The organism is Halanaerobium saccharolyticum (genome assembly GCF_004362045.1).
GTDB classification, from domain to species: Bacteria; Bacillota; Halanaerobiia; order Halanaerobiales; family Halanaerobiaceae; genus Halanaerobium; species Halanaerobium saccharolyticum_C.
In genome coordinates this window covers 1-57,671 of sequence record NZ_SNWX01000016.1, presented here as the reverse complement: position 1 = coordinate 57,671, position 57,671 = coordinate 1, and the positions used below count along the sequence as shown (strand labels likewise).

Genomic DNA, 57,671 nt, shown 5'->3' with positions numbered 1-57,671 from the left:
TAGGCTTTAAAAAATATATTATTGAGCCACGTGATTATCCGATTTATTCATTTATCAATCTTGGCTCAACCGGTCTGATAAAATCAAATCAAATAAGTGAGCTAAATAGTTTGAATATGATTGACCTTGATAATTTATATCAGAGAATTGAGGAGAATAGAGATTATATAAAAGGAATTAAGTTAAGAGCAAGTGGAGTCATTCTGCAGGGAATGAATTCAGATATTGTTAAACTGGCAAAGGAGGCTGCTAGAGAAGTATCACTTCCTTTAATGGTTCATGTAGGAGAACCTCTGCCATTATTAGAAGATATTTTGCCTTATTTAGATCCAGGAGATATTGTGACACATGTTTATCACGGTAAGCGCTGGGGAATATACCGCAAGGGAGAATTTTTAAATGAATATAAAGTAGCGATTGAAAAAGGTATAAAGTTTGATGTGGGACATGGAGTAGCAAGTTTTAATTATGATGTTGCCAGAAAGGCTTTTGCCGCTGAATATTTTCCGGATACTATCAGCACTGATCTCCATACTGAGAATATTGATGGTCCTGTCTGGGATTTAAGTTTAACCATGTCTAAATTAAAAGAACTGGGAATGGAGCTGGAACAGGTTATAGAGGCTGTAACAGTTAATGCTGCTGATATTTTAGGAGTAGAAACTTATCAAAATGAATTTTTTGATAAAAAGGCTCGATTTACAGTTTTTAGAGAAGAAGAATGTGAAGTTGAAGTTTTTGATTCAAATAACAACAGTTTATGTCTTCATAATTACTTGAGACCATTAAAAACAATAATTGGTTCAAAAGTTATTGAGGCAGATACTAGATTTGAAATTTAAAAATTTTTAATAGTAATTAGTTTTAATGAATATGATTATATTTTTAATGGTATCAAGATATTCTGTATAAAGCAGGCTACTCTAACAAATCACAATTAACTTACTAATTGAGAGAGCAGCCACTTCATAAAAAAGTTAGCGATTATTTTTATTCAAAATCCAGCACCATACTCTTAACCTTTACACCTTCCACTGACTTTAATTCTGCCTCTAAGGCCTCAACTTCAGTATTTTCTGCTGTTAAATCAAAGATGATCATTCCTTCATCAGCACAGGTACTGCTTTCGTGCATTCCAAGACGGGTTTTAATTAGACAGCCGTGTTCGGTCAATATTTCCTGAACCCTTGGAGCAGCATCAGTTCTTTTGTCAATTAAAATTGCCATGATCATAGAATGTTCCATTATATCACCCCCTATTTAAATTATGTTTATATTTTATTATTTATCTATTAAATTTTATTTTCCTTTAAAATCGACTCAAAAATTAATTAATCGGCTGTATATTTTCAGAATATTAAAAGGATTATTTCAATTAGTATAGAATTATATTAATAACTAGATTAAAAACAATAATTTTCATTTATCAAAAAATTTTGTCAGTGGGGAGGGGATAATTTGAAAAGAATAATTGCTGTTAATTCAAATACTTATCACGATTTTTCTCTTGCAGAAGCAATTAAAGGAATTAAAGCAGCGGGCTTTAATTATATCGAACTTACTGCTACTAAAGGCTGGACAGAACATGTTTTTCCGACGATGTCTTTAAATGAGTTATATGAGATTGAAGATCGGCTGATAGAGGCAGAGCTAATTCCAATTTCTTTAAGCGGCCACACCAACCTGATGGATAATGATCGCCTGGATGATTTTATTGCCAATATTCGGCTGGCCCATTTTTTTGGCTGTAAATATATAATCTCTTCAATTGGAGAAGCTCACCTGGAAGATAAGGCAGAAGCTTCAGATCAGAAGGTTGCAGCAAATATTAAAAATTTAATTCCATATCTGGAAGATTATAATCTTATTTTAGGACTTGAAAACCACGGTAAACACGGAACAGGTAAGCGGCTAATAGAGATTGTTGATCTGATTGATTCTGAACGGGTTGTAATAAATTATGATACGGCAAATGCTATTTTTTATGGAGGAAAGGATCTTGATCTGGCAGCTGACCTGAAAACTGCTGTTGAAAAGGTTGGACATCTTCATCTCAAAGATAAAGCTGGAGCTCAGACTGAATGGAACTTTCCCGCTTTAGGGAAGGGGAATATAAATTTTAAACCACTTTTTGAGATTTTAGAAAAAAATGATAATAATTCACCCTTCAGTATTGAAATTGAGTTTGAAGAAGAGGGACCTTCAGATTTAGAAGAGGTTAATCAGGCAGTAAAGGATTCTTATGATTTTCTGAAAGAGGCAGGTTTTAAAATTTGATTTTTAAGCAGTTTAAATTTAAACAAACGGTCTCTTTGACAATATTATTTGGCTGAAAAAAATTAGTTAAGGGGGGAGCAGATGCAAAAAATTGCGATTGTCGGTGTAGGGGGGATGGGAACAGTACATTTTAATAACTATGCTCAGATTGAAAAGGCAGAAGTCAGAGCAGTTGTCGGACCTTCGGAAGCTGATCGAGAAAAAGCAGCAAAATGGGGAGTTGAAATTTATCCTGATATCAAAGAACTGCTGACTGCTGAAGAAATCGATATAGTCGATATCTGTACTCCAAGCTATCTTCATCTTGAACATGCACTTACAGCTTTGAGTGCAGGCAAAAATGTGATTATTGAGAAACCAATTGCCCTGCACAGAGAAGATGCAGAAAGGATTTTTGCTCTGGCTTCAGAAAATGAGGCTCTGGTTTTTGTGGGTCAGGTGCTGCATTTTACTAAAGAAGTAGAAATTTTAAAAGAAGCTGTAAAAAGCGGTAAATACGGTCGGGTTTTAGATGCCTATTTTACCAGGCTGACTGCAGCTCCTGACTGGTCAGCAGGTGGCTGGCTCTTTGATAAGGAAAAAAGCGGACTGCTACCTTTTGACTTACACATTCATGACCTTGATTTAATTGTCAGCCTTTTTGGCAGTCCTGAAAGCTTCAGCTTTACTGCAGCTGGAAGAAAAGAAAGTCCATTTAAAGAACATTACCGCTTCAGCTATAATTATAAAGATTTTAAAGTGGGGGCAGAGGCGGCCTGGTATCATGCCGGCTATCCTTTTACTGCCCGCTGGCGGGTCTATTTTGAGGAGGGACTTTTAGTTAATGAAGATCAGCTTATTTTTTATCCACCAGAGGGAGAAGCATTAAAATTTGAGACAGAGGCTGAGCCAAAGATTGAAACAGGAATTAACCTGCCGCCAACTGCAATGTTTTATAATGAGCTTTCTCATTTTATTGACTGTGCAGAAAAAGGAATTGCTTCAGATAAAATCACAAAAGAACAGCTGATTAATACAGTTGATATTTTAGAAGAAATAGCTGGTTTAGAAGGGGATGATGTCTAAGAATTAAGGTCTCAGTCCTATGGTATTAGGTAGTCTTGACTTCAACTTTGCTGAGTAATTTGCAGATCATAGTCAACTAAAATTAAGGAGGAAATGATTTATGAAAAAATCTTTAGTGTTTTTAGTTATGCTTTCCCTGCTGTTAACTCTTGTCTTTGCTGGTGGAGTAAGTGCTCAAGATAAGCACAAGATTGGTATTTTAGCTCCTGCAGTTACTCACGGCTGGGTTGCTGCTGTTGCCTATCATGCTGAAGCTCGCTGTGAAGAATTATCTGATAAGATTGAATATCGAATTCAGACCAGCAGTAATGCTTCCGAAATGACTTCACAGCTTGATGATTTGAAAACCTGGGGAGCAGAAGCTGTAGTTGCTTTCCCTCAGTGGACAGGTATGGAAGTTCCAATTAGAATGGCTATTCAGGATGGTATAGAAGTAGTTAATTTTGATATTGAAATTAATGTTGATGGTGTTTATCGAGTAGCTGGTGACAATTATGATATGGGAGTTGAGGGAGCTCACTATATTGCAGATAAAATTGGTAAAGAAGGAACAGTTGTTATCCTTGAAGTACCGACAGCTGGCTCAGTTTCTGAACTTCGCAAAGCAGGATTTCTAGATACTTTAGAAGAAATTGGTGCTGACTATGAGCTGCACACCTATGCAACTCAGTTTACCAGAGCAGCAGGTTTAAGTGATATGTCAGATATTTTAATCAGACATGATCATATTGATGCGGTATATTCTATGGATGATGAAACCTCAATCGGAGTTGTCAAGGCAATCGAAGAAGCCGGTCGGGAAGATATTAAAGTTGTAACTGGTGGTGGAGGTATGCAGGAATATTTTGAGATGATGCCTAAATATGAAGATATCTGGCTGCAGTCTGCCCTATATTCTCCCGCAATGGTTAAAGATGCAGTTGATGTAGCAGTTAAATTATTAGAGGGAGAAAAAGTACCAAAAGAAACCATTATTCCTACAACTATTGTTGACCGCACAAATTACAAACAATTTTTAGATCCTGATTCTCCATATTAAAATTGAAGCAATTAAATATTCCAAGTAGTCAGAGGTTATGGTTTCCATGACCTCTGATTTGAATTGATGGGGTGTGATTTGATGAAAATAGAAATGAAAAATATCTATAAAAGCTTTGGGGCAACTGAAGCTGTAAAAGATGTATCTTTTTCAGTTGCAGGTGGAGAAGTCTGTGCCCTAATCGGTGAAAATGGTGCCGGAAAATCTACTTTAATGAACATTCTGGGGGGAGTGCTGCCGGCTGATAAGGGGAAAATACTAGTTGACGGCCAGCAGGTTGACTTTAACAGGCCGGCTGATTCTTTGAGTGCAGGAATTGCCTTTATTCACCAGGAATTAAATCTGATCAATGACCTTCCTATTTATGAAAATATGTTTCTCGGAAGAGAGTTGAAGAAAAAGGGAGGAATTCTAGATTTAGAAAAGATGGTTGAAAAAACTCAGAATGTTTTTGATGCAATGGAGATTAAGCTAGACCCAAAGACCATGGTTAGAGATCTTGATACCTCATATAAGCAGATTGTTGAGATTTCTCGGGCAATTATGATGGATGCTTCGATTATTATTATGGATGAGCCGACATCCTCACTAACCGATCAGGAAATTGAGCGGGTTTTCGAAATGATGGGAACCTTAAAAAGGCAGAATGTGGGTATTGTTTTTATCTCTCATAAATTAAATGAAGTAATCGAATTCTGTGACCGCTATTCAGTACTTAGAAACGGAGAACTGGTGGCTGAAGGTCTGGTTAAAGATGTTGATGTTGACCAGCTGGCAAAATCAATGGTCGGACATGAACTGAGAACAATATCTCTGCAGATAAAAAAAGAAAAGGGTGCAGAAGTACTGCGGGTGGAAGATTTAAGCTATAATAATGATTTTAAAAACATTTCTTTTTCTGTGCATAAGGGAGAGATTCTTGGAGTTACCGGACTTCTAGGAGACGGCAGACGAGAACTTTTCCAGGCTATATTCGGCAGTGGTCAGATTGAGTCCGGCAGCTTATATTTAAATAATCAAAAGGTTCAGATTAAAAATACTGCAGATGCTCTGCAAAGGGGAATTGGTTATCTGCCTCGAAACCGTAAAGAAAATGGAATTATTAAGGATTTGAATGTTTTTGAAAATGCTTCAATTGTAACCTGGCCTCTATTTGATCATCTGGGAGTTATTGATCAGGAAAAACAGGAGCGAAAATTTGAAGAGCAGGTGAAAAAGCTTAGAATAAAGATGAGAAAAAGAAGTGATCCGATCAACAGCCTCTCTGGTGGGAACCAGCAAAAAATTGTGCTGGCCAAATGGTTGAGTGCAAATCCTGAGATATTTATTCTCGATAATCCCACACAGGGTGTTGATGTTGGAGCAAAAGAAGATATTTATGATATTATTTTGGAGCTGGCTGAAGAGGATATAGCAGTCGTGATTTTATCAAGTGAGGCAAAAGAAATTGTGAGAATTTGTGACCGAGCTCTTGTAATGTATCACGGGGTAATCCAGGGTGAGGTAAAAGATAAAACAATGAATGAACATGAAATTATGCGGCTGGCGACTGGTGCCGGGATGAATTCAGTGCAGGAGGGGGCATAAGATGCAGAAGGATAAAAGTCAAAATACAGAACAGGGTTTTCTACAGTGGTTTTTAAAAAAATGGTCAACTGAACCAATTTTCAGTACCGGGATTGCCTTAATAGTGATGATTGTATTACAGACCTGGAGTCTTGGTTTTGATTATGATTCTTTTGGCAGCTGGTTTTTCACCTGGACTAATAACTGGGTAAATATTCTGCGGAATAATGCAGGGGTTGGTTTAATTGCACTGGGAATGTCCTTTGTAATTATGTCAGCAGGGATTGATCTTTCTGTTGGTTCAACTATGGTTGCCGTTGGAGCAGCTTTAATGATGCTGATTGACAGAGGACCTAATGGTATTTTAATCAATTTAGGAATTGAAGGCATCCCAGCAATTTTGATAGCGATATTACTCTCACTGGTTTTTGGTTATTTTCTCGGAAACTTAAATGGAATATTAATTACCAGAGGTGGAATACCTCCCTTTGTGGTTACTCTGGCAACAATGAAGCTCTACCGCAGTGTGACTCAGCATTTTATGCAGGGCTATAATCCAAGGGTTCCTCTGGAATTTTTACCGATTTCAAATTTTCAAATTGGAAGTTATAGAGTAATGCCTATTATATACTGGCTTTTGATTGCAGCTGGACTCTACTTTATTTCTAAAAGGACTACTTTTGGCCGTCAGATTATTGCGGTTGGCTCAAATGAGCGCTCAGCCAATTTATCAGGAGTTAATGTTAAAAAAGTTAAGCGCCGGGTTTATGCGATTACAGGTCTCTTAGTTTCCTTTGCAGCCATTATCCAGGTTTCTCGAATTGGATCTATGGACTATGCAAATGCCGGCAGTGGTTATGAGATGGAAGCAATTGCGGCTGCAGTTGTTGGTGGAACCAGTATGAGCGGTGGTCGAGGGACTGTATTGGGAACAATTTTGGGTGTATTAATTATTGCAGTAATGAATAATCTGCTCAATTTGCTGGGAGTTCCTCCATTCTTAAGAGAAGCTTTTAAAGGTTTAATTTTAATTGGAGCAGTACTAATGCAGAAAAAGCAGAAAACAGTTTAAATAATTAAAAATTTGAGGAGTGATTTGATGGCTAAATTAAAAGCAGGAATTATCGGCACCGGTTTTGTTGGTGAGGCCCATGTTGAAGCTTTAAGACGGCTCGGTAATGTTGAGGTCAGAGCTGTTGTAGCCAGCAGCCTCGAATCTTCAAAAAAGGCTGCAGAGAAATTAGGAGTTCCCAACTATTATGCTGATTATCAGCAGATGCTGGCAGAAGAAGATTTAGATGTAGTCCACAACTGCACTCCAAATAATCTTCACTTCCCTATTAATAAAGCCTTTATGGAGGCCGGAGTCCATGTTTTTTCCGAAAAACCGCTGGTGATGAATTCTAAAGAGGGCAGAGAGCTTTTGGAAATTCTGGAAGCTGAAGATATTTATGCAGGAGTAAATTATAATTACCGCCACTATCCACTTGTTAAAGAGATGCAGCAGAAAGTGCGGGAGGAAGCCGGCAAACTTTTTCATGTTCGGGGTTATTACCTTCAGGACTGGATGCTTTTTGATACTGATTACAGCTGGAGGGTTGATCCTGAAAAAGGAGGAAAATCAAGAGTTGTGGCTGATATCGGCTCTCATTTCTGTGACCTGCTGCAGTATCTTACCGGCAGGAAAATCACAAGGTTAATTGCCAATACAAAAATTGTTCACCCGGAGCGGAAAAAGCCGCTTTCGAAAATCAAGAGTTTTGCCCAGACTGATCAGGAAGCAGAATACGAAGAATATCAGGTAGAGACTGAAGATTATGCTTCTATACTGTTTGAGCTGGAAGATGGTACAGCCGGTAATTTTACTGTTTCCCAGGTCGATGCCGGCCACAAAAATGATTTATTTATTGAAATCAGCGGCAGCAAAAAAAGCTTAAGCTGGTCACAAGAGCATGCCAACCAGTTATTTATCGGTTATCGTGATCAGGCCAATCAGAATTTAGTTCGCGATCCAGCTCTTTTAAAAGGAAAAGCGGCAGAGCGCTGCTATTACCCGGGCGGCCATATTGAAGGCTGGTCAGAGGGATTAAAAAATTCAATTAAAGATTTTTATGACTGCATTTTAGAAAAAGGAAATCCAGCTGATTATGATTTTGCCACTTTTGCTGATGGGCAGCAGGAAGTTAAGATTACAGAAGCTATTTTAAAAAGCAGTAGGGAAGAAAAATGGGTTGAAATTGAATAACTGTTGAAGTCTAAATTCATATTGAAATATTTGTGTTCCGCAAAAATTTATTGCAAAAACTATAAAATTCAAGGAGTGTGGACTATGGGCCGAAAAGTGACTTTGTTTACCGGACAGTGGGCAGATATGGAGTTTGAAAAATTAGCCCAGACAGTAAGTGAGATCGGTTATGATGGACTGGAAATTGCCTGCTGGGGAGATCATTTAGATGTGCAGAAGGCAGCAGAAGACAGCTCTTATGTAGAAAAAAAGCTGGAAATACTTGATAAATATAATCTTGGGGTCTGGGCTGTCGGCAATCATCTTGCCGGGCAGTGTGTTGGAGCCCGCTATGATCCCCGCCTGGATAATTTTGCTCCCGAAAAATATGCGGGAAAACCTGAGGAAATTAGAAAATGGGCTGTAGAAGAGATGAAGATGACAGCAGTAGCTGCCAGGAATCTGGGAGTGGATACAGTTACCGGTTTTACCGGCTCTCCAATCTGGAAGTTCTTTTATTCCTTCCCCCAGACAACTGAGGAGATGATCGAAGCAGGTTTTGATCAGATAGTTGAACTCTGGAATCCAATTCTCGATGTTTTTAAAGAAAACGGGATCAAATTTGCGCTGGAAGTCCACCCAACCGAAATAGCCTTTGATTATTATACAACCTTAAAACTTTTGGATAAATTTGGCTGGCGCTCTGAATTTGGGATTAACTTTGACCCCAGCCACTTAATCTGGCAGGGGCTGACTCCACATCTCTTTCTGCGCGACTTCAGCGAAAGAATTTATCATGTGCACATGAAGGATGCAGCTGTAAGCTTAAACGGCAGAGAAGGAATTTTGGGTTCTCATCTTCCCTTCGGTGACCGCCACCGGGGCTGGGACTTCCGCTCTCTCGGACATGGAGATATTGATTTTGATGAAATTATAAGGGAATTAAATCAGATGAATTATACCGGCCCACTTTCTGTAGAATGGGAAGACAGCGGTATGGACCGGATTTATGGTGCTAAAGAAGCCTTGAGTTTTGTCCGAGATATAGATTTTAAGCCTTCAGATCTAGCTTTTGATGATTCGATGGAAAAATAGAAGTTTTTAAATCCCTTCTGTTAAATTCAGGAGGGATTTATTTTTAATATTTTTGGTACCAGGTACAAAACGATTGTTTTGTACCTGGTTAAAGTAAAATATTTCACAAATAGAAGAATTAAATAAGATTCATATTATTTTTAGCCTGTTTCCTATTTTAGGAGCAGGTTATTTTTTGATATTAGTGATTATCATGCATAATAATGCTAATTAGCACTTAATTCACAAAATATATTCACATATGTGTATAAATATATCTGAAAATTTCTTGACAAAGCCCATAATTTAGTATTATAATTTAAATACAGTAAAGAAATACACAAAAATATTATCACATATGTTAAAAATATGAACAGAGGTGATTAAAATCGACAGAGAAAGAATGAGAAAATTAAAGAAAGTAGCACATTTATACTATGAAAAGAACATGAATCAAAAAGAAATCGCTAATATAGTTGAGGTTTCCCGCTCTCAAATCTCACGAATGTTAACCGAGGCAAAAAATGAAGGTATAGTTAAGATTACAATTTTGGATACAGTGGATTCCTGTGAACATTTGGAGGAATCTTTAAAAAAATATTTTGGTTTAAAAGATGCAATTGTTGTTCCAACTACCAGTTACATTCCAGATATGATTAGACAGGTTGTCGGTCAGGCAGCAGCAAATTATCTAAACAGTATTATTAAAAGTAATCAAAATATTGGTGTATCCTGGGGAATTTCAGTATATGAGATGATTAAATCAATGAAATCATTAAACTTAGCCGAAACAACAGGAATAGAAGTTGTTCAGTTAATAGGTGGACTTGGTCAGACTTCTACAACTTTGCAATCATTTAGTCTGGTAAATCAACTTTCCAATATTTTAGAAGGACAATCACATTTAATGCATGCACCTGGATTTGTAAGCAATTCAACTTTAGTAGATAATTTAAAAAAAGATAAAGAAATTGGTGGAATATTAGAAAGAGCTAAAAATGTTGATATTGCTTTAATGGGACTTGATGCTTTGTGGAAACATAGATCTTTAGTTCAGGTAGATAATTTGACAGAAGAGGATTTAGATTTGCTTGATAAAAATGGTGCAGTAGGTCAGAGTTGTTTTAGATTTTACGATATAAATGGAGATGTTTGCAGTCAGTCAATTGATGATAGAGTTTTAAGTATCTCATTGAATGATCTTAAAAATATAGAAACAGTAATTGGAGTTGCAACCTCATTAGATACTACAGAAGCTATTTTAGGAGGGTTGAGAAATGGATTTCTTGACGTATTAGTCAGTGATGAAAAAACAGTTGAAGAAATTATTTTTCAACAGGAAGATTTTTTAGAGCAAAATAACTAATTAAAGGAGTAATCTAAATGATCTTTTATAATAAAAAAAATAAATATTTAACTATATTTTTATTTTTGCTCCCCAGTGTACTGGGGCTGATTATTTTCGGAATTTTGCCAATGTTGGGATCTTTAACTCTTAGTTTTTCTGAATGGGATATTATAAGTGGCCCACCAAAACTTATAGGATTAGATAACTTTATAAATATTTTAAAAGGAAACGAGTTCTGGCGAGTTTTAAATAATATATTGTATTACATTATTCTCTATATTCCATTGATTTTAATTTCATCACTTTCTCTAGCTCTTTTATTAAATAATAAATTTAAGGGTATAAAAATTTATAGAACTTTATATTATATTCCAGTAATTACTTCCTGGGTAGCTGGTTCATTAATCTGGAAAATTGTTTTAAATCCTCAATTCGGAGTTTTAAATAATCTTCTTAATTTTATTGGTTTACAGGGGCCTGGCTGGCTTTATGATCAGAGCTGGGCTATGCCGGGGATAGTGCTTGCTAGTATCTGGAAAGATGTTGGTTTTTTTGGTCTAATTTTATTTTCAGGTTTAAGAGGGATTTCACCAACTTATTATGAAGCGGCAGAAATCGATGGAGCTAATAGCTGGCAGAGATTTAAAAGTATAACACTGCCCTTAATATCTCCCACCTTATTATTCGTAATTATAATTTCTTTAATTAATTCTTTTCAACTTTTTCCACAGGTTATGATTATGACTCAGGGAGGTCCAAATGGTGCAACTCAAGTAATGGTGGAAAGAATTTATAAATATGCTTTTCAGTATTATAAAATGGGATATGCTTCAGCTTTTTCCTGGTTATTATTTATTATAGTTTTTGTTGTGACACTCTTACAGATGAAATTGCAGAAAAGGTGGGTTCATTATGAATCATAGTAAACTGAAAAGAGGGATAATTTTTTATAGTTTAGCAACTCTTATAGCAATATTTATGCTTTTACCTTTTTTCTGGATGATCAGTACCTCCCTAAAAAATAGTGGAGCAGTAATGACAATTCCAATCAAGTGGATACCTGAAAATCCAAGTTTAGATGCTTATATAAGAGTTTTCAATATTTTCCCTTTTGCTAGAGCTATCTTTAATAGTGTTTTTGTGGCAGTTGTAACGACCTTGATTACAGTCTTATCAGCAGCAATGGCAGCATATATTTTTGCGAAATTTGAATTTAAGGGTCGTGAAATTTTATTTTCACTTTATCTTGCAACTTTAATGATTCCAAAACAGGTAACCATGATCCCTAATTTTTTGATAATTAGAGAATTTGGATTGTTAAATACATTTACAGGTTTAATGCTTCCGTCCTTATTTAATGCTTTTGCTACATTTATGCTGCGGCAGAACATTAAAACTGTTCCTAATTCTTATATTGAAGCAGCAATTATGGAAGGTTCGTCACAATTTAAAATTTTTAAAGACATAGTTTTACCACTTGTAAAACCAACTCTGGCTACCTTAACAGTAATTACATTTATGGAAGCCTGGAACAGATATCTCTGGCCCTTAATAGTGCTTACAGATAGAAGTAAAATGACGCTTCCTGTTGGTTTAAGCTTATTAAATGGTCAGTATGGAGAACAGTATAATTTATTAATGGCTGGAAGTTTAATTTCAATTATTCCGATGTTGCTGGTTTATATTTTTGCGCAGAAATATTTTGAAAAAGGTTTAAGTGTTGGAGGAATTAAAGGCTAAAGAAATAACTGGAGGTGGAAAAGTAAACTTTTCAGATTTAGTTAAATATTTTAATGATAGTGGCTTAAAAATAATGGATTAATAGGGAGGAAAAAGAATGTTTAAAAGAGTATCTATATTATTAATGGTGAGTATTTTTATAGCTTTACTAGGCTTTAATTCAGGTGTTCTGGCTCAGGAAACTGTGGAAGTAGATTTTATGACTTTTTCTGGTAGCGGTGCAAATTTAGAATACTTAAATCAGATGAAAGATGAATTTGAAAAAGAAAATCCAGATATTGAAATTAATATCATCACAGTTGGATATGAGGACTACTTTGTTAATTTACAGACCAAAATCGCTGGTGGGCTGGCTCCCGATGTTTATGAATTAAATTATGAAAATTTTGTTACCTATGCCAAGAAAAATGTATTAAAAGAATTAGATGATACAATTTCTGCAGCTGAATTTGATGAATCTCAATTAAATGAAAAGGCTTTAAATGCTTTTCAGATAAATGATAATCAGTACGGCTTACCCTTTAGTTTTTCAAATGTAGTTCTGTTTTATAATGAAGAATTATTTGATCAGGCTGGAATTGATTATCCCAGTAGAGACTGGAAATGGGAGGATTCTTTAGCAGCAGCTAAACAAATTAGAAACCTAGGGAGCAATATATTTGGAATTTATCAACCAGTAACTTTTTGGGAATTTTACAAAATGGTTGAACAAAATGGTGGCACAATAATTGATAATGAGAAAAATAAATTTGTTATTAATTCACCGCAAAATATTGAGACTCTAGAATATATGGTAGATAGAGTTCAAGATAGTAATGTAATGCCTACAGAAGCACAACTGTCTGGTATGCAGGACTGGGATCTATTTAAATCTGGACGAGTAGGCATGATTGTAACTGGTATCTGGGCTTTTCCTGACTTTACAGAAAATATTGATTTTGAATGGAATATAGAAGTAGAACCAGGTAACACTCAAAAAGCAACTCACTTTTTTGCTAATGGTTTAGTTATGAATCAAAAAACTGACAAAGTTGATGAAGCCTTTAAGTGGATGAGCTTCTTATCAGCAAGTAAAGAGGCAGCTCAAATTAGAGTTGAAAATAATTGGGAACTTCCTGCTATTACAGATCAGGATATTTTAAAAGAATATATAGAGAAAACACCTCCTGAAAATAGACAAGCAGTATTTGAATCACTTAATTATCTGGTAACTCCTCCGGTTATTGAACAATTTGCTGAGATGGCAGATATAATTAATCAGCAGATTCAGGCAGCAAGAGATGGCTTAAAAACCCCTACAGAAGCTTTAAATAAAGCTCAAGAGCAATTAGAATCAACTATAGAAATTAATTAATAACTAATTTAATAAGTTAATAAGCATAAGAGGTAGTATATCAACAATCTTAATAACTGTTAAAGTTTATATATACTACCTCTTAATAATTTTATAAATTTAGGAGAGATTAACTATGAAAGAATATAATATTAAACATATACCCGAAGGTTTTAATGATCCATATAGGAGTTTTGATTTTGAAAGAATACCTAGAAAGCCTATTAAAGATGATTTTGTAATTGTAAAAGCAGTTATTGAACCAAATAATATACCTGAAAAAGATGTTTTTTTGAATTGGAAATTGAATGGAAAAGAACAGAAAAGCATAAATTCTGAGATCGTAATTGATCATGTGAATGAAAAAAAATATTACAAGTTTGAATTAGGAAGATTTTCTGCTGAAGATAAAATTGAATATAATATTAGTATTAATAATAAACATGTTAATATTAACTCTGATAAATTTGAGTTTATTACTGGAAAAAATTATAAAGTAGATACTATTAAAAAAGTTAATTATAATAAAGAAAATAATTTTTTAGAAGTTGTTTTCTCAGAGATATTAAATATAAACCCCAGAATTTATTTTTATTTTGATAAGGGCAATTTACGCAGTTCTTTTTCTTTAGAGAAAATAAACATTAAAGGAGAAGAAAGATGTGAATTTAATAAAACTAATGATAAATACTCATTAAAAGATAATAGGACTGGAATTATAGTTCAAATTACTAAAGAAGCTTTCAAGATAATTATTAAGAAAAAGAAAGAAGTGTTATTAGAATCAGAGAACGAAATTTTAGCTCCTTTTGAATTAGTTGATTATTTTAATGGTAAGTTTGAGCTAAAAATTAATTTTAAAAATAATGCAGAAGATTTCTTTGGTTTTGGAGAAAGATATAACTGTTTAAATCAAAAAGAATTAGCACCAGATATTTGTGTTTATAACGAATATTTGTATCAGGAAGATAAAACTTATATACCAGTGCCATTTTTCTTTACTTTAAGTGGTTTTGGATTAAATATTAATACTCCAAATTACATTAAATTTTCCTTAAATCAAGGTAATAAAATCTTAAAAATCAAGACCCAGCTGAATAGTAATAGCACGAATCTAGACTTTGACTTATTTACCGGAAATCCTAAATCAATTTTAAAGAAATATCTACAAAAAGTAGGTGGGGCAAAATTGCCGCCTAAATGGGTTTTTGGACCCTGGATGTCAGGTAATAGCTGGAGTAGTCAGGATATCATTACCAAACAGATGGAATTAATGAATAAATTTGAAATTCCTGCAACTGTTATTGTAGCTGAAGCCTGGAGTGATGAATCAACTTTCTATATCTTTAATGAGGCTGAATATAATTTAAAAGATGGAAAAGAAAGTTTTGATTATGATGATTTTGATTTTAGTAAAGAAGGAAAATGGCCTGATCCGAAAGCTATGGTAGAAAATATTCATCAGAATAACTTAAAATTTATTTTATGGCAGATTCCGATTATCAGAAAACCAGAAAATAATAATCAGCAGCACCTAAATGATGAAAAATTTGTGATAGAGAATAATTACTGTGTTTTAAATGAAGATGGGAGTCCTTATAGAATACTTGATGGCTGGTTTAAAGGTAGTCTGCTTTTAGACTTTAATAATCCTAAGGCAGTAAAATGGTGGTTTGAAAAAAGAAATTATTTAATTGATGATCTTGATGTAGATGGTTTTAAAACAGATGGAGGAGAATTTGTTTTTGATGAAAATATAAAATTTGCTGATGGTAAAACTGGTATGGAAATGAGAAATGAATATCCAATTAGCTATATTAAAGCCTATAATGATTTTATAGGAGATGAGAGAATCACCTTTAGTCGAGCGGGTTTTAGTGGTGCTCAAAAATATCCTATTTACTGGGGTGGAGATCAGATCTCAGATTTTGAGACATTAAAAAATATGATTGTTGCCGGGCTATCAATGAATATCTCTGGTAACCCTTTTTGGGGCTGGGATATTGGCGGTTTTTCTGGCGAAATTCCAACAGCAGAATTATTTATCCGCTCAACTCAAATGGCGGTTTTTTGTCCGGTAATGCAGTTTCACTCTGAAAATTATCTTGAAACAGATAACTGGGACCGCAGCCCCTGGAATATTGCGGAAAGAACAGAGAGTGAAGAAGTTTTAAATATTTATAGAGATTATGCAAATTTGAGAATGAATTTAATACCATATATTTACCAGGAAGCAGATAAGGCAGCGAAAAATTATGAGCCAATGATGAGACCTCTTGTCTATGATTATCCTGAAGATAATTATGTAAAAAATATTGAAGATCAGTACTTATTTGGCAGACAATTGTTAATTGCTCCGATAGTAGAAAAAGATTCTCGTCAGAGAGATATATATTTACCAGCAGGTGAGTGGATTGATTTCTGGAACGGAAGAGAATATCAGGGTAATCAGTTAATTAAGCATTTAGCAAATTTAGAGAAAATACCTGTTTTTATAAAGAATAATTCTGTTATTCCACTTAATCTGAATCATGATTTTGAGATTGGTAATTTTATAGGTAATGATTTAGATGAATATGAGAGACTTACTTTCTGGGTCAATGGAAATATAGAAGAATACACATTTGAAGATGATTTAAATAATCAGATTATATTAACTCAATCCGGTAATAAAATAAAGGCGAATTTTAAAGGAGATTTAAAAGAAATATATATAATAGCTAAAGAAGATAGATTTGACAACACTTTAATTTCTAAAACGAAAAATAATAGTGATTTCTTTGTCTATAAAATAACTAATGAGTGATTTAAATGGAATTAAAAAATTATCATAAATTCACAAAAAAATTGTGTCAGAACCTGAAACCTGAGAATGATATTATAGCACTTTTGGCACTTGGTTCTATGGCTGAGAAAGATCATGATCCAGATCTCTGGTCTGATCATGATTTTTCTATAATTGTAAAAAAGGGCAGTCAAGAGAAGTATATAAATAATCTTTTCTGGATTCCAGATAATGAAGAAGTTCTTTTTACCTATAAAGAGTCGGCCAACAGCAGAAAAATAATTTTTGAAAATATGCACTTAATTGAATATGCTGTCTTTGAATTAGAAAATTTAAAAAATCTTAAAATCAATAGTTATAGACTTTTAATTGATAAATTTGAGATTACAGATTATATAGAAAAAATAAGAAATGATACTTCTGAATCTTCTAATTTATTGGAAGATAATAAGGTTTTGATGGGTAATTTGTTGACAAATATTTTTATTGGGATTGGAAGATATAAAAGAGGCGAAAAGATTAGTGCGCATTATTTTATTAAAGAAAAAGCATTAAGGCAATTATTATTGTTAATAGAAAAGAATATTGAAAGTTCTGAGTTAAATAATTTAGATAACCTTGACCCATTTAGAAGATTTGAATATAATTATCCTGAATTGACTTTAGAGATTAATCAAATCATTGCAGCTGAACTGTTTTCAGCAGCTGAAAAAATATTAGGCTTTTTAAATGATTATCTAAGCAAAATAATTAATTCTTCTCAAAGAAATACAATTGATTTGTTATCTGATTATATTAAAAGTGATATTAGGAGTGATAAATTTGGCAGCTAAATTAAAAGACTATCAAGTTGAAAATAATCAAATTAAATTAGTTTATGAATCTCAGATTTATTTTATTAAAATAATTGAAGCAGGAGTTATTCAACTTTTTGAAGCAGATTACAAAGATTATAATTCTTTTGCGGTTGAGGATAATAATTTTAATTCTGCGGAGCTTGACTTTGAAGTTGAGAATAAAAAAGGTAAATTGATAATAACTACAGCAGAACTAATTATTGAAATAAAAAATGATTTCAAAGTGGATTTTTATGATTTAGATCATAATCCGATTTCTAAAGATTATTCCAAGAAAAGAGATCCCTTTATCAGAAGAAAAAGTAGTAATATTGCAGAAGAAGAGGGACATAAATTGCAGGAAGAATTAAAGAATCAGCCTGTTGAAGTATTAAAAGAAATAACTGCTGAAGAAAAATTTTATGGTTTAGGAGATAGAACCGGTCATTTAAATAAAAAAGGCTACAGTTATCAGCTCTGGAACACTGATGACCCTTCACCCCATGTAGAGAGTTTTGAAGTTTTGTATAAGTCAATCCCCTTTATACTGGGATTGAAAGGTGATTATGCTTATGGTTTGTTTTTTGATAATACTTTTAGATCCTATTTTGATTTTGGCAAAGAGAATGACGACTATTTTTATTATGCTGCTGAAGGCGGCAGTTTGAATTATTATTTCATTAACGGTCCTTCAGCTAAAAAAGTAATAGATTCCTATACTAAATTAACAGGGAAAACTCCCCTGCCACAAAAATGGACTCTGGGGAATCAGCAGAGCCGCTGGAGTTATCACAGTCGTGAGCGAGTTGAGGAGATTGCTGATAACTTTAGAAAAAAAGATATTCCCTGTGATGTAATTTATTTAGATATTGATTATATGGATGATTATAAGGTTTTTACCTGGGATGATAATAAGTTTAAAAATATGAAGGAAATGATTGAAAATCTCCACCAAAAGGGTTTTAAAGTTGTTACAATTATTGATCCCGGTGTCAAAAAAGAAAAAGGATATCAGGTTTATGATCAGTGTCTTGAAAATGGATTTTATTTAACCGATCAGGATGGAATTCCCTATGTTAATGAAGTCTGGCCCGGAGAATGTATTTTCCCTGATTTTATTAATTCAGACTGCAGAGCGTGGTGGGGTAATAATCATCAAAAATTATTGGAAATTGGAATAGATGGTATCTGGAATGATATGAATGAACCTGCCAGTTTTAATGGACCTTTACCTGAAGATGTGCGCTTTGATAATGATGGTCAGAAAATGGAGCATAAAGAAGCACACAATATTTATGGACATTTAATGTCGAAATCCACCTATGAAGGTATAAATAAAGTAAGTAATAAACGTCCTTTTGTAATTACCCGTGCCTCTTATGCTGGAACTCAAAAATATTCTACCTTCTGGACGGGAGATAATCATAGCCTTTGGCAGCATTTGCGGATGGCACTTCCGATGCTGATGAATATGGGGCTTAGTGGACTTAGCTTTTCTGGAACTGATATAGGAGGTTTTGGTTCTGATGCTACTGCAGAATTATTAACACGCTGGTATCAGGCAAGTATTTTTACACCTCTATTTCGCAATCACAGCAGTATAGGCAGTAGAGATCAGGAACCCTGGGCTTTTAAGCAAGAGGTTGAAGAAATTTCAAAAAAATATATAAAATTAAGATATAAATTTATTCCTTATCTCTATGATTTACTCTGGCAGGGAAAAAAAACTGGACTGCCTGTTATGAGGCCGCTCTTTTTACATAATCAGAGTGACAGCAACACCTATAATTTAAATGATCAGTTCCTTGCCGGAGAAAATATATTGATGGCTCCAGTAGTACAGCAGGGCCAGAAGTATAGAAAAGTGTATTTACCAGACGGAAAATGGCTAGACTACTGGACGGGAGAAGAACATCAGGGTAATAATTATATTTTAAAAGAAAGCCCTTTAGATACTCTGCCGATGTATATTAAAAAAGGCAGCATTATTCCAAATTATGAGGTCCAAAATTATATTGGCGAAAAGAAAATGGATGAGCTCAAACTTAAAATTTATCCTGGTGAGGGTGATTACCTCCATTATCAGGATGATGGTCAAAGCTTTGCTTATAGAGAGGGTGAATTTAATTTATATAAATTTATTCAGGAGGAAAATGATCAGAGCTATGAAGTGACTTTGGATCTCAAAAAACAGCGATATGATGAACTTTACAGTAGTTTTAAAATTGAATTTTTTAATACAAAAATAGATGAAGTAAGAGTTGATACTCAAAAAATTGATTTTGAAAAAGGATCTCAAAGCATACTTTTTAATATTGATGGTGACTTTAGCAAAGTTGAATTGATTAAAGCTTAAATTATAAAAACAGGATCAAATTTTTGCTATAGATAGTTTTTATGTATAGAGTAAAATAATATTTTAATTGGGTGTCCGTCTTTAAGGCGGGCATTTTTGTTTTATAAAAAAATCTAGTTAGAGGATTTTTCTTTTTAAAACAAGGGAAATTCCATATTTTGTAGAAAAATATAATTAATACGAAGCTAAAATTATTAGAGTAGAGGAGGTTCTAAATTGAGTCAAAATTATTATAGAAAGAAAATAGATGAGATAGTTAAAGAGTTTGATACAGATCCTGAGCAGGGTCTCAGCCAGGAGGCTGTAGAAAAAAAGCGAGAAAAGTACGGAGAAAATAAGCTGCGGGAATCTAAGGGAGTTTCATTCTGGAAAATCCTCTTAAATCAGCTTAAAGATCTGATAATTATCATCCTTATTATAGCTGGTGCACTGGCCTTTTTAATTGGTGATAGTCTGGAAGGATTTGCAATTTTAGCAGTTATAGTTTTTAATACAATTATAGGTTTTGTGACTGAATATCAGGCTCAGAAAGCTGTTTCTTCTTTAAAAAATGTACTTAGCAAAAAAGCGATAGTTCTTCGTTCTGGCAGAAAAAAGGAAATTGAAGCTCAAAAGCTGGTGCCGGGAGATATCTTTTTTATCAAAGAAGGAGATCAGATACCGGCTGATTCCCGACTGATTGAAGCTCAAAATCTGACAGTTAACGAGGCTTCTTTAACCGGAGAGTCTGAGAGTGTGAGTAAAGATGCTGAAGCCCAATTTGAAGAAGAAAAAACTCTGGCTGACAGAAACAATATGGTTTACATGGGAACAACAGCCGCTCGCGGTAAAGGGAAAGCAATTGTTACAGCTACTGCCGAGGATACCGAAATTGGGAAAATCGGAGCCATGTTGGATGAAACCAAAGAAGGAAAAACCCCACTGGAGAAGAGGCTTGATAAACTCGGTAAATCTCTGGTTGTAATTACGCTGGTGGTAATAGCAATTTTGACTGTGCTTGGGATAATTATGGGTCGTCCCGTTTATGAAACAGTAAAAACTGGGATTGCCCTTGCCATTGCAGCGGTACCGGAAGGGCTGCCAATTATTGCTACAATCACCCTTGCAATTGGAATGAAAAAGATGGTTGAGCATAATGCTCTGGTTAGAGAGCTCCTGGCAGTTGAAACTCTGGGCTCAGTAACAACCATCTGTACAGATAAAACTGGAACAATTACTGAAAATCAGATGACTCTGAGCAAAATGTTTTTAAATGATCAGGAAATAGAAATTAGCGGTACCGGCTACAAACCGGAGGGTGAGTTTTCTGCAGCTGGCAGCAAAATAGATTTAAGTCAGGCAAATGATCTGAAGCTGGCGCTAAAAGCTGCGATGCTCTGTACTTCAGCTGAATTAACTAAAGAAGATGGACAGTATAAGGTGCTGGGAGAAGCAACTGAGGGAGCTCTTTTAACAGCCGGCAGAAAGGCTGGCTTTTCCAAAGAGAGTTTAAAAGAGGAAGGCTATCAGCAGCTTGCCGGAATTCCTTTCAGCTCTGATAATATGTATATGGCTGTTTCTTATGCTACACCTGAGCAGGAAAAACAACTTTATTTAAAGGGTTCACCTGATGTTGTACTGGAGATGTGTGATTCGATTTTAATTGATGGAGAAATAAAAGAATTAAGTGAAGATGAAAAAGATAAAATTCGAAAGGCAAATAAAAAGCTGGGTGAAGAAGGTTTAAGAATTCTGGGAGTCGCTTTTAATGCGGGAGAAAACCTGAATTCTGAAGAAGCGCTTAAGGATAATATTGAAGAAGGTTTAACTTTCCTGGCCCTGACAGCAATCATTGATCCACCACGTCAGTCGGTTAAAAAAGCAATAGAAGATACCAAAAAAGCAGGAATTACAATTAAGATGCTTACCGGTGACCAGACTGATACAGCGGCAGCTATTGCCGGCAAGGTCGGTATTGCAGGCAGTGACAATGTTATCAGCGGTCAGCAGATTTCGGCAGCTTCTGATTCTGAAGTAAAAGATCTCATAAAAAATAATTCAGTTTTCTCTCGAGTTACACCGGCAAATAAACTGCAGATTATAGATGTCTTAAATGAGGATCAGGAAATCACAGCAATGACAGGTGATGGAGTTAATGATGCACCTGCACTCAAAAAGGCAGATATCGGTGTTTCAATGGGGGAAAGAGGAACTCAGGTTGCCCGGGAAGCATCAGATATGGTGCTGCTTGATGATGATTTTGCTACAATAGTAACCGCTGTTCGAGAAGGTAGGGTTATTTTTGATAATATTCAAAAGTTCATTTATTATCTTTTCTCAAATAATCTGAGCAAAATAATCTATATTTTTATTGGAATCATTTTCAATCTGCCGCTGCCCTTAATTGCAATGCAGATCTTATGGATTAATGTTGTGATTGATGTTTTCCCGGCCTTGTCACTGGCCTGGGAGGTTGAAGAAGATAATATAATGGAAAAAGAAGCAAAAACAGAAAGAAATATTATGGATAAGGACTTTAAAAAGAAAGTCGCTCTGCACAGTCTGATTCTGGCTGCTGGACCAATGATCTTATATGTCTGGGCCTTAAACAGCGGCTATAGTCTGGAACTGAGCCGGACTCTAAGTTTTTCTGTGCTGGCTTTTATTCAGCTTTTCCATGTCTTTAATGCCCGCCGCAAGTCAGGACTGGCCTTTGATAGGACTGTCTTAAAAAATAAATATCTCTGGCTTGCTGTAGGAATCGGCTTTATCTTTCAGCTGGCAGCAATTTATCTACCTGCACTACAGGGAATCTTATCTACTGTGCCAATTGCAGCTTCACTCTGGCTGCCTGGAGTGGTAGCAGTAATTATCCCGATGGCGATTATTCAGTTCTTAAACTGGAAGAGTTCAAATTAAACTCTTTGTGTATTGATTCACTTGCACCTGGTACCCGAAATGGTTTTCGGTACCAGGTATTAATTTATTATATTAATCGCCTATTTACGATTAACGATAACTATGCTATAATGAAAATTAGGAGGGATTAACTATGCAGAATAAAGAAGCAAAGATAAAGGATAATGTTAGGAAAAATTATAGTAAAGTAGTGGAAGAAGATAACAGTGGTGGCTGCTGCAGCTCATCCTGCTGTGGAAGTTCAGAAAAGGAAGAAGATAAAGCAAAAAAGCTTGCTGAAAAAATGGATTACAACAAAGAAGAATTGGATTCAGCTTTTGCAGAATCAAATTATGGACTCGGCTGTGGTAATCCGGGAGCAATTGCAAATTTAAAAAAAGGGGAGACTGTTCTTGATTTAGGCTCTGGTGCCGGTTTTGATGTCTTTTTGGCAGCCAGAAAGGTTGGTAAAGAGGGCAGAGTTATTGGCATTGATATGACCGAGGCAATGATCAATAAGGCAAGAAATAATGCTCAAAAAAATAATGTGGAAAATGTAGAATTTATCTTAGGAGAAATTGAAGATCTTCCTTTAGCTGATAACAGTGTTGATGTAATAATTTCAAATTGTGTTATCAATTTGTCACCAAATAAAGCTAAAGTATTTGCTGAAGCAAAAAGAGTACTCAAAAATGGAGGCAGACTTGCAATTTCTGATATCTTAAAAGCAGAAGAATTCCCAGAAGAGCTTAAGGCCAATCTTGATAATTACAGCAGCTGTGTAACCGGCAGTATTGCCAGAGAAAAATTAATATCAATTTTAGAGGAACTGGAATTTAAAAATATTGAGGTGGAAAGAAAAAGCCACAGTGATCAGATAGTAGAAGACTGGATTTCGGGAGTCGATATTAATAATTATATTTATTCTGCCTACATTAGAGCTGAAAAATAGTTCAAGTAAATCTAAATTGTATTTTAGTAATTAAAGCTATTTTGCCTGATATTCTTTATAAAACTTTGATTTTAATGTACAACTAAAAACTGCAATCTTAGAAGCTAGAGGTGAACATGATGAAAGAAGAACTCAAGCAGAAAGAGACTAAAAATGAAAATTATGATGAGTTAGCTGAGCTGGCCAGAGGTTTAAGCCATCCGCACCGGCTCAGAATAATTAAAATTCTGGCTGAGCTGCCTTCGGAAAACCAGTGTATGGTCAGCAGTATAGTTGATCAGCTGCCGATTGCTCAGTCTACTGTCTCTCAGCATCTTAAAATATTAAAAGATACTGGCTGGATAGAAGGAAGAATTGATGGCCCGCGTGTCTGTTACTGTATTAATGAAGAAATATTTTCGAAATATATTGTTCAGCTTGATCGTCTGTTTAAAACACTGTAATCTTAATTTGAAGATTACATTTTAATAGAATGAAAATCTAATTAATAGAATGAAAATCTAAATAGCTAAAGGGTGAAATTATGAGTGGAAACAAGAGATCTAATATCAAAAAGGGTCTAAAGGTTAAAGTGGTTCAGAAAAAGGATCAGCGCAGTGGGAATTTGACAGAAGGTGTGGTTAAGAGGATTTTAACAAATTCTGCAGCTCATCCTCACGGGATTAAGGTAATGCTCGAAAATGGGAAAGTTGGCAGAGTCAAAGAAATAATTGAATAATATGAGTAAAAACCACCCATGTCTCTGAGATATGGGTAGTTTTTTTATGTTGAGTGTTAATTGAAATTTAAGAATTTAAATTATAATATAATTTTGAATAATATAAAAATAATTTTGCAATTTAAGTATTTTTTTTAATATAATGAATGTAAAGATAATTTAATAATTTAAATTATAATTTTAAATCTCTCAGAATAATTCTATTAAATTGGAGGGGAAATGAAAATGAGTAAAGAAAAAGGTAAAAAAAGACTAATTGGCTCAATACCCAAAATTGGTATCAGACCAACAATTGATGGTAGAGAAAGAGGGGTTAGAGAATCTTTAGAAGCCCAGACTATGGGCTTAGCTGAAAGTGTGGCTGAACTTTTAGAGAAAAATTTACGACATCCCAATGGTTTACCAGTAGAATGTGTAATAGCTGACAGCACTATTGGTGGAGTGGCAGAAGCAGCAAAAGCTGAAGAGAAGTTTCAGCGGGAAGGTGTAGGTGTCTCCTTAACTGTAACTCCTTCCTGGTGTTATGGAACTGAAACTATTGACCAAAATCCTTTGCGGCCAAAAGCAATCTGGGGTTTTAATGGTTCAGAAAGACCGGGAGCAGTTTACCTGGCTGCAGCTGCAGCAGGACACAACCAGAAAGGACTTCCTGTTTTTAAAATTTATGGAGAAAATGTACAGGATGCAGGAACTGAAAGTATACCGGAGGATGTAAAAGAAAAAATACTCAAGTTTGCTAAAGCTGGTCTGGCAGCAGCAACAATGAGAGGTAAATCCTATCTATCAATGGGCGGAGTTTCCATGGGAATAGCAGGTTCAATTGTAGACGAAGAAGTTTTTCAGGATTACTTAGGCATGAGAAACGAATATATAGACATGAGTGAGTTTACCCGTCGAATAGAAGAAGAAATTTATGATCAGGAAGAATTCGAAAAAGCATTAGCCTGGGTTAAAGAAAATTGTATTGAAGGTCAGGATAATAATCCAGAAGCAGAACAGTTCAGCCGTGAAGAGAAAGATGAGCAGTGGGAATTCGTTGTTAAAATGACTATTATAGCAAGAGATTTGATGGTTGGTAATCCTAAACTTAAAGAGATGGGTTATGGAGAAGAAGCAAATGGTCATAATGCAATAGCAGCCGGTTTCCAGGGGCAGAGGCAGTGGACAGATCATTTCCCCAATGGAGATTTTATGGAAGCAATCCTAAATTCATCTTTTGACTGGAATGGGATTAGAGAAGCCTATATGATGGCCACAGAAAATGACAGTTTAAATGCGGTCCCCATGCTCTTTAACCATCTCTTAACAAACAGAGCCCAGATCTTTTCTGATGTAAGAACCTTCTGGAGTCCAGAAGCAGTTGAGAGAGTAACTGGTAAAAAACTAACAGGCAGAGCTGAGAATGGAATAATTCACTTAATTAACTCAGGCTCTACAACTCTTGATGGCACTGGCAAGATGAAGGATGAAGCTGGTAATTCAGTTATGAAGGAATTCTGGAATATCAGTGAAGAAGAGGTAGATGCCTGCCTTAAAGCAACAGAATGGCGGCCTGCAAATTTAGGCTACTTTAGAGGTGGAGGCTTTTCCTCGCAGTTTTTATCAGAAGGTGGAATGCCGGTCACAATGGCCAGAATGAACATAGTAAAAGGCCTGGGACCTGTATTACAGATAGCAGAAGGATATACAGTAGACATAGAACCAGAAATCCATGAAGTCCTAAATCAGAGAACAGATCCTACCTGGCCCACAACCTGGTTTGTGCCAGAGCTGACAGGAGAAGGAGCTTTTAAAGATGTCTATTCAGTCATGAACAACTGGGGCTCAAATCATGGAGCAATTAGTTTTGGCCACATAGGTGATCAGTTAATTATTTTAGCTTCAATGCTCAGAATACCGGTCAACATGCACAATGTTGAAGAAGAAAGGATATTCAGGCCGGATGCCTGGAACCTATTTGGCACTAAAGATTTAGAAAGCGCGGACTACAGGGCCTGTAAAAATTTTGGGCCATTATATAGCTAAAAATATTTTAACAATGAGATTCTTCCTGACTTTTGAAGGTTAAACTGGCGGTTTCGAGGAATCTCATTAATTTACTAAATTTTTAAAATTAAGGGGGAGTTAATTATTAAAAAATTACAATTAGCGATTGATTTATTTGATTTAAAATCCAGTCTGAAACTGCTAAAAAAAGTAGCTGATTATTTTGAGATTATAGAACTTGGAACACCGTTAATTATTTCTGAAGGACTTTCTATAATTCCCGTTATTAAAGAACTTTATCCAGAAAAAATAGTTTTTGCTGATCTAAAAGTAATGGATGGTGGTGGAATAATACCCGACCTGGCTTTTCAAAAGGGAGCTGATATGGTGTCTGTACTGGCAGCTGCAAATAACAGTACCATTAAAGCTTCAATTAAAAGTGCAGCAGAATTTAAAAAGGAGATTTTAATTGATATGTGTTCGGTCAGCAAGATAAAAAAAAGAGCTGAAGAGATTGATCGCTTTTCTCCTGCCTATATTAGTGTTCACCGGGCAGCTGACATGAAAATGGAGGAAATAGATCCGCTTAAAAACATTAAATTTCTTAAAAATATTAAGGCAAAAAAAGCAGTTGCTGGAGGAATTAACTTAAATAATTTTGAAAAAGCCTGTAAAAGTAGTGCAGATATTATAATAGTGGGTGGGGCAGTCTATAAAAACGAAAAACCAGAATATGTAGCAGAAAAAATGAGAAAAATAATTGATAACTATTGAGAGTGGGGTATCAAAATGGATATTGTAGAAAATAGTTTAAAAACCCTGGAAGATTTAAAAAGGATAATTTCTAGAATTGAAATTTCAGAACTTGATTTATTAAAAAAAGAAATTTTTTCAGCAGAAAGATTATTTTTTACAGGAAGAGGACGTTCGCTTTTAATTATGAAGTCTATTGCAATGAGGTTTATGCAGTTTGGTTTTGAAGTTTATCTAGTTGGTGAAACTAATACCCCTGCTTTTAGAAAAGGAGATTTATTATTAGCAGCCAGTGCTTCTGGGGAAACAGAGGGTACTCTTCTCAATGTTAGAAAGGCTAAAAATAAAAAAGGTAGAGTTGCAGCGTTTACAGGAGCAAAAAAATCAACTCTGGCAGAATTAGCAGATGTGATAGTTCAAATTCCTGCAGAAAATTTTGAGAAAGAAAATAAAAATGGAGGTACTCTTCCCGGTGGAAGTTATTTTGAAACAGGACTTTTGGTTTTAGGTGATAATTTGATTATTAATTTAGCAGCGGGAAAAAACATTGAAACAGCAAGGCTTTTCGAACTTCATGCAAATTTGGAATAAAATAATATTTTACAGATTCAGCTGGCACCTATTTATGATTTAAAATTCTGAATAATAAAAAGATTTGACAAAATAATTAGTTAATTGTATAATTAAGCATAGAAAAATTATATAATATTATTCAAAGAAGAGGGTAATTGTGTCAGAAATAACAATAAATGATATAGCGAAAGAAGCAGGTGTGGGTAAGTCGACAGTATCTAGAGTAATTAATGGTTCTGGTTATGTAAGTTCTGAAACTAGAAAAAAAATTGAAAAGGTCATGGAGGAAAACAATTATTTTCCTTCAGCTGTTGCTCGATCTCTTTCAAAGCAAGAAAGTGATACTATTGGACTTATAATACCAGAAGCAAATAACCCATTTTTTGGGGAGATATTAAGTGGAGTAAGTCAGAGTATAGATGAAAATGACCTAACATTAATTTTGTGTAATACAGCAAACGAGATTGAAAAGGATTTTAGATCTCTGCAGGTTATGTTAAGGCAGCGATCTAAGGGATTGATTTTTACTCCTGCAGGAAATTATAATAAAAAACAGTTTAAAAAGCTGAATAATTTAATTGAAAAAATTAACTGTCCAATTGTGCTTTTAGATCGTTCTATTGAAGGTTTTACTACTGATGGAGTTTATTCTGATAATTTTACCAGTTCTTATCTGGCAACAGAAGCTTTAATTAAAGCAGGGCACAGTAGGATTGGAATTATCCAGGGAGATCTCAGTCTTTCAATTGGACGTGAGCGTCTTGCAGGATATAAAAAAGCATTAGAAGCTTATGGACTGGAGATAAATGATCATTACATTGTTCCAGGTAATTTTGATGCTGATACTACTTACAATCTGATGATAGATTTATTAAATTCTGAAGCAGAACTGCCGACAGCTTTTTTTATCAGTAATAATTTAAGCTGTATTGGATTTTTAAGGGCTGTTTTTGAAAAAAACTTAAAAATTCCAGAGGACATTGCTTTTGTTGTTTTTGATAAAGTAGCCGGGCAGGAATTATTTAATATGAAATATAGTTATGTAGAGAGAGATGTTCGTAAAATGGGGAAAAAGGCTATGGAATTATTATTAAAAAGATTTGAGCATCCTGATAAGCCTTATGAGAAAGTTATTATAGATTCTAAGTTAAAATTGCTCGGATCAGAATTATATATATAATTTTGATTAAATAATATCTTTATTTAAATTTTATGGGACCGGTTCCACATATTATCAGTTAGTGAAGATCTTACAATTATTAAATAGTAATAATATGACTCGATCTACTTTTTGCATTTGATGTGGAACCGATCCCATAAATTGATTGTTAAATCTGTAGGGCTCTAATAATAGCCTGGTATTAATAAGACTTATGTTGAAGCAAAAGCATAAGAGATTTAAAAGTTAAAAACAAAAGGAGGTGATCTGGAGTACTCAGGCTGTATTCAGATATCCAGATTAAAAGCAGTTCCTTCAAATTATTTTGAGAAAAATAGTGTGAATAATGTTAATCATCAGACAAAAATTGGGTTGATCTTTAATTACATTTTTGCACTACTTTTTAAAATATTTGTTTAGCCGAAAGGGGGTTAAATCTAAAAAACCAAAAGAATATTGTTGGTTATTGAAGTCAGAATTTTTTCAAAACAAATAAGGGGGTAGTTTTCAAATGATTAAAAATTCAAAATTACTAACTATTTTAGCACTGGTTATGGTCTTTGCTTTTGTTTTTACCGCAGGTTCTTTTGCTCAGGAATATAATATTGCTGTTATAATTAAAGCTACTGATTCAGGTTTCTGGCAGGATGTATTAACTGGTGCCAGAACAGCAGACGAGAAGTTAGATAATGTAACTATTACCACTCATGGTCCTACTTCTGAATCACAAATTGCTGAACAGGTAGCTATTTTAGAAAATGTTATAACCAGACAGCCAGATGCGATTGTAATGGCTTCTACCAGTTCAGATGCTAGTGTTCCTGCTCTGGAAAGAGCTTATGATCAGGGAATTAAAATTATTACAATTGACAATAAAGTAAACACTGATAAGATTCATTCTCACTTAGCAACTGATAATATAGCTGGAGGTAAATTGGCAGCAGAGACATTTGTAGAAATGGCCAAGCAGCATGGTAAATCAGTAGATTCCGGTAAGGTTGGTTTAATAAGTGCTATGGCCGGGGTTCAGGTGCTTGCTGATCGTGATCAAGGATTTATCCAGGGTTTAAATGAATATGCACCTGGCTTAGAAATTCTAGAAACCAGATATGTTGACAATAGAATCCCGGAAGCTTTAAGTACTGCGGAAGATATTCTGACAAGTCATCCAGAAGAATTAGTAGGATTTTTTGCTGATAATAATCACACTGGTGCTGGTGTTGCTAGAGCAATTGCGGAAAGAGATATTGCAGATGAAATGCCTGTAGTAGCTTTTGATGCTGATGACGCTGAAAAGAGAGCTCTCGAAGAAGGTACAATTGATGCATTAATTGTCCAGGATCCTTTTGGTATGGGCTTTAAAGGTGTTCAATTTGCAGTTAGAGCTATTGAAGGCGAAGAATTACCAGAGTTTGTTAATACTGGAGTTACAGCAGTAACACAGGCTAATATGAATAATCCTGAAATCCAGAACTTACTAAATCCTGATATGAGAGCCGAAGCTGAATTAGCTGAATAATAATCATATATACCGCCCTTTTTCAGGGCGGTATATCTAAATTTTATTTAGAAGCAAAAGTTTTTGTTTTTTGATTCATTTATCATAAGCCTATAAATTGGGGGTTTTAAATATGAATTTTACGAAAAAAGAAATTGCTAAAACTATTGACCATACATTTTTAAATCCAGATGGTAAAAGAGAAGATATAAAAAAGTTATGTGAAGAAGCTGCTGAATATGGATTTGCTTCTGTAGCTATTGGGCCTGACTTTGTTGAATATGCAGCTGAAAAGCTTGCTGGTACAGGGGTAGAAATTGATGGCACTGTTGGTTTTCCCCTCGGTTATCACACAACAGCAACAAAAGTTTTTGAAGCTAAAGAGGCAATTGAATTGGGAGCAACAGAGTTAGACATGGTAGTTAATATTGTGGCTGTTAAAGATCATGACTGGGAAAAAGTTAAAGCTGATATAGAACAGGTGGCTGAAGTTTGTGGAGATATCACTTTTAAAGTTATTTTCGAAACCTGTTATTTAACAGAAGCAGAAATTAAAAAATTAGCAGAAATTTGTCTGAAAATTGATAAGCTTGATTATATTAAAACCTCAACCGGTTTTGGTCCAGAGGGAGCGACTGTGGAAAATGTAAAGCTGATGAAAGAGGTGGTTGGAGATCATAAAAAAGTTAAAGCTGCCGGTGGAATTAGATCTCTTGCAGATTACAAGAAAATGATAAATGCAGGGGCTTCAAGAATTGGTAGTAGTTCAGGACTGAAAATCATTGCAGAGTTAGAAGAATAAATGGATTGATAATTTAGGAGAGGAGGAAAATCATTGCCTGATGAAAAATACGCAGTAGAAATGAATCAAATTACCAAAACTTTTCCTGGTGTTAAAGCACTTGATCAGGTTGATTTTAAAGTTAAAAAAGGAGAGATTCATGGATTAGTAGGTGAAAATGGTGCAGGTAAGTCAACTTTATTAAAAATCCTAATGGGGGTCCATCAAAAAGATTCTGAAAGTGGAGATATATTGTTAAATGGAGAAAAAGCTAATATAAATAATCCAATAATGGCAGAAAAATATGGACTGGCTGCAGTTTATCAGCATATGATGTTAGCTCCCAAGTTATCTGTTGCAGAGAATATATTTTTAGGAGAGCAGCCAACTAAAAATGGCATTGTTAACTGGGATTATATGTATAAAGAAACCCGCAAACATTTAGATTCGCTAAATTTAACTGAAATAAATCCTAAATCCAGATTAGACTCTTTAACAAATGTTCAGCAGGAAATGGTGGCAATTGCTAAAGCAGTTTCTCATGATGCTAATATATTGATTTTTGATGAGCCAACAGCGTTACTGGCAGAAAAAGAAACAGAAGAACTGCATAAGACAATGCTGGAATTAAAAGAAAAAGGGGTTTCAATTATTTATGTTAATCATAGACTTGATGAGGTATTTGAAGTTTGTGACCGGGTGACAGTTCTCAGAGATGGTGAATATGTAGGTACAAGAGAAATTTCTGAGGTAAGAGAAGATGATTTAATAACAATGATGGTTGGTCGAGAAATAGGAGATCTATATTATAAAGAGGAGATTGATAAGGGAGAAAAAATTCTAGAGGTAAATAATTTAAACAGTGGTAAAAAAGTTATAGATGCCTCTTTTGAGCTGCATAAGGGAGAGGTATTAGGATTTTTTGGCTTAATTGGAGCTGGAAGAACTGAACTGCTCCGTACAATTTTTGGTGCTGATAAAATTGATTCCGGAGAAATAAAAATAAACCAAAAAGATGTTAAGATAAATAAACCGGTTGACTCAATTAATGCTGGAATCGGATTAATACCAGAGGATCGTCAAAAACAGGGATTAGCCTTACCCCTCAGTGTCCAGGATAACTGCAGCCTGGTTAGTTCTATGTACTCAAGTAATCTTGGAGTTCTTGACAAAAAGTCCGAAGAAAAAGAGACCAGAAGAAATGTTGAGGATTTAAATATTAAAACGCCATCAATCAAGCAAAAAGTCCAGTTTTTAAGTGGTGGTAATCAGCAAAAAGTAGTTATCGCAAAATGGTTAAATGTTGATGCTTCTATCTTATTCTTTGACGAATCAACAGTTGGTATCGATGTGGGGGCCAAAAAAGAAATTTATAAACTGATGGCTGAATTATTAAAAGAGGATAAAGCTATAATTTTTATTTCTTCATATCTACCTGAATTACTTGGAGTTTGTGACAGAATTGCTGTTATTTCTGAGGGAAAGATAACAGGTATTTTGGATAGAGAAGAAGCAACTGAAGAAAAATTACTTCAATTAGCTACCGTATAAATTATAAAGGAAGGTGTTTTTAAAGTGGAAGAGCAAACAATTCAGGAAAATAAATTATTGAATTATTTTAAAAATAATGTTTCAAAAGCCACTCTGTTTTTAGTACTATTTGCAATGTGGGGAATATTATCAATTTTGAGTCCCTATTTCTTAACTTATAACAATATTTTCAACTTAGTCAGACAGACTTCTGTTATTGCAGTTGTAGCAACTGGTATGACTTTTGTAATCATTTCTGGAGGTATTGATTTATCAGTTGGTTCAATTGTAGGGGTTAGTGGTATTATTGTAAGTATGTTACTGCTTAATGGAGTTCCGATTATTTTAGCGATTGTAATTACTCTCCTGGTTACTTTATTATTGGGGGCAGTAACGGGAATGTTTATTTACGAAGGTAATGTACCTCCTTTTATTGCTACTCTGGGTATGATGAGTATGGCACGTGGACTTGCTCTGCTTTTAAGTGGAGGCCAGATTTTAACTGGACTGCCGGGAGCGTTTATTAGTTTTGCTCAGATTACATTTTTAGGAATCCCAATGTTAACCATTGTTTTAATTATTGTTGTAGCCCTGGCATTTTTTGTTTTAACAAGAACCCGTTTTGGCCGAAATGTCTATACAATTGGCAGTAGTGATGAAGTAGCAAGGCTCTCGGGAATTAATATGAGAGTTAACTATTATGCTATTTATATGTTAAATGCTTTTCTATCTGGGATAGCAGGGATTATGCTTACTTCACGACTTTCTTCGGGGATTCCTACTTCGGGAAATATGTATGAGTTAGATGCTATTGCCTCTGTTGTAATTGGGGGAGCCAGTTTATCAGGTGCTGAAGGTTCGGTTTTAGGGACTATTATTGGTGCTTTGATTATGTCCACTCTTCGCAATGGCGGAAACTTACTGGGGGTTGACCCTTTCTGGTTAAGAATGGCAACAGGACTTTTAATAGTTCTGGCAGTATTATTTGATCAGGTCCGTAAAAAACAATAGTCAGTCAGGAGGGATTAATTTGGCTAATCCAAAAATTACAGTTATCGGCAGCAATATGATGGATTTAATTACAAATATCAATCGGATGCCTCGTTCGGGAGAGACTATTGAAGCTCCAGATTTTGATCTTGGTTTTGGTGGTAAAGGTGCCAATCAGGCAGTGGCAGCCTGCAAGACAGGAGCTGAGGTAGTAATGGTTTCCAGGGTTGGAGATGGCTTGTTTGGTAGAGAAGTAATTAAAAACTTTGATAGTCATGGTATTGACACCGAATATGTAAAAGTTGTCGAAAATACGACCAGTGGAGTTGCTCCAATTTTTGTTGATCAGGATGGTAACAACAGAATTTTGATTGTTAAAGGTGCTAATGCCCATCTTAAACCGGAAGCTATTGATCAGGCAAAAGATAAGATTTTAAACAGTGACTTTATTCTTTTACAGTTAGAGATTCCCCTGGAGACAGTTTACTATGCTATTGAGTTTGGAGCTGAAAATGAGATTCCAGTTATTTTGAATCCGGCTCCAGCAGCAGACCTTGATTTTAATTATGTAAAAAAAGCTTCAATATTTGTTCCAAATGAGACGGAACTGGAAACAATTAGCGGGATGCCAGTTGACAGCTTAGAAAATATTAAAAAAGCTGCGCAGTCACTTCTAACAAAAGATTTAAAGAAGATAATAGTTACCCTTGGTGAAAAGGGTTCTCTACTGGTCTCTAAAGAAAAAACAGAATTGATTTTTGCTTTTAAAGTAGATCCTAAAGATACAACAGGGGCTGGGGATGCTTTTATCGGTAGTTTTGCAACTTTTTATGCAGAATCTGGAGATATTATTAAGGCCATGAAATTAGCAAATAAATATGCAGCATTTTCAACACTAAGTACGGGAACTCAAAAATCATTCTACACAAGAGAAGAATTTGAAAAAGAAATTGATTAAAAAGTTAGCAAGAGGAGGTCTGGCAGATGGGAAAATATATTTTAGCCCATGATTTTGGTACAACTGGAAATAAGGCAACTTTATATAATAGTGAAGGAAAGCTTATCGGCAGCCATTTATCTGAATATGAAACCTTTTATTTAGATGTAAACTGGGCGGAACAAGACCCTGCCGACTGGTGGAAAGCAGTCTGTAAATCAACAAAAAAGTTAATTTCTGAAAGTGGAATTAAAAAGGAAGAAATAGCTGTTATAAGTTTTAGTGCTCAGATGATGGGATGTCTGCCTTTAGATAAAAATGGGAATCCTCTGCGTCGTTCGATTATCTGGGCAGATCAAAGAAGTGTCAAGCAGGCACAAAAGTTAAGAGAAAAAGTTGGAGCAGATAAAGTTTATCAAATAACAGGTCATCGAATTAGTCCGGCTTATTCTGTAGAAAAAATAATGTGGATTATGGATAAGCAGCCGGAAGTTTACGAAAAGACATATAAATTTGTTCATGCAAAAGATTATATAGTTAATAGATTGACAGGGGAATTTGTAACAGATTATTCTGATGCCTCAGGCATGAATCTTTATGATATTAATAAAAAACGCTGGTCTCCCGAAATTATTTCTGCAATTGGACTTGATAAAGATAAACTGCCGGAAGTGAGATCTTCATTTGATGTAATAGGTAAAGTAGACAAAAACATTGCAGAAGAAGTAGGACTTAAAGCTGGAACTCCGGTAGTATTGGGAGCCGGAGATGGAGCTGCTGCTGGAGTAGGAGCTGCAGTTGTTAGAGAGGGAAGTGCCTATAATTACATTGGATCCTCCTCCTGGATAGCACTGGCTGCTAAAAAACCAATTTTGGATCAAAAACAGCAGACATTTAACTGGATCCATATGGATCCTGAGATGTATATGCCCTGTGGAACTATGCAGACAGCCGGTGCTTCCTATAACTGGCTAAAAAACACCTTATGCCAGGCAGAACAGCAGGCAGCACAAAACTTAGATTTAAGTGTTTATGAGTTAATGAATCTTTCTGTAGAAGCTGTAAAACCTGGTGCAAATAATCTATTATATTTACCTTATCTGATGGGAGAGAGAAGTCCCCACTGGAATCCAAATGCAAAAGGAGCTTTTATTGGACTTACTTTAAGACATACAAGAAAAGATATAATCAGATCTGTTCTTGAAGGGGTTACTTTTAACCTTAAAATCATCAGTGAAATCTTTGAAAATGAAATTGATTTCTCAAAAATCAGAGTAATTGGGGGAGGGGCAAAAGGCAAAACCTGGCGTAAAATAATGGCTGATGTTTATAACAAAGAAGTTTTAATGCCAGAAATTTTGGAAGAAGCAACTTCTTTAGGTGCTGCAATAGCAGGAGGAGTTGGTGTAGGGATTTTCTCTGGAGTTGAGGTTGCAGAAGAATTAAATCCAATTATTGAAAGACAGACTCCAGATCCAGAAAATGTTGAAAAATACAGTAAACTTTATCCGGTGTTTAAAGATGCCTATTCTTCTCTGACTGGTATTTATGACAGACTATCAGAGATTGACTAAATTAAGTAGTTAAAAAGTAGTTGCGCATCTAGTTTGAGATTTAGAAAAATTGGAGGGATTAAATTGCTTTATAGAAAATTAGGGAGTTCAGATTTGGAGGTCTCAGTTCTGGGATTTGGCTGCTGGCCTGTTGGAAATGAATGGACGGAAGCAAATGATAAAAGTTCAATTGAAACAATTAGAGAGGCCATTGATTTAGGTATAAATTTTTTCGATGTTGCTCCAGTTTATGGTTTTGGACATGCAGAAAAAGTTCTGGGAAAGGCAATAAAGGGAAAAAGAGATCAAATCTATATTGCCAGCAAATGCGGTCTACGCTGGGATGATTCTAAAAACATAACTCGTAATCTTTCGCGAGAAAGTATCTTGGAAGAAATTGATTTGACATTAGGTAGACTTGGTGTAGAATATCTGGATTTATACCAGCTTCACTGGCCTGATCCCAATACTCCTTTAGAGGAGACTATTACAACTTTAAATGAACTAAAAGAAAAAGGTAAGATTCGTAATATCGGGCTCAGCAATTATAATGTATTTTTAATTAATGAAGCCAAAAAATATGGTGAGATTGTCAGTAACCAGGTTTTATATAATATGATTGATAGAAATTCTGATCACTACCATGACCTACCTTTAAATTATAGAACAGAGGCTGAAATACTTCCCTATGCAGCAGAAAACAACCTGGGTGTTATTCCTTATAGCCCACTCTGTCAGGGGCTTCTAACTGATAGTTTTGAAATCGAAAAACTTGACAATGGTGATGTAAGGGCAGCTAACCCCGAACTTAGAGGCGAAAAGCTGCAGCGTAATTTGAAAAAAGCTGCTGAAGTGCGTAAAATTGCAAAAGAATTGGGAAAATCAACTGTACAGCTGGTTTTAAACTGGACAGCTGCTAAAAAAGGGATTTCAACTATTATTGCTGGCCCAACAAATGTGGAAGAAATCAGAGAAAATGTACGAGCATTTGACTGGGAGCTTGATTCTGAGATAGTAAAGAAAATAGATGCTGTTTTGGAGCCTTAAAATTATAACAACTTTTACTAAAAGGCAATTAATCATTTAGACCTATTATTAATAAGTTCAATGTTCAGTAATAACTATTAATAAACATTAATATCTAAAATATAATTTAAAGGAAAGGGGTCGAATTTTTATGAAACGTAAAGGTATTTTAAACCGTGAAATCAGTAGAATTCTTGCCAGTATGGGGCACGGCCAGTACTTGTTAGTCTGTGACGCAGGATTTCCGATTCCAGCAGAAGCAGATTGTGTTGATCTGTCTTTAAAAAAAGGAATACCTGATCTGCCGACTGTGTTAAGTACAATTAACGAAGAGTTTATCAGTGAAAAAGTCATGTTTGCTTTTGAGGTGCCTGAGAATAATCAACCTCTATATGCTGAACTGGAAAAAATTTTTCCAGAGGTTGACTTTGAAGAAATTTCACATGAGAGAATTTTAAATGAAATTGCCTATGAAGCGCGGGCAATAATCAGAACCGGTGACTACAATCCCTGGGGAAATATTGTGCTGCAGGCAGGAACTGATCCTTATGCCTGGTTTGAAAAAGAAGGCTTAAAAATGCCAGATTTTTATAAAAAAAGAATTAAAGATATTGAGCAAACAGGTAAGAGAGATATGTTTTATAAAAGTGAAGAATAGCCAGGAGGTATTATATGGAGCTTTATGTTGACAGTGCTAATGTAAAAATAATTAAGGAATTAAATCAATGGCTTCCCCTTGATGGTGTCACTGTTAATCCATCAATTGTGGCCGCTGAGAAAAAAGAACTATTTCCTCTCTTAGAAGAGTTATTAAAATTAACTAATAAGCACTTACATGTCCAGGTTTTATCAGAAAAAAAGGAAGAAATAATTAAGGAAGCACATAAACTTCATTCTTTGTCTGAAAAAATTGTTGTTAAGATTCCAGTTAGTCAGGCAGGACTGGCTGCAATTAAAGAACTTGATACTGACAAAATAAAAGTTACAGCAACTGCAATTTTTACTGTTACTCAGGCCTTTAGTGCAGCTAAAGCAGGTGCTTCCTATCTGGCGCCTTATGTGAGCAGGCTTGATAGAATCGAACAGTCTGGAGTCAAAATGGTTAGAGAAATGCAGGAAATGGTTGAACTTAATGGATTTTCAGCTAAAATTATTTCAGCCAGTATAAAAAATGCAAATCAGGTTAAAGAACTTATTAGAACGGGGGCCCGGGCAATGACCCTGAGCCCGGGAATTCTGATTCAGGCTAATCAGCATCCTTTAACTGATCAGGCAGTAGAAATGTTTAGAGATGACTGGATAAATACATTTGCAGAATTTAAACTTGATTCAAAATTGAAGTAGAACTTAAATTTTAATATTTAATCGTGGTAATTTTCAGCAAAGCTTGTATAATCAAGGAATCTGCAATCTCAACAATCCTGCTTAAATAATATAGGCAGGATTGTTATTTTTCAAGCTGAATTATATAGATTATATTGCTGGTACTAGAAAGCCATTTTCAAACTAAACGAAGGAGGTTTAATTAGATGAAAGCTGCTCGCTTAAAATCCCTAAAAAATTTGCAGGTAATAGACATCGATAAACCGGAACTGAATACTGGAGAGGTCTTAGTTAAAGTAAAAGCAGGTGGGATCTGCGGTACTGACATGCATATATTTGCAAAAGTGAATGCTTTTTCTCACCACTTAGGACATGAATTAAGTGGAGAAGTTGTGGAAAGTAAAAGTAGGGATTATGATTTTGAAAAAGGTGATAAGGTTGTAATCGATAATGCTACAAACTGTGGGGTCTGTAAATTTTGCAAAAATGGGGAGCCGGAATATTGTTCAGATATTAGAAATCTCTTAATGGAAGAGAGGTTAAGCTTTCAGGAATATGTAGCAGTCCCCGCCAGAAGCCTTTATAAATTTAAGGATCTTTCTTTTCAGGCTGCTGCTCTGGCGGAACCATTTACAGTAGCCTTAGAAATGATTGAGACAGCTGATGTTAGACCAGGACAGGAAATTGCAATTTTTGGCCCAGGACCGATCGGTTTAATGGCTGCAGCTTATGCCCGCAAGATGGGAGTAAACAGAATTTATCTTTCCGGTAGAAGCCACAGCCAGAAGCGGCTTGAACTGAGTAGAAAAATTGGAGTGGATGGAATAATAGAGGTTGATAAGGAAGATACAGTTGAATTTTTTAAAGAAAGAAACATAGAACTTGACAGAGTTTTAATTACAGCCCCACCATATACTATTAAAGATGCAGTTTCCATACTTCGTTTTGGTGGAATCCTGACCTATATTGGTTTTAGTTTTGATGGCAGCGAAAATGTAAAACTCAATTTTAATAAGATTCATCTTAATAAACTTCAGATTAGAGCAACTCATGCTATTCCAAACCGCTTTTTTCCGGCTGCATTAAATAACATTAAAAAAGGAGTTATAAATCCTGATGACTTTATAAGTGCAGAATTTGATTTATCTGAGGTGCAGGAAGCCTTTGATTATACTTTAAATAATGAAACAGTAAAAACAATAATTAATATTTAACATTTAGGTACCAGGTACAAAAACGTGTTTTTGTACCTGGTACAAGTATGTAATTTCACAAACCAAAGCTTTGTTATTAATTAATTTATAATAGCTGTAATCATTACCCATACTATTGATATATGGGTAATATTTTTATTTTTTTACCCATATTTTATTGTAATCAGTAGCATTTACCTGTATAATAAGGCTAAGGAGATGTTGAAAATGGATGAGAATAATTTAAAAATGCTGCCTCCGGACTTGAATCCCGAAAAGAGTCAAATTTTAAAGCAATTAATCCAATCACATAAAGCTTTAGCTGAATTGAAGGGTTTTTCGGAAACAATTCCCAATAAAAATATTTTAATAAATTCTGTGATAATAAATGAAGCCAAGGATAGTTCTGAAATTGAAAATATAATTACAACCCATGATGAATTATTTAAAGCAATGAGCAAAAAAAATTATAATAATCCTGCTGCTAAAGAAGTAGTGAATTATAGAAGAGCTCTCTGGCAGGGATTTGAGCTAATAAAAGAAAGAAAATTGTTAACTACTAATCTGATTATAGAAATACAGAGTATGATAGAAAATAATAACGCTGGTATCAGAAAAGTTCCGGGAACAGTTCTCAAAAACCCTCAGAGTGGAGAAATTATCTATACTCCCCCTGATTCGGAAACAAGAATCAGAGAATTACTCAATAATCTAGAAAATTATATTAATGAGGATACGGATGGTGTTGATCCACTGGTTAAAATGGCAGTTATTCATTATCAATTCGAGTCAATTCATCCCTTTTATGATGGAAACGGCAGAACCGGTAGAATTATCAATATCTTATATTTAGTTTTAAAAGATATTTTAAACAGTCCTATTTTATATTTGAGCAAGTATATTATTGAAAACAAAAATAAATATTATTCCTTATTTCAAGAAGTAAGAGAAAATGGGAGCTGGGATGAATGGATTATTTATATTTTAAAAGGGATTGAAGAAACAGCAGCGGCAAGTTTAAATTTATTAAAAAGAATTAATAATTTAATTGAAAAAACTGCTGAGGATATGAAAGCTGAAACACCTAAAATTTATTCAAGAGAGCTTTTAGAGCTATTATTTATAGAATTTTACACAAAGATTTCATTTATTCAGGAAGGGCTGGGAGTAACCCGTAAAACTGCTTCAAATTACCTTTCTACTTTAGAAAAAGCAGGATTTTTAAGTTCTGAAAAACTTGGCAGAGAAAAAATTTACAAGAATATTAGATTATTTAAACTTATTAAAAATATTAACCAAAAAACCTAACTAAAGGATGATAAAATGCTGAATAAAATTAAAAACTTTTTCAAAAAATTTAAAGACAAAAAACTTTTCAATCAGGGAATCAAAAAATTGGATGACGGTTATTATCAGGAAGCGGCAGAAATTTTATTTCAAATAGAAGACAGCCAGCAGGTTGACAGAGAAATGCTCTTTTTTAATTTAGCTGGAGCCCTGATCGGACAGGATAAACTGGATGAGGGAGAAGAATATTTAAATAAAGCAATTGAGATTGAAGCGGAACATGATTTTCTCTGGGCCACCCTGGCTGAGGTTAATATTTTGCAAAAAAAGTGGGAGGCTGCCAAAAAAGCAATCAATAAAGCTTTAGAATTGGAGCCCGGGAAAGAAATTTATGAGCGCAAAAAGGAAGTAATCTGTGGCAGTGAGGAATTGAAAGAAAATTATCTTAAATATTTTAAGCTGCTCAAAGAATCAGTTGAAGAACAGAAAAAAGAAAACTGGCAGCAGAGTGTTGAGCTTTTAAGAGATGCAGTTGATTATTATGACCAGACAGGTTATGTTTACAATCAGATTGGAGCAATTTATAATAATAATCTTGGGAATAAAGAGCTGGCAGCTCAATTTTTTAAAAAAGCAATTGAAAAGGAGCCGGATAATGAAGTCTTTATCCGCAACCTAAAACAGGTCCTGAAAAATAGTTGATGTTAAGCCTGGAGAGAGGTATAATTAAATAAAAGATGAACAAAAATACTGTGACAATCTAATCAAAGCAGTTAATTTGTTCAAGGAGAGTTTATTATGCGAAATAAAACTAAAGCAAAAATCAAAAAAATTTTTCTAAATAATAACGGTTATGCACATGCTAAAGATATAAGTGAGGCTGGTATTCATCGCAAATATTTAAGTGATTTACTGGAAAGTGGAGAAATTATTAAACTTAAGCGTGGTCTTTATAAATGGAATAATGAAAAATTTAATTCGATAGATGAACTAGTGGATGTTTCAAAAATTATTCCAGAAGGAGTAATTTGTCTAACTACAGCTTTGTCTTATTATAATCTTACAACTTATACACCACTTGAATATCAAATAGCTATACCAAATGACAAAAAAATAAATAAAGTTGATTATCCTCCTATTAACCTCTATTATTTTACTGAAAAATATTACAGTCAGGGAATAAATAAAGTTAAAGTAAATCAACATTTAATTAAAATTTATGATATTGAAAAAAGTATTTCAGACTCTTTCCGATATAGTTATGAAATTCCCAAAGACATTTTGATTGAAAGTTTAAAGGAATATCTTAAGCTTCCTGAAAAGAATATAAATAAACTGTTGACATATGCTCAGGGAACTTCTGCAGAAGATAAAATTTCGAAATATCTGGAGGTTTTGGTATGAGTAAAAATTAAGCAGTGGCAGTTATTTCTGAAGAGAATTAATAAAGCTGATATAAGTTTTGAAAATGTAATAGATTATATTAAGGAATTTTTAAAACCTGTTTATGATGCAATATATAATGACGAAAATTTCAATCAAATTTGGAACCCCCAATCCCAAAAATGGAACAGCAACTAATTTCAAAACTCCCATCCAGACTCAAATTTAATCTCATTTCCTGTTGTTCTTCCCGATCAGATATAATATAATGAAATATAGACTTTAAATTGGAGGCCTGAAAAATGGATTTAGATCTTGATTATATAAAATCATTTTTAATAGAGGAGCTGAAGGCTGAATTGATTTATCTTTTTGGGTCCTATGCCAGCGGTAAGGTAAGAGATGACAGTGATCTGGACCTGGCATTTTTAACTCCGAAAAAGATTGATGATTATCAGCGTTTTTTAACTGCCCAGAAGTTGGCCTCCGAATTAAATATTGAAGTGGATTTAATTGATTTGTCTAAGGCTTCTACAGTATTTAAGACTCAGATTATTCAGGGGAAACTTCTTTATGCTAAAAATAAACAGCAGAAACAGAAATTTGAACTTTTAGTCTTGAAAAAATATGCCCGTCTCAATGAAGAAAGAACAGAAATTATAGAAAAGATTGAAAGAGGTGCTGGAAATGGATGATATTTTAATTAATAAAAATGAAACAGTTAAACGCTGTCTTAAACGAATTAAGGAAGAATATCAGAATAATCCTGAGAATCTAAAGAATTATACCAAACAGGATTCTATTATTTTAAATATTCAGCGTCTCTCTGAGGCAGCAATTGATATTGCAATGCACCTGGTGGCAGAACTTGATTTAGGGGTACCTCAAAATAGTCGAGATGCTTTTCAATTTTTATCAGAAAATAATCTGATTGAAGATAAAATGGCAGAGAAATTAAAAGCAATGGTTGGATTTAGAAATATTGCAGTTCACGAGTACCAAAAGTTAAACTTAAAAATTGTGGAGGCAATAATAGAAAATGAAATTGAGAGAATTGAAGAGTTTTCTCAAAAAATGCTTCAAAAAATGGCCAAAAATAATTAGTAACACAGGAGCTGAAAGAATGAGCAGCAGAGATTTTATCAAAAATTTGGTTTCAAATAAAATATATAAACGCGGAATTAATTATTATAATATGGGACGGGTTTTACAGTACAGGATTAATAAAGTTGAGCCCAATTATTACAAAATTTCTGCCCGGGTATCGGGAACAATAAAGTACAAAGTTGATTCGGAAATTAGATTGCGAAAAGATATGATCGAGATTAACAGCAGCTGTGACTGTCCCTATGACTGGGAAGAATACTGCAAACATGAGGTGGCTGTACTCCATAAATTTATGGAGGAGGATTTTCGTTCACCAAAGGTTAATTATGAGCCTGCAGCTGATCAGGAGCAGGAAATATCAGAGTTTAAATTCTCAAACGAAGATTCAGCGAAGAGTTCTGAAGCTGATCTTGTTGAGCGGCGGATTGCTGACCGCAGTTTTAAGAGCCTGCTGGAAATCACCAAAAATTATGATGAAAGCGAAATGCCCAAACTGGAATATAGTGTTAAGGGAATTTTAAATCAGGACCTGAAAAATTTTAAATTGATTTTTGATTCCGATTATTTAAGCCAGCAGGAGCTGGAGGAAGTTGTAAATTCTTTAAATGAAGATCAGCGCTATGCTTATTATAAAGAAAGCCTGCTTCAGAAACATTTTTACGGCAGAGAATTAAAACTTCTGGAGAATTTATCAGATCTGCTTAAAAGCAAAGGTCGGGGCTGTTCTCTGCTTTTAATCAAAAATGAAGAAAACTTAGATTTTCTGTTGGAGTTAAGTAAAAATTTCAAGCTGCAGCTGGAGGAAAATGGAGTTATCATTAAAAAAGGAAAAACTCTAAAGCCGGAGCTGAAAATGGAAGGTGATCTGGACGAGATTACAATTGATTTAAAAGAGGAAGATTTTCCGATTTATCAGGGCAGCGAAAATGACTGCCGCTGGACTTTAATCGAAAATACTGTTCATAAAATTGACTTTTATAATTTTTCTGAACTGCCGGCTAAGTTTTTGATTCCTAAACAGCGGCAGGGAGAATTTTTATTTGAAATCTTACCAACTCTTGAGAAAAATCTTGAACTTGAGCGCTCAAAAGAGCTGCAGGATTATGAACTGATTAAAGAAAGTCCTGAGTTTGATTTGAAGCTGGACTATGAACAGGGAAAAATCAGCTGTGAGCTGGTAGTGGAATTTGCCGGAGAAAAATACAGCAACACTGAGCTGCTTGGTATAGATACCGACCAGAACATTTATAAAAGGGATGAAGAAGATCCAGAACTCTGGTATGGCAGAGATAACAAGGCTCTGGCTGAAGTAATTGAATTTCTGGAGGAATATAATTTCAAAGTTCGGCCCGAACATTTTATTCTCCGGGATAACAGTGAGATCCAGGAGTTTATAACAGATGGGATGACTCATATTCCGGAAGACTGGAAGGTTGAGCGCAGTCAGAGTTTTGATCAGATTGAGATTAAGGAAGTTAAGCTGGAGCCCATAGTTGAGATTGATGATAGTAAAGGGATTAACTGGTTTGATTTTTCCATCAGCTATAATCTGGGCGGCCAGACTTACAGCCGCCAGGAGCTGCAGCAGCTGATTTCTTACAATAAAAAGGGAGAGGCTTATATTAAGCTGGACAATCAGTATTATATCTTAGAAAGTGGTGCTCAGGAAGAAAAAGTTGAGCAGATGCTTAAAGATGCTGAAACACAGGCTGACAGCTATCGTGCTCCCTACCATAATCTGTTATATTATAAAAATCTGGTAGAAAAAAGTGGTATTAACTTTAAAGGTAATAAAGTATTTAATGAACTGGAAAATGAAATTAGCGGTCTTAATGTTGTTAAAGAAAGAGAGATTCCACCTGGTGTCAAAGGTAAACTGCGTGATTATCAGAAAAATGGTTATAACTGGCTGCGTTTTCTGCATAAATATCACTTTGGCGGAATTCTGGCAGATGATATGGGTCTGGGAAAAACCCTGCAGATGCTGACTCTGCTGAAGAGTGTCAGGCCTGAGAGACCTGCTTTAGTTTTATGTCCCAGAACTTTGATTTATAACTGGCAGGAGGAATCTGATAAGTTTTTTGATGATTTAAAAACTTTAGTTTATTATGGCACTCCAGCTGAGAGAGAGGAAATGCGTCAGAATTTTAATAACTATGATCTAATAATTTCTTCTTATTCAACTATCAGCAGAGATGTGGAAGAGCTGAATCAGGAGAACTGGATTTTTTCTTTTGCGATTTTAGATGAAGCCCAGCATATAAAAAATCACCGGACCAAAAGAGCAAAGGCGGTCAAAAATATTCAGGCTGAATCAAGGCTGGCTTTAACCGGAACCCCACTGGAGAATTCTGTGGAAGAACTCTGGTCGATTTTTGATTTTTTGATGCCCGGTTATCTCGGGAATTACAGCTATTTTAAGAAAAACTTTTTAACACCGATCAACAAAAACAACGAGCAGGCTAAAATGACAGAGCTTAAAGAAAGAGTAGCGCCCTTTATATTAAGGCGCCGCAAGGGAGAGGTTTTAAAAGAACTTCCCGAAAAAATTGTTAATGTCCATCCGGTCAGCATGACCCAGCTGCAGGAAGACAGTTATCAGACCGTGCTGGAAGAAGTCCGGGGAGAGCTGCAGCAGACTGTAGATGAAAAAGGTTTTAATCGTTCCCGGATTAATGTGCTGGCAGTCCTGACTAAACTGCGTCAGATTTGCAATCATCCCTCTTTAGTTTTAGGAGAGGAAGGAAGGGCTCATAATTCAGGTAAGCTTGATGCTTTAAGAGAACTGCTGTCTGATGCCTTAAGTGGCGGCCATAAAATTATTGTTTTCAGTCAGTTTGTTAAAATGCTGAAGCTGATTAGAGATGACTTAGAACAGCAGGGGATTAATTTTCTCTATCTTGATGGCTCAACCAGAAAACGGATGGAAAAGGTAAGAGAGTTTAACAGCAATCCGGAAGTTAAAATATTTTTAATCAGTCTCAAGGCGGGTGGAGTTGGCTTAAATCTAACTGCTGCTGATATGGTAGTTCATGTTGATCCCTGGTGGAATCCAATGGTCGAGCGCCAGGCCACAGATCGAGCTCACCGTCTGGGCCAGGAGAACCGGGTGATGGTCTACAAGCTAATTACCAGAGGCACAGTAGAAGAAAAAATGTTAAAACTGCAGGAGCGCAAACAGGACCTTTTCAATAATATAATTGAAAATAATGTTAATCCAATTAAAGCTATTAACTGGGAGGACATTCAGGAACTTCTGGCATTTTAGTTTTAATCTAAAATCAGAAATTTTTTACTGCTGTAACAGGAGTAGTTTAAATCCGAAAGCGGGTCCAACCAAAGGAGAGAGATAAGATGGAAGATCGCAATTTAGAAGAACTGTATCAGGCAATTTATAAGCGTAAGTCAATCAGAAAATACGAAGAGGAAAAGCTGAGCGAAAATGAGCTCAAAGAAATAACTGATTTTTTAAAGCAGATAAAAGAGTTAGACCCAGAAATCAAATTCGAGGCTAAAATTGTAAATTCAGAGGCAGTAAAAAGTCTGCTTCCAATTAAATCCCCTCATTACCTGCAGTTTTTTTCGGAGCCCAAGGGAGATTATCTTTTAAATGCAGGTTTTATCCTGCAGCAGCTTGATTTATATCTGACTGCAAATAATTTAGGCAGCTGCTGGTTTGGAATGGCCAAACCCAAAAAGGAAATTGTAGCAGAATCTGATTTAGAATATGTAATAACCCTGGTTTTTGGTCGACCTGCTGAAGCAAGTCAGCGGGATTCCATTGAAGATTTTGATCGTAAACCGCTGGCAGAAATAAAAAAGGGTAATCAGCATTATGATCTGCTGGAAGCAGCAAGACTGGCCCCTTCGGCAACTAATGGTCAGCCCTGGTATTTTATTACAGAGTCAGAGCGGATTCATCTTTATCAGCTGGAACCTAATTTTATTAAGAAGTTTTTCTATGAAAAAATGAATAGAATTGATATGGGAATAGCTCTAGCTCATCTCTGGCTGGCAGCAGAAGAACATGATCAGAAATTTGAATTTACAAAGCTGGACAAAAGTCCGGCTCCAGTAGAAAATTATAATTACCTGGGTACAGTTAAACTATAAATGAATTAATCAGAGTGAATAACTAATGACCAAACAGGAGATGATTTAGTGAGAAAAATTATAATTGATACAGATCCAGGAATAGACGATGCAGCAGCTTTAACAATTGCTTTAAATAATCTGGAACTGAAGGTGGAAATGCTGAGTACAGTCGCCGGAAATGTTAATCTTGATTATACAACTGAAAATGCAAAGAAAATTCTAGATTTTTTTGAAAAAGATACTCCTCTGGCAAAGGGTAATTCTCTACCGATACTGCGCGAATACGAAGATGCAAGTCAGTTTCACGGAGAAACCGGGATGAATGGTTTTGATTTTCCCGAGAGCAGCCGTAAGCTGCTTCCCAAACATGCAGCAGTGGAGATTAAAAATAGAATTTTAGCGGGTGAGGAAAAAGTTACTCTGGTGACAATTGGCCCCCTGACAAATGTGGCTCTGCTGCTCAGTATGTACCCAGAAGTTAAACCAAAAATTGAAGAAATTGTGATTATGGGTGGTTCCACCATTGGTGGAAATACTAATACAAGTGCGGAATTTAACATAAAAGTTGATCCTCATGCAGCCCAGATGGTTATTAATTCCGGTCTGCCGATTACAATCTTTGGCTTGCGGGTAACTACCAGAGCCCTTTTAACTAGAACTGATATCGAAAAAGTAAAGTCGCTGGGCAGAGCTGGAGAGATGCTTTATTCTTTATTTACCCACTATCGCGGTGGAGATTTAGATCAGGCCGGTTTAATGATGCATGATATCTGCACAATCTGCTATCTACTGAAGCCGGAGATATTTAAATTTCAGGAAACTCAAATGGAAGTTGCTGTTGAGGGCCCGGCGGCCGGAACTACAGTTGCTGATTTAGCCGGAAGATATACAGCCGCAAAAAATGTTAAGCTGGCAGTAGAAATTGATCAAAAGCAGTTTAGAGACTGGGTGCTGGCTGAGATTTCTCAACTAAAGTAATTATTTGAGAGCCAGTAAAACGGGCTCTTTTTCTTTTGCCTTTATTTTGTTTATAAATTCCTGGTAGTCACTATCCCCAATTCCAACTGTTTGATAAGCCTGTAGAGCGTGAAATTTAAGCCAGGGATTACTTGCCTGAGTAATTATTTCTTTAAGCAGAGGAGTAAAATCGGCTGCCATTTCCGCAAACCCACCCACGATATCCAGCAGAAAAAATAAAACTGAATCATTTAGCTGGAGCTGATTTCTTTTTTGAAGAGTGTTTTTTATAGGAATCAGAATCAAAGCTGAGTTAAGTGCTGCTGCAATTTCTGCAGCTTTTTTCTTTTCAGAATAGTCATTATTAAAAATAACTGCCAGCAGCTCAGCAATTAATATAAATTGCTCTTTTTTATTTTTTTGTTCTAAATTTAATTTTGAAGCTGCAGCCCCGGCAGAAATTTTCGAATTCATAGTTTTTTCTATAATTAAGGCTATCGGTGGCAGTTTAAAAGCAGCAGCAAGCTGTAGATAAAATTCAATCTTTTTTTGAGAATAGCTCTGGCGCAGGCTGCTGATTATAGCTTGCTCCAATTTCTGTTTGTTGATATTATTTTCTGTTAAAAACCTGGTGATTTTTTCGCCGACCTGGTCCTGCAGCTTATTATTTAAATGAGGTCCAATTTTGAGCATTAAAGAAAAATTACTGGAATTTTTAAGATAAAATTTAAGCAGCTTTAAAGACACAACATATATTGCCCCCAGGCTTAAAAGGAAAAGCATAATATTTAAGAGACCAAATTGATAGTAGAACAGCAGCAAAATTGGCTGGATTAAAAATATAGTGGCAGAAACAATCAAAAATATAAAAATTCCACTGATAGAATATTTCTGCCAGCAGAAATAGAGCAAAAAGAGAGCGGCAAGCATAAGTGAGCTGTAGACTGCCAGCTGCAGCCAGAAATAAAGAGGTCTGGCCTTACTTAAGGCCTCAAATCTATCTATCCTGCCCGCTCCCAATTTGTTTTTACTAAAAAGAGGGTCTGCAATTTTATCAGCTGTAGCTGTGATAATTTTTAAAGTTTCTTTAATACTTAGTTCTGGATTTAGACTCAAAACATCTGCAATTAAAGCTGTAACCTGAGGAGCTGCAAAGGAGGTACCTGTTAATTTATATTTCCGACTGAAATTAAATGCAGGCAGATAATACCGCTGAGTGATCTTTATAATCCCGGAGGCGGCGAAATCAATCTCCTGACCATAATTGGAGCCCGGCATTTTTCCTTTTCCTTCCAGAGCAGCAGCGGCTATTACATTTTCGAATTTAGCCGGATAGGAGATCTTTTCCTGGTTATTATTACCTGCCGCTGCCACTAAAACTATGTTTTGAAGTTCATTAATTTTTTTGATAATTTTCCGCTGAAACCCGGACTCTTCAAAACCAAGGCTGATGTTGACAACTATTTTTTGTTCGGGATGAAGTACCGCATAATTTTTGATTTCTCTTAAGGCGGCAAGATAGTTATTTTCATCGATCCGTCCTGTGAGGTTTTCAGCAGATAAAGTTTTAATCTTAACCCGACTCTGGCTGCGGATTACTGCCGCTATTTTGCTGCCGTGAGAGCTCTCGGGCTGAATTTTCAGGGCGGGACTGTTTAAAAAATCTTTATCTATTTTTGAATCTATAATAAATATTTTAACTGAATCATTTTTCAAAATTTCTTCTTTGAGATGAAAAGAAAAGACAAAAATACATAGAAAGATAAGTGTTAAAATCACTGCTTTTTTGATAAGAGCGCCTCCTTTCTGAGTTGATTAAAGTAATTATAACATATTTTAAGCTGACAGCTAAATTAAATTCTCTGATTTCAGAATATAATAAATATTTGTTTTATTAGGCCTATTATAATATAATTATAATGAACAGTGGGAGGTGGCACAATAATGAGAAAAAATCATCTGATTTTAATTTTATTATTTGTTCTTTTAATTTCTTTTTCTCTGGGGGTTAAACAGAATGTTAAGGCTCAAAGTGCCAATTTTGAAGAAACAATAGTACTTGGCGAGGCAAGTTGGCCGGGAATTCAGGCCAAGAATGCCATTGTGGAAAAAATTCTGGAGGCTATTGGTTATGATGTTGAAAGAACTCTTATTTCCATGCCCTTAATTTATGAAGCTCTGGCCGGTGAAGAAATAGATATCTGGCTTGGTTCCTGGCTGCCAGCCCAGAAGTCTCTGCGGGAAGAATATTCAGAGAACTATGAGTTTGTGAGGACACATCTGGATGAGGCTTACTTTATTTCAGCGGTACCAGAATATGTTTACGAAGCTGGTGTTAAAAGTCACAGTGATCTGGACGATTATGCTGCTAAATTTAACAAGAAAATATATGCAGGTGTACCTGGGAGTGGTTCTGATGAAGTGATTTCCAGAGCTATCAAAAATAATATCTATGGACTTGGAGACTGGGAAAAAATAAATGCCTCCTGGCCTGCAACCATAACTCAGGTGGAAAAGAAGATCAAAAATGAAGACTGGGTAGTTTTTCCCGGCTGGGAACCTCACTGGATGAACCTGGTGATTGATTTTAAATATTTAAAAGATCCAAAAAAGATCTGGGGACAGGCAGAATCAAAAGTTGATACAATTATCAGGACTGGTTTTAAAGAGGATTATCCCAATCTCTATAAATTTTTGGAGAATTTTACTGTTAATTCGGAAATGCAGAGCAGCTGGACCTATCAGTTGGTAAAAAAGAATATGGATGCTCAGGTACTGGCAAAAAACTGGATAAAAAATAATTTAAAAATTACAGACTCCTGGTTAGCTGGAGTTAAAGATAAAAGAGGAAAAAGAGCCGCTATTACCCTGAGAGAAAAAATGACAGAAGATTAAAATATTAGATTTATAAATAATTTTACAGGAATTTGACAAGATAAAATTTCAAAATAAAAGCAGGAAAAACAGCTAAAATCTTTAATAATAAATAATAGTGCATATATATTTAAACAAAAGAATTCAAAAGGAGGAATAAAAATGATTCCAACACGCAAATTAAAGACAGGTGATGAGATTCCGGTAATTGCCTATGGAACCTGGGATATTGCTGAAGAAAATGTAGGCGAAAAAGTAGAAATTGCCTTAAAAGCAGGTTATAATCACATTGATACTGCTGAGGGTTATCATAATGAAGCAGGAATTGGAGAGGTTTTAGAAGATTATGACCGAGAAGAATTGTTTATAACTTCTAAAGTTCTGCCTTCTAACTTAAATTATGAAAGCGTTATCAAGGCCTGTGAGCGTTCTTTAGAAAAATTAGGTACCGATTATCTTGACTTATATTTAATTCACTGGCCAAACCCTGCAATTTCTTTAAGAGAAACTCTGCAGGCAATGAAATACTTATCGGATAAAGGTATGGTAAAAAATATTGGAGTCAGTAACTTTTCGGTTTATCAATTGAAATTTGCCTTAAAAATTACTCAGGTGCCAATTACAGTTAATCAGGTAGAATTCCATCCCTGGTTATATCAAAAAGAACTGCTTGAAGTCTGTGATCAAAATGATGTGATAGTAGAAGCTTCTGCCCCTCTTGCCAGAACTGAAGTGCTAAAAGATGAAACAATTCTTGAACTGGCAGATAAATATGATAAATCTCCCGCTCAGATTGTTTTAAAATGGGAACTGCAGAAGGGAATAGTTCCTCTGCCAAAATCAAGGAGCAAAACTCATATAGAAGAAAATTTAGAGCTGTTTGACTGGGAGCTTCGTCCAGAAGATATGGCTTTAATTGACAATATTGACACTGAAAAACGAGTATATATGATTACTCTTGATGATGAAACTTATGGGATTAGTTCTTAAATTGAAATACTTACCAAAACTGCCTCTCCTTTCGGAGGGGCTTTTTCTCTAAAATAATGAGATAAGGGGTAGATAGAGAATGAAAATACCTGCAGCAAGATGGTATCAAGCATTAAAAGAGCGCAGTTCAAGACGCCAGTTTTATTCTAAAATAATTGAAAAACCAAAAATTAAGCAGCTAAATGATCTGATCGAAAAAATAAATAATGATTTTGATGATTTAAGAATTATTCTGGTCCAAAAAAATGTGGAAGAGATATTTACGGGAGTGCTGGGCAGTTATGGAAAAATCTCGGGAGCACCAGCTTATCTGGCTTTTGTGGGCAGAGAAGATACTCCATATATGGAAGAAAAGATAGGTTATGGAGGAGAAGCGGTAATTTTAGAAGCCACCGCTCTGGAGCTTGGAACCTGCTGGGTATCTGGGACTTTTAAAGCAGAAGCAGTCCTGGCAGATCTTGATTTAAAGGAAACAGAAAAACTTTATGCAATTTCTCCTCTTGGGTATCCAGAAGAAAACCCTACTATTTCGGAAAGAATTTTAAAAACAGTGATCAGTAGCAAAAAAAGAATGGATTTAGATAAGCTGATAATTAATAAAAAAGATCTGGAAGAAGAACCAGAATGGGTTAAAACAGCTCTAAAAACAGCCCACCTGGCACCTTCGGCAGTTAATCGTCAGCCCTGGCGTTTTAAACTTGGAGAGAATTCGATAACTATTCAGCTGGACACTGAAGAAAAAAATGAGGAGCGGTCAAAAAATCTTGATTGTGGAATTGCGATGCTGCATCTGGAGGTAGGGTCCTTAAAAGCAGGTGTCAGCGGCAGCTGGAAGTATCTTGAAGGAAAAGAAGTAGCAAGGTTTGCGGTTGAGTAAATATTTTATTCTTTTTAATACCCTCTCCCAATTATAAGGAGAGGGTATTAAATTTTTTGTTTTTATCTTTAGAGGTAGCAGCTCAGCCTGATGAGGATTTACTGTTGTATAAGGACTTCTATTATGGAGAATCTGGCCGCAGTGTTTACAATAAGATATTGGGAAATTCAGAGTTTAGACCGGATAATTTAGGCAGTAGCTATGAAGAATGGTTTAAAAATGAGAGTTATGATGGTTTTGGACCGGTTAAAATGAAAACAATGAATGAGTATTATTCAATGCTGACCAGGACAATAATATTTAGTAAGTCTTTTAACTGTAGATTTAGATTTGATAAAAAAGAAGTGAACTTAAATAGAATATATATCTATGGTCCAAAATATAAGTTTGAAGAAGAAACACAGGAAGAGATTGCTGAAGAGGATATAGATCAAATCTTAGATGATTTTTAAAAGATAAATCAATACAAATAATTAAGCCCACTTCATTTGAAGTGGGCTAGTTAAATTAATTAAATATTTATTCTGCTTCTGGTCCAAACTGTTCAAAAACAAGCAGCATATTTTTCATTTCAAAGTAAAATGTCTGACTGGAAATAGTAGAACCAGAAATTATATCTACTTCTGGATTAAAAGAAGATTCGAGAGTCATCCCGTAATATCTACTTAAAAATTCTTCCTGTTTCATTTCTGGATGATGATCATTGGCATCAAGCGGCTTCCATTTCTTGATTACACCCATACTTTCTTTACTTTTGGAATTATTGGCCATACTTACTACTGCAATAAAGTCTTCTGGATGAGAATAAATAATTGTATTAACCCAGCTGCCATAACCAATTAGATTGCCATCCTTGTAAAGAGGTACAAAAAGATACTTTACCTCGTCTTCCTCGGGATAGAAGATATCTCCAGCTTCATCAGCTCCAACTAATTCTTTTAAAGCTGTTACATAATCTTCAACGGTTCTACCAGTTGATAATTCCTGTTTTTCTCCACCTCCAACTACATCAAGTGTGTGTGTTGTTGCAAAGGCCATACCTGAAAATGTTAAAACAAAAACTAAGAACAGAGAAACTACTAAACTTTTTTTCATTTTGTTTACCCCCTTAGTATTTTTAGTGACAGTTCTAGTGTCACATCTCAAAAAAATATGTATTATGTAATAATAATCACAATACATTGAAATTATACCAGCTAATTCTGTCTCTGTCAATGTTTTTAGAAAATTAAGTCGAATCTATTTTCACAAACTATTTTTGGTAACTTCAAAATTATTTTAAACAAATGATTTTAATCAGAATTAATAAAAAAATCAGAAAATAAAGAAGGATTTCCGCTATTTGTCTTGAATAATTAATAATAGACAGACATCAGTCGTCTGACAAACAAAATTTAAAGGAGGAGTTATGTTTATGCTTAAAAAGTCAAAAAGATTAATGCTGGTTGCTTCACTATTTTTAGTTTTTGCTCTGATTTTTACAGCAGCTGTTCAGGCTGAGGTAAAGAATGTTATTTTAATGATTGGTGATGGCATGGGTATCGGTCAGATTGATATGACAAGATATATGGCCGGGGGAAAAGACCATAAATTAGAATTGATGAAATTACCGAATGTTGGTTTAATGATGACCAGTTCCACAGAAGGTGTTACTGATTCGGCTGCAGCTGGTACAGCAATGGCAACAGGTCATAAAGTATATAATGGTGCAGTAGCAGTGAATAAAAATGGAGCTGAACTTGATTCAGTACTTGACTATGCTGAAGTAAGAAACAAATCAACAGGAATTATCAGTACTAATACTGTCACTGATGCTACTCCAGCAACATTTGCAGCCTCAGTTAAAGATCGCGGTATGGGAGGAAAAATTGCAAAACAAATTCTGAATAATGAAGTAGAAGTTGTGCTTGGGGGTGGTCGTGAAGATTTTATGAAAGAAGAAGCGGGAACAGATTTGATTGCAAAAGCTAAAGAAATGGGTTATCAGTATGTTTCTAATGAAGAACAGCTAAAAAGAGTTGTGCCCATGAATGGTAAAATCTTGGGGCTATTTAATGATTCCTATATGAATTATATTCAGGATCGGGAAGAGGTTGATTCTCAGGAGCCAAGTCTTCTGGAAATGACAACTAAAGCAATTGATGTCTTATCAGAAGATAAAGATGGATTTTTCCTGATGGCAGAAGGAGCAAGAATTGATCACGCAGCCCATGCAGCAGATGTTCCTGGTGTTGTAGCAGAGACTCTTGATTTTGATGCAAGTGTAAAATATGCTGTTGACTGGGCCAGAGAACATGGAAATACAATGGTTGTTGTAGTAGCAGATCATGAAACTTTAGGATTTTCTGTAACTGAGCCAATTAAGAAAGAAGCTTTAATGAACATAAAGGTTTCTCCAGAGTATATGGCAGGAAAGCTTGTGAAAACTGAAAGTGGAAATGCCTATACAATTGAAAGCATTCAAAAAGTATTTAAAAAATATGCTGATATTAGTTTAACAGAGGCTGAAGCCAGAGAATTCAATAGTAATATTGTTAATGAAGATGATGGCTCACTTTATTATCAGTATAAAGTTGGGTGGCAGATCGGATCGGTTATTGCTGAGAAAAACAATGTTGGGGTAGTAAGTGCAGAGGTTAGAGCTAAATCTGATACCGGAGGACATACACTTAATTCAGTCCCAATTTTTGCTTTTGGACCTGAAACTGAAAAGTTTAATGGTATGATGCAGAATACTGAATTTGCTGAGATTTTATTCGAAGCAATGCGTCCATAAGTAATAATAAACAATTCAAAATGTAATTACTAAAAAGCGGTAGACTTTCTAAACAGGGTTTACCGCTTTTTTATTTACAAAATACGACAAAATTTTTGGAAAAATATGCTGTTTGAGTAAAAATTAATTTTATTATAAATTTGATTTATGTTATAATTATTTTTAGTAAAGATTAGATAAAAAGGAGTATTTTTTGAGTTCAGATGTCAGAATATTTAAATAAAAACTGAGTCTTAGAATAATCTTTAGTTTTCAGCTACTTTTTGGGGGTGTAATCATGCAGAATGAGAGACTAAGCATTTACACTTTGGGGAACTTTAAGGTTTTAAATGGTGGAGATAATTTAACTAATGGGAAAAAGAAGATGAGTAAACGCTGGCAGCTGCTGCAGTATTTGATTACTTTTCGAAAGAGAGATGTAGCTCGAGAAGAACTAATTATGAATCTGGGATTAAATGAAAACCAGGATCCAGAGGGCTCTTTATCAGCTTTGATTTATCGGCTGCGAAAAGTTTTAAATTCCAGTGGACGGAATCTTGATTTTATTAAAACTACTGGCACGGCCTATACTTTTAATACTGAGACGGATTACTGGCTGGATATTGAGAAGTTTGAAAACCACTGTCAGCAGGCTAAAGAAATGATTGAGGGAGATTTTCAAAACGCTATTTCCAATTTTGAAAATGCAATAGAGATTTATGAAGGAGAATATCTGGAAGATGCCAATTCCAAAGAGTGGATCTGGTCAGTTCGCAATAAATATCGCGATCTTTTAGTTTCCACAATGCTGGAACTGGATCAATATTTTGAGAAAAAAAATAGTTATAATAAATTGTGGCAGCTTTATAATCTGGTACAGCAGCGGATAAATTTTGACGAAAGAATAATCAAAGGTGCAATTGAAGCTCTAATTAAGGATGAGCGCTGGGGGATGGCCCGCTTTAAATATCAGGAAGTGCTTTCTCTCTATCAGGAAAATGATCTGCTGATTCCACCTGAGCTTAAGGCGCTGGAGTCAAAGCTGGGAAATATGGATGATGATCCTGAATCTCTAGTCGAATATTTTCAGAGAGATAATGAGGTAGAAGGGGCTTTTATCTGTAATGATCGCGAAACTTTCAGCACTATTTATGAGCTGGAAAAACGGAGGCTGCAGAGAAATACATCAGAACGTTATCTAGCGCATCTGAGATTAACTGGCAAACTTGAGAGAGAAAAAATTATTATGTGTGGAGATAAAATGTTAAAATTACTATCTGATCAATTACGCTCCGGGGATGTAGTCTGTCGCTGGAACAGCAAACATTTTATAATATTGATGACAGATGTTTTAGAAGGGGAAGCAGAGCGGATTTTAAAAAGATTAAAAAACTCATTTATGGCTAAATTTGAACTGCCGGAAGAACTGATTTTAGAACAAAAAGGATATCAATTGTAAATAGGATAACATTTAGTACATACTTTAATCCTCACCAATCTGGTGGGGATTTTTGCATCATTCCAGCATCATCAAGATAATTTCGAAATCATTAACATTTTATCCTGAAGGAGTTACAATGAAGGCAGAGTAAAATAGAGAGTATTGAAAAGTTTATTAGGGAGGTGGTTAGAAAGAAGAAAATTACCAGCCTCAATAAAAGCTCAAAAGTGGGAGAAAACTCTTGAGAGATGATCACAAAGAAATCAAGAAATTTGGAGTGGGAATAATTTTTATTAAAATCTCATCTCTTTCTTATTGTGTTATCTATCAAATTAATCCATTAGAAAATGATAAATATTAATCAAAATAAATTGAAATAAGCTCTTCCTTTTCTTAAAATAATCTGATAAAAT

Annotated in this window: 50 protein-coding genes (1 of these 50 running past the window's edge); 47 read left to right on the top strand and 3 right to left on the bottom strand. The window is 35.0% G+C overall.

Going from position 1 to position 57,671, the window contains the following annotated elements; all coding sequences use genetic code 11:
• Positions 1-842: the 3' portion of an amidohydrolase/deacetylase family metallohydrolase gene (locus DFR79_RS10230; protein ID WP_133515394.1), read on the top strand. The gene continues 292 nt to the left of window position 1, outside the view; 842 of the gene's 1,134 nt are visible here — the last part of the coding sequence; the start codon falls outside the window, past its left edge; it ends in the stop codon at positions 840-842.
• A 148-nt stretch (positions 843-990) separates the two neighbouring features.
• On the opposite strand, the gene DFR79_RS10225 is transcribed toward DFR79_RS10230, so the two are convergent.
• Positions 991-1,245, bottom strand: a complete 255-nt coding sequence (locus tag DFR79_RS10225) for a hypothetical protein (RefSeq protein WP_133515393.1) — start codon at positions 1,243-1,245, stop codon at positions 991-993.
• Between the two features lie 213 nt (positions 1,246-1,458).
• On the opposite strand from DFR79_RS10225, the gene DFR79_RS10220 reads away from it, so the two are divergent.
• The 40 genes from DFR79_RS10220 (at position 1,459) to rihC (ending at position 48,342) form a co-directional block, all read left to right on the top strand.
• Positions 1,459-2,277, top strand: coding sequence for a sugar phosphate isomerase/epimerase family protein (locus DFR79_RS10220; RefSeq protein WP_133515392.1), 819 nt, complete (start codon positions 1,459-1,461; stop codon positions 2,275-2,277).
• 81 nt (positions 2,278-2,358) lie between these two features.
• The gene (locus DFR79_RS10215) at positions 2,359-3,342 is read left to right on the top strand and encodes a Gfo/Idh/MocA family protein (protein WP_133515391.1); all 984 of its coding nucleotides are present in this window, start codon (positions 2,359-2,361) and stop codon (positions 3,340-3,342) included.
• 100 nt (positions 3,343-3,442) lie between these two features.
• Positions 3,443-4,381, top strand: coding sequence for an ABC transporter substrate-binding protein (locus tag DFR79_RS10210; RefSeq protein ID WP_133515390.1), 939 nt, complete (start codon positions 3,443-3,445; stop codon positions 4,379-4,381).
• A gap of 81 nt (positions 4,382-4,462) precedes the next feature.
• Positions 4,463-5,968 (top strand): sugar ABC transporter ATP-binding protein, encoded by a 1,506-nt coding sequence (locus DFR79_RS10205; protein ID WP_133515389.1) that lies wholly within the window; start codon positions 4,463-4,465, stop codon positions 5,966-5,968.
• 1 nt (position 5,969) lies between these two features.
• Positions 5,970-7,019: an ABC transporter permease gene (locus DFR79_RS10200; protein ID WP_133515388.1), complete on the top strand. Its 1,050-nt coding sequence runs from the start codon at positions 5,970-5,972 to the stop codon at positions 7,017-7,019.
• A 27-nt stretch (positions 7,020-7,046) separates the two neighbouring features.
• Entirely contained in the window at positions 7,047-8,192 is a 1,146-nt protein-coding gene (locus tag DFR79_RS10195) for a Gfo/Idh/MocA family protein (RefSeq protein WP_133515387.1), read from the top strand.
• Between the two features lie 84 nt (positions 8,193-8,276).
• The gene (locus tag DFR79_RS10190; protein ID WP_133515386.1) at positions 8,277-9,266 is read left to right on the top strand and encodes a sugar phosphate isomerase/epimerase family protein; all 990 of its coding nucleotides are present in this window, start codon (positions 8,277-8,279) and stop codon (positions 9,264-9,266) included.
• A 382-nt stretch (positions 9,267-9,648) separates the two neighbouring features.
• Positions 9,649-10,611, top strand: coding sequence for a sugar-binding transcriptional regulator (locus tag DFR79_RS10185; RefSeq protein WP_133515385.1), 963 nt, complete (start codon positions 9,649-9,651; stop codon positions 10,609-10,611).
• 17 nt (positions 10,612-10,628) lie between these two features.
• A complete protein-coding gene (locus tag DFR79_RS10180; RefSeq protein WP_133515384.1) occupies positions 10,629-11,516 on the top strand; it encodes a carbohydrate ABC transporter permease in 888 nt (295 codons plus the stop codon).
• Positions 11,506-12,333, top strand: a complete 828-nt coding sequence (locus DFR79_RS10175) for a carbohydrate ABC transporter permease (RefSeq protein ID WP_133515383.1) — start codon at positions 11,506-11,508, stop codon at positions 12,331-12,333. Before DFR79_RS10180 ends, DFR79_RS10175 begins: the two co-directional genes overlap by 11 nt.
• A 97-nt stretch (positions 12,334-12,430) precedes the next feature.
• Positions 12,431-13,687: an ABC transporter substrate-binding protein gene (locus tag DFR79_RS10170; RefSeq protein ID WP_133515382.1), complete on the top strand. Its 1,257-nt coding sequence runs from the start codon at positions 12,431-12,433 to the stop codon at positions 13,685-13,687.
• Between the two features lie 115 nt (positions 13,688-13,802).
• Complete coding sequence (locus DFR79_RS10165; protein ID WP_133515381.1) at positions 13,803-16,472, top strand: TIM-barrel domain-containing protein; 2,670 nt, start codon at positions 13,803-13,805, stop codon at positions 16,470-16,472.
• Positions 16,473-16,477: 5 nt separating this feature from the next.
• Positions 16,478-17,284, top strand: coding sequence for a hypothetical protein (locus DFR79_RS10160; RefSeq protein WP_133515380.1), 807 nt, complete (start codon positions 16,478-16,480; stop codon positions 17,282-17,284).
• On the top strand, positions 17,274-19,643 hold the full coding sequence (locus DFR79_RS10155; protein ID WP_133515379.1) for a glycoside hydrolase family 31 protein: 2,370 nt from the start codon (positions 17,274-17,276) through the stop codon (positions 19,641-19,643). The genes DFR79_RS10160 and DFR79_RS10155 overlap by 11 nt, the downstream gene beginning before the upstream one ends.
• 216 nt (positions 19,644-19,859) lie before the next feature.
• Positions 19,860-22,541 carry a cation-translocating P-type ATPase gene (locus tag DFR79_RS10150; RefSeq protein WP_133515378.1) on the top strand — a complete coding sequence of 894 codons (2,682 nt, stop codon included), beginning with the start codon at positions 19,860-19,862 and terminating at the stop codon, positions 22,539-22,541.
• 133 nt (positions 22,542-22,674) lie between these two features.
• A complete protein-coding gene (arsM, locus tag DFR79_RS10145; protein ID WP_133515377.1) occupies positions 22,675-23,472 on the top strand; it encodes an arsenite methyltransferase in 798 nt (265 codons plus the stop codon).
• 119 nt (positions 23,473-23,591) lie between these two features.
• Positions 23,592-23,915, top strand: coding sequence for an ArsR/SmtB family transcription factor (locus DFR79_RS10140; RefSeq protein ID WP_133515376.1), 324 nt, complete (start codon positions 23,592-23,594; stop codon positions 23,913-23,915).
• An 80-nt stretch (positions 23,916-23,995) separates the two neighbouring features.
• Entirely contained in the window at positions 23,996-24,190 is a 195-nt protein-coding gene (locus tag DFR79_RS10135; protein WP_133515375.1) for a YwbE family protein, read from the top strand.
• A 225-nt stretch (positions 24,191-24,415) separates the two neighbouring features.
• Positions 24,416-26,215 (top strand): L-fucose isomerase, encoded by a 1,800-nt coding sequence (locus tag DFR79_RS10130; protein WP_133515374.1) that lies wholly within the window; start codon positions 24,416-24,418, stop codon positions 26,213-26,215.
• Positions 26,216-26,293: 78 nt separating this feature from the next.
• Entirely contained in the window at positions 26,294-26,950 is a 657-nt protein-coding gene (hxlA, locus tag DFR79_RS10125; protein WP_208107532.1) for a 3-hexulose-6-phosphate synthase, read from the top strand.
• 15 nt (positions 26,951-26,965) lie between these two features.
• Positions 26,966-27,520 (top strand): 6-phospho-3-hexuloisomerase, encoded by a 555-nt coding sequence (gene hxlB / locus DFR79_RS10120; RefSeq protein ID WP_133515372.1) that lies wholly within the window; start codon positions 26,966-26,968, stop codon positions 27,518-27,520.
• A gap of 139 nt (positions 27,521-27,659) precedes the next feature.
• A complete protein-coding gene (locus tag DFR79_RS10115) occupies positions 27,660-28,682 on the top strand; it encodes a LacI family DNA-binding transcriptional regulator (protein ID WP_133515371.1) in 1,023 nt (340 codons plus the stop codon).
• Positions 28,683-29,172: 490 nt separating this feature from the next.
• The gene (locus DFR79_RS10110; RefSeq protein WP_133515370.1) at positions 29,173-30,180 is read left to right on the top strand and encodes an ABC transporter substrate-binding protein; all 1,008 of its coding nucleotides are present in this window, start codon (positions 29,173-29,175) and stop codon (positions 30,178-30,180) included.
• A gap of 112 nt (positions 30,181-30,292) precedes the next feature.
• Positions 30,293-30,961 carry a deoxyribose-phosphate aldolase gene (gene deoC, locus DFR79_RS10105; protein ID WP_133515369.1) on the top strand — a complete coding sequence of 223 codons (669 nt, stop codon included), beginning with the start codon at positions 30,293-30,295 and terminating at the stop codon, positions 30,959-30,961.
• A 33-nt stretch (positions 30,962-30,994) separates the two neighbouring features.
• The gene (locus DFR79_RS10100; protein ID WP_243727772.1) at positions 30,995-32,491 is read left to right on the top strand and encodes a sugar ABC transporter ATP-binding protein; all 1,497 of its coding nucleotides are present in this window, start codon (positions 30,995-30,997) and stop codon (positions 32,489-32,491) included.
• Positions 32,492-32,515: 24 nt separating this feature from the next.
• The gene (locus tag DFR79_RS10095; RefSeq protein WP_208107531.1) at positions 32,516-33,481 is read left to right on the top strand and encodes an ABC transporter permease; all 966 of its coding nucleotides are present in this window, start codon (positions 32,516-32,518) and stop codon (positions 33,479-33,481) included.
• A 19-nt stretch (positions 33,482-33,500) separates the two neighbouring features.
• On the top strand, positions 33,501-34,418 hold the full coding sequence (gene rbsK, locus DFR79_RS10090; protein WP_208107530.1) for a ribokinase: 918 nt from the start codon (positions 33,501-33,503) through the stop codon (positions 34,416-34,418).
• Positions 34,419-34,444: 26 nt separating this feature from the next.
• Positions 34,445-35,971 (top strand): xylulokinase, encoded by a 1,527-nt coding sequence (gene xylB, locus DFR79_RS10085; protein WP_133515368.1) that lies wholly within the window; start codon positions 34,445-34,447, stop codon positions 35,969-35,971.
• Between the two features lie 63 nt (positions 35,972-36,034).
• Entirely contained in the window at positions 36,035-36,997 is a 963-nt protein-coding gene (locus DFR79_RS10080; RefSeq protein WP_133515367.1) for an aldo/keto reductase, read from the top strand.
• Between the two features lie 130 nt (positions 36,998-37,127).
• Complete coding sequence (gene rbsD / locus DFR79_RS10075; protein ID WP_133515366.1) at positions 37,128-37,634, top strand: D-ribose pyranase; 507 nt, start codon at positions 37,128-37,130, stop codon at positions 37,632-37,634.
• 14 nt (positions 37,635-37,648) lie between these two features.
• Complete coding sequence (locus tag DFR79_RS10070) at positions 37,649-38,320, top strand: transaldolase family protein (RefSeq protein WP_133515365.1); 672 nt, start codon at positions 37,649-37,651, stop codon at positions 38,318-38,320.
• A gap of 185 nt (positions 38,321-38,505) precedes the next feature.
• Positions 38,506-39,513, top strand: a complete 1,008-nt coding sequence (locus DFR79_RS10065; RefSeq protein ID WP_133515364.1) for a zinc-dependent alcohol dehydrogenase — start codon at positions 38,506-38,508, stop codon at positions 39,511-39,513.
• A gap of 87 nt (positions 39,514-39,600) precedes the next feature.
• On the top strand, positions 39,601-40,800 hold the full coding sequence (locus DFR79_RS10060; RefSeq protein ID WP_347814033.1) for a Fic family protein: 1,200 nt from the start codon (positions 39,601-39,603) through the stop codon (positions 40,798-40,800).
• Between the two features lie 15 nt (positions 40,801-40,815).
• A complete protein-coding gene (locus DFR79_RS10055) occupies positions 40,816-41,481 on the top strand; it encodes a hypothetical protein (RefSeq protein ID WP_133515363.1) in 666 nt (221 codons plus the stop codon).
• 96 nt (positions 41,482-41,577) lie between these two features.
• Positions 41,578-42,183 (top strand): type IV toxin-antitoxin system AbiEi family antitoxin domain-containing protein, encoded by a 606-nt coding sequence (locus DFR79_RS10050; RefSeq protein WP_133515362.1) that lies wholly within the window; start codon positions 41,578-41,580, stop codon positions 42,181-42,183.
• Between the two features lie 281 nt (positions 42,184-42,464).
• Entirely contained in the window at positions 42,465-42,857 is a 393-nt protein-coding gene (gene mntA / locus DFR79_RS10045) for a type VII toxin-antitoxin system MntA family adenylyltransferase antitoxin (protein WP_133515361.1), read from the top strand.
• Complete coding sequence (hepT, locus tag DFR79_RS10040; RefSeq protein ID WP_133515360.1) at positions 42,850-43,266, top strand: type VII toxin-antitoxin system HepT family RNase toxin; 417 nt, start codon at positions 42,850-42,852, stop codon at positions 43,264-43,266. The genes mntA and hepT overlap by 8 nt, the downstream gene beginning before the upstream one ends.
• Positions 43,267-43,285: 19 nt before the next feature.
• The gene (locus DFR79_RS10035) at positions 43,286-46,537 is read left to right on the top strand and encodes a DEAD/DEAH box helicase (protein WP_133515359.1); all 3,252 of its coding nucleotides are present in this window, start codon (positions 43,286-43,288) and stop codon (positions 46,535-46,537) included.
• 86 nt (positions 46,538-46,623) lie between these two features.
• Complete coding sequence (locus DFR79_RS10030; protein WP_133515358.1) at positions 46,624-47,382, top strand: nitroreductase family protein; 759 nt, start codon at positions 46,624-46,626, stop codon at positions 47,380-47,382.
• 48 nt (positions 47,383-47,430) lie between these two features.
• On the top strand, positions 47,431-48,342 hold the full coding sequence (gene rihC, locus DFR79_RS10025; protein ID WP_243727771.1) for a ribonucleoside hydrolase RihC: 912 nt from the start codon (positions 47,431-47,433) through the stop codon (positions 48,340-48,342).
• On the opposite strand, the gene DFR79_RS10020 is transcribed toward rihC, so the two are convergent.
• A complete protein-coding gene (locus tag DFR79_RS10020; RefSeq protein ID WP_166638028.1) occupies positions 48,343-50,037 on the bottom strand; it encodes a S8 family peptidase in 1,695 nt (564 codons plus the stop codon). It lies immediately after the preceding gene.
• Between the two features lie 228 nt (positions 50,038-50,265).
• Between DFR79_RS10020 and DFR79_RS10015 the strand changes: the two genes are divergently transcribed.
• The 4 genes from DFR79_RS10015 to DFR79_RS10000 all read left to right on the top strand — a co-directional run bounded on the left by DFR79_RS10015 (position 50,266) and on the right by DFR79_RS10000 (position 53,514).
• Positions 50,266-51,216 (top strand): glycine betaine ABC transporter substrate-binding protein, encoded by a 951-nt coding sequence (locus DFR79_RS10015; protein WP_133515355.1) that lies wholly within the window; start codon positions 50,266-50,268, stop codon positions 51,214-51,216.
• 141 nt (positions 51,217-51,357) lie between these two features.
• Positions 51,358-52,185, top strand: a complete 828-nt coding sequence (locus tag DFR79_RS10010) for an aldo/keto reductase (protein ID WP_133515354.1) — start codon at positions 51,358-51,360, stop codon at positions 52,183-52,185.
• Positions 52,186-52,264: 79 nt separating this feature from the next.
• The gene (locus DFR79_RS10005) at positions 52,265-53,062 is read left to right on the top strand and encodes a nitroreductase family protein (RefSeq protein WP_133515353.1); all 798 of its coding nucleotides are present in this window, start codon (positions 52,265-52,267) and stop codon (positions 53,060-53,062) included.
• 56 nt (positions 53,063-53,118) lie between these two features.
• The gene (locus tag DFR79_RS10000; RefSeq protein WP_133515352.1) at positions 53,119-53,514 is read left to right on the top strand and encodes a hypothetical protein; all 396 of its coding nucleotides are present in this window, start codon (positions 53,119-53,121) and stop codon (positions 53,512-53,514) included.
• A gap of 67 nt (positions 53,515-53,581) precedes the next feature.
• Here DFR79_RS10000 and DFR79_RS09995 read toward each other — a convergent pair whose 3' ends face one another.
• Positions 53,582-54,157, bottom strand: a complete 576-nt coding sequence (locus DFR79_RS09995) for a hypothetical protein (RefSeq protein WP_133515351.1) — start codon at positions 54,155-54,157, stop codon at positions 53,582-53,584.
• Positions 54,158-54,476: 319 nt separating this feature from the next.
• On the opposite strand from DFR79_RS09995, the gene DFR79_RS09990 reads away from it, so the two are divergent.
• Positions 54,477-55,838: an alkaline phosphatase gene (locus DFR79_RS09990; RefSeq protein ID WP_208107528.1), complete on the top strand. Its 1,362-nt coding sequence runs from the start codon at positions 54,477-54,479 to the stop codon at positions 55,836-55,838.
• 277 nt (positions 55,839-56,115) lie between these two features.
• The gene (locus DFR79_RS09985) at positions 56,116-57,276 is read left to right on the top strand and encodes a BTAD domain-containing putative transcriptional regulator (protein WP_133515350.1); all 1,161 of its coding nucleotides are present in this window, start codon (positions 56,116-56,118) and stop codon (positions 57,274-57,276) included.
• Positions 57,277-57,671: the final 395 nt, after the last annotated feature.

Excerpts from the sequence above, each read along its gene's own strand:
- DFR79_RS10225 (WP_133515393.1), bottom strand. The coding sequence starts at position 1,245 with ATGGAACATTCTATGATCATGGCAATTTTAATTGACAAAAGAACTGAT.
- DFR79_RS10215 (WP_133515391.1), top strand. The coding sequence starts at position 2,359 with ATGCAAAAAATTGCGATTGTCGGTGTAGGGGGGATGGGAACAGTACAT.
- DFR79_RS10210 (WP_133515390.1), top strand. The coding sequence starts at position 3,443 with ATGAAAAAATCTTTAGTGTTTTTAGTTATGCTTTCCCTGCTGTTAACT.
- DFR79_RS10205 (WP_133515389.1), top strand. The coding sequence starts at position 4,463 with ATGAAAATAGAAATGAAAAATATCTATAAAAGCTTTGGGGCAACTGAA.
- DFR79_RS10200 (WP_133515388.1), top strand. The coding sequence starts at position 5,970 with ATGCAGAAGGATAAAAGTCAAAATACAGAACAGGGTTTTCTACAGTGG.
- DFR79_RS10195 (WP_133515387.1), top strand. The coding sequence starts at position 7,047 with ATGGCTAAATTAAAAGCAGGAATTATCGGCACCGGTTTTGTTGGTGAG.
- DFR79_RS10190 (WP_133515386.1), top strand. The coding sequence starts at position 8,277 with ATGGGCCGAAAAGTGACTTTGTTTACCGGACAGTGGGCAGATATGGAG.
- DFR79_RS10185 (WP_133515385.1), top strand. The coding sequence starts at position 9,649 with ATGAGAAAATTAAAGAAAGTAGCACATTTATACTATGAAAAGAACATG.
- DFR79_RS10180 (WP_133515384.1), top strand. The coding sequence starts at position 10,629 with ATGATCTTTTATAATAAAAAAAATAAATATTTAACTATATTTTTATTT.
- DFR79_RS10175 (WP_133515383.1), top strand. The coding sequence starts at position 11,506 with ATGAATCATAGTAAACTGAAAAGAGGGATAATTTTTTATAGTTTAGCA.
- DFR79_RS10170 (WP_133515382.1), top strand. The coding sequence starts at position 12,431 with ATGTTTAAAAGAGTATCTATATTATTAATGGTGAGTATTTTTATAGCT.
- DFR79_RS10165 (WP_133515381.1), top strand. The coding sequence starts at position 13,803 with ATGAAAGAATATAATATTAAACATATACCCGAAGGTTTTAATGATCCA.
- DFR79_RS10160 (WP_133515380.1), top strand. The coding sequence starts at position 16,478 with ATGGAATTAAAAAATTATCATAAATTCACAAAAAAATTGTGTCAGAAC.
- arsM (WP_133515377.1), top strand. The coding sequence starts at position 22,675 with ATGCAGAATAAAGAAGCAAAGATAAAGGATAATGTTAGGAAAAATTAT.
- DFR79_RS10140 (WP_133515376.1), top strand. The coding sequence starts at position 23,592 with ATGAAAGAAGAACTCAAGCAGAAAGAGACTAAAAATGAAAATTATGAT.
- DFR79_RS10135 (WP_133515375.1), top strand. The coding sequence starts at position 23,996 with ATGAGTGGAAACAAGAGATCTAATATCAAAAAGGGTCTAAAGGTTAAA.
- DFR79_RS10130 (WP_133515374.1), top strand. The coding sequence starts at position 24,416 with ATGAGTAAAGAAAAAGGTAAAAAAAGACTAATTGGCTCAATACCCAAA.
- hxlB (WP_133515372.1), top strand. The coding sequence starts at position 26,966 with ATGGATATTGTAGAAAATAGTTTAAAAACCCTGGAAGATTTAAAAAGG.
- DFR79_RS10110 (WP_133515370.1), top strand. The coding sequence starts at position 29,173 with ATGATTAAAAATTCAAAATTACTAACTATTTTAGCACTGGTTATGGTC.
- deoC (WP_133515369.1), top strand. The coding sequence starts at position 30,293 with ATGAATTTTACGAAAAAAGAAATTGCTAAAACTATTGACCATACATTT.
- xylB (WP_133515368.1), top strand. The coding sequence starts at position 34,445 with ATGGGAAAATATATTTTAGCCCATGATTTTGGTACAACTGGAAATAAG.
- rbsD (WP_133515366.1), top strand. The coding sequence starts at position 37,128 with ATGAAACGTAAAGGTATTTTAAACCGTGAAATCAGTAGAATTCTTGCC.
- DFR79_RS10070 (WP_133515365.1), top strand. The coding sequence starts at position 37,649 with ATGGAGCTTTATGTTGACAGTGCTAATGTAAAAATAATTAAGGAATTA.
- DFR79_RS10065 (WP_133515364.1), top strand. The coding sequence starts at position 38,506 with ATGAAAGCTGCTCGCTTAAAATCCCTAAAAAATTTGCAGGTAATAGAC.
- DFR79_RS10055 (WP_133515363.1), top strand. The coding sequence starts at position 40,816 with ATGCTGAATAAAATTAAAAACTTTTTCAAAAAATTTAAAGACAAAAAA.
- DFR79_RS10050 (WP_133515362.1), top strand. The coding sequence starts at position 41,578 with ATGCGAAATAAAACTAAAGCAAAAATCAAAAAAATTTTTCTAAATAAT.
- mntA (WP_133515361.1), top strand. The coding sequence starts at position 42,465 with ATGGATTTAGATCTTGATTATATAAAATCATTTTTAATAGAGGAGCTG.
- hepT (WP_133515360.1), top strand. The coding sequence starts at position 42,850 with ATGGATGATATTTTAATTAATAAAAATGAAACAGTTAAACGCTGTCTT.
- DFR79_RS10035 (WP_133515359.1), top strand. The coding sequence starts at position 43,286 with ATGAGCAGCAGAGATTTTATCAAAAATTTGGTTTCAAATAAAATATAT.
- DFR79_RS10030 (WP_133515358.1), top strand. The coding sequence starts at position 46,624 with ATGGAAGATCGCAATTTAGAAGAACTGTATCAGGCAATTTATAAGCGT.
- DFR79_RS10015 (WP_133515355.1), top strand. The coding sequence starts at position 50,266 with ATGAGAAAAAATCATCTGATTTTAATTTTATTATTTGTTCTTTTAATT.
- DFR79_RS10010 (WP_133515354.1), top strand. The coding sequence starts at position 51,358 with ATGATTCCAACACGCAAATTAAAGACAGGTGATGAGATTCCGGTAATT.
- DFR79_RS10005 (WP_133515353.1), top strand. The coding sequence starts at position 52,265 with ATGAAAATACCTGCAGCAAGATGGTATCAAGCATTAAAAGAGCGCAGT.
- DFR79_RS09995 (WP_133515351.1), bottom strand. The coding sequence starts at position 54,157 with ATGAAAAAAAGTTTAGTAGTTTCTCTGTTCTTAGTTTTTGTTTTAACA.
- DFR79_RS09990 (WP_208107528.1), top strand. The coding sequence starts at position 54,477 with ATGCTTAAAAAGTCAAAAAGATTAATGCTGGTTGCTTCACTATTTTTA.
- DFR79_RS09985 (WP_133515350.1), top strand. The coding sequence starts at position 56,116 with ATGCAGAATGAGAGACTAAGCATTTACACTTTGGGGAACTTTAAGGTT.